41 protein-coding genes and 2 pseudogenes (1 of these 43 running past the window's edge) are annotated in these 57,671 nt (G+C 64.2%); 21 read left to right on the plus strand and 22 right to left on the minus strand.

Going from position 1 to position 57,671, the window contains the following annotated elements; translation table 11 throughout:
• From ACM9HJ_RS24600 to ACM9HJ_RS24625, 6 genes and pseudogenes are all read right to left on the minus strand, one after another.
• A pseudogene (locus ACM9HJ_RS24600) lies at positions 1-154 on the minus strand (transposase); the annotation flags it as partial.
• Between the two features lie 33 nt (positions 155-187).
• Positions 188-1,597, minus strand: coding sequence for a TonB-dependent receptor (locus tag ACM9HJ_RS24605; RefSeq protein WP_416574430.1), 1,410 nt, complete (start codon positions 1,595-1,597; stop codon positions 188-190).
• Between the two features lie 237 nt (positions 1,598-1,834).
• Positions 1,835-3,328, minus strand: coding sequence for a carboxylesterase/lipase family protein (locus ACM9HJ_RS24610; protein ID WP_416574431.1), 1,494 nt, complete (start codon positions 3,326-3,328; stop codon positions 1,835-1,837).
• A complete protein-coding gene (locus ACM9HJ_RS24615) occupies positions 3,328-5,292 on the minus strand; it encodes a glycoside hydrolase family 3 protein (RefSeq protein WP_416574432.1) in 1,965 nt (654 codons plus the stop codon). Before ACM9HJ_RS24615 ends, ACM9HJ_RS24610 begins: the two co-directional genes overlap by 1 nt.
• Before the next feature lie 17 nt (positions 5,293-5,309).
• The gene (locus ACM9HJ_RS24620; protein ID WP_416574433.1) at positions 5,310-7,511 is read right to left on the minus strand and encodes a beta-glucosidase family protein; all 2,202 of its coding nucleotides are present in this window, start codon (positions 7,509-7,511) and stop codon (positions 5,310-5,312) included.
• A gap of 106 nt (positions 7,512-7,617) precedes the next feature.
• Positions 7,618-9,798 (minus strand): TonB-dependent receptor, encoded by a 2,181-nt coding sequence (locus ACM9HJ_RS24625; protein ID WP_416574434.1) that lies wholly within the window; start codon positions 9,796-9,798, stop codon positions 7,618-7,620.
• A gap of 417 nt (positions 9,799-10,215) precedes the next feature.
• Here ACM9HJ_RS24625 and ACM9HJ_RS24630 point away from each other — a divergent pair, with 417 nt between their 5' ends.
• Positions 10,216-11,259 (plus strand): LacI family DNA-binding transcriptional regulator, encoded by a 1,044-nt coding sequence (locus tag ACM9HJ_RS24630; protein ID WP_416574435.1) that lies wholly within the window; start codon positions 10,216-10,218, stop codon positions 11,257-11,259.
• Here ACM9HJ_RS24630 and ACM9HJ_RS24635 read toward each other — a convergent pair.
• Positions 11,248-11,904 carry a hypothetical protein gene (locus ACM9HJ_RS24635; RefSeq protein ID WP_416574436.1) on the minus strand — a complete coding sequence of 219 codons (657 nt, stop codon included), beginning with the start codon at positions 11,902-11,904 and terminating at the stop codon, positions 11,248-11,250. The two genes, ACM9HJ_RS24630 and ACM9HJ_RS24635, sit on opposite strands and share 12 nt — an antisense overlap.
• Before the next feature lie 617 nt (positions 11,905-12,521).
• On the opposite strand from ACM9HJ_RS24635, the gene ACM9HJ_RS24640 reads away from it, so the two are divergent.
• From ACM9HJ_RS24640 to ACM9HJ_RS24650, 3 genes are all read left to right on the plus strand, one after another.
• Positions 12,522-19,874, plus strand: a complete 7,353-nt coding sequence (locus ACM9HJ_RS24640; protein ID WP_416574437.1) for a polymorphic toxin-type HINT domain-containing protein — start codon at positions 12,522-12,524, stop codon at positions 19,872-19,874.
• A 299-nt stretch (positions 19,875-20,173) separates the two neighbouring features.
• Positions 20,174-20,692 (plus strand): response regulator, encoded by a 519-nt coding sequence (locus ACM9HJ_RS24645; RefSeq protein WP_416574438.1) that lies wholly within the window; start codon positions 20,174-20,176, stop codon positions 20,690-20,692.
• 154 nt (positions 20,693-20,846) lie between these two features.
• Positions 20,847-21,050 carry a hypothetical protein gene (locus ACM9HJ_RS24650; RefSeq protein WP_416574439.1) on the plus strand — a complete coding sequence of 68 codons (204 nt, stop codon included), beginning with the start codon at positions 20,847-20,849 and terminating at the stop codon, positions 21,048-21,050.
• Positions 21,051-21,059: 9 nt separating this feature from the next.
• Here ACM9HJ_RS24650 and trhA read toward each other — a convergent pair whose 3' ends face one another.
• The 3 genes and pseudogenes from trhA to ACM9HJ_RS24665 all read right to left on the minus strand — a co-directional run bounded on the left by trhA (position 21,060) and on the right by ACM9HJ_RS24665 (position 22,302).
• A complete protein-coding gene (gene trhA / locus ACM9HJ_RS24655) occupies positions 21,060-21,731 on the minus strand; it encodes a PAQR family membrane homeostasis protein TrhA (protein ID WP_416574440.1) in 672 nt (223 codons plus the stop codon).
• A gap of 69 nt (positions 21,732-21,800) precedes the next feature.
• Positions 21,801-22,016 (minus strand): annotated as a pseudogene (infA, locus tag ACM9HJ_RS24660) (translation initiation factor IF-1); the annotation flags it as partial.
• A gap of 76 nt (positions 22,017-22,092) precedes the next feature.
• A complete protein-coding gene (locus ACM9HJ_RS24665) occupies positions 22,093-22,302 on the minus strand; it encodes a cold-shock protein (protein WP_416574441.1) in 210 nt (69 codons plus the stop codon).
• A 541-nt stretch (positions 22,303-22,843) separates the two neighbouring features.
• On the opposite strand from ACM9HJ_RS24665, the gene ACM9HJ_RS24670 reads away from it, so the two are divergent.
• From ACM9HJ_RS24670 to ACM9HJ_RS24685, 4 genes are read left to right on the plus strand one after another with little or no spacing between them, the layout of a single operon-like run.
• Positions 22,844-25,111, plus strand: coding sequence for an ATP-binding protein (locus tag ACM9HJ_RS24670; protein ID WP_416574442.1), 2,268 nt, complete (start codon positions 22,844-22,846; stop codon positions 25,109-25,111).
• Complete coding sequence (locus tag ACM9HJ_RS24675; protein ID WP_416574443.1) at positions 25,108-25,584, plus strand: response regulator; 477 nt, start codon at positions 25,108-25,110, stop codon at positions 25,582-25,584. Before ACM9HJ_RS24670 ends, ACM9HJ_RS24675 begins: the two co-directional genes overlap by 4 nt.
• A gap of 4 nt (positions 25,585-25,588) precedes the next feature.
• Positions 25,589-27,643, plus strand: coding sequence for a response regulator (locus ACM9HJ_RS24680; protein ID WP_416574444.1), 2,055 nt, complete (start codon positions 25,589-25,591; stop codon positions 27,641-27,643).
• Positions 27,644-27,653: 10 nt separating this feature from the next.
• Positions 27,654-28,253: a biliverdin-producing heme oxygenase gene (locus ACM9HJ_RS24685; protein WP_416574445.1), complete on the plus strand. Its 600-nt coding sequence runs from the start codon at positions 27,654-27,656 to the stop codon at positions 28,251-28,253.
• Here the strand turns inward: ACM9HJ_RS24685 and ACM9HJ_RS24690 are convergent.
• The 4 genes from ACM9HJ_RS24690 to ACM9HJ_RS24705 all read right to left on the minus strand — a co-directional run bounded on the left by ACM9HJ_RS24690 (position 28,250) and on the right by ACM9HJ_RS24705 (position 35,160).
• Positions 28,250-29,310 (minus strand): IS630 family transposase gene (locus ACM9HJ_RS24690; protein WP_416574446.1). Its coding sequence is split into 2 segments (ribosomal slippage): positions 28,250-28,818 and positions 28,818-29,310, totalling 1,062 coding nucleotides; the frame shifts between segments, so codons are not numbered across the junction. The genes ACM9HJ_RS24685 and ACM9HJ_RS24690 overlap by 4 nt on opposite strands.
• A gap of 504 nt (positions 29,311-29,814) precedes the next feature.
• Positions 29,815-30,675 carry an ROK family protein gene (locus ACM9HJ_RS24695; RefSeq protein WP_416574447.1) on the minus strand — a complete coding sequence of 287 codons (861 nt, stop codon included), beginning with the start codon at positions 30,673-30,675 and terminating at the stop codon, positions 29,815-29,817.
• A 54-nt stretch (positions 30,676-30,729) separates the two neighbouring features.
• Positions 30,730-32,598 (minus strand): alpha-amylase family glycosyl hydrolase, encoded by a 1,869-nt coding sequence (locus ACM9HJ_RS24700; RefSeq protein ID WP_416574448.1) that lies wholly within the window; start codon positions 32,596-32,598, stop codon positions 30,730-30,732.
• 105 nt (positions 32,599-32,703) lie between these two features.
• Entirely contained in the window at positions 32,704-35,160 is a 2,457-nt protein-coding gene (locus tag ACM9HJ_RS24705; RefSeq protein WP_416574449.1) for a TonB-dependent receptor domain-containing protein, read from the minus strand.
• A 405-nt stretch (positions 35,161-35,565) separates the two neighbouring features.
• On the opposite strand from ACM9HJ_RS24705, the gene ACM9HJ_RS24710 reads away from it, so the two are divergent.
• Positions 35,566-37,158, plus strand: coding sequence for a sodium:solute symporter (locus ACM9HJ_RS24710; RefSeq protein WP_416574450.1), 1,593 nt, complete (start codon positions 35,566-35,568; stop codon positions 37,156-37,158).
• 57 nt (positions 37,159-37,215) lie between these two features.
• Here the strand turns inward: ACM9HJ_RS24710 and ACM9HJ_RS24715 are convergent, their stop codons facing one another.
• Complete coding sequence (locus ACM9HJ_RS24715; RefSeq protein ID WP_416574451.1) at positions 37,216-38,226, minus strand: LacI family DNA-binding transcriptional regulator; 1,011 nt, start codon at positions 38,224-38,226, stop codon at positions 37,216-37,218.
• 168 nt (positions 38,227-38,394) lie between these two features.
• Between ACM9HJ_RS24715 and ACM9HJ_RS24720 the strand changes: the two genes are divergently transcribed.
• The 3 genes from ACM9HJ_RS24720 (at position 38,395) to ACM9HJ_RS24730 (ending at position 44,102) form a co-directional block, all read left to right on the plus strand.
• Entirely contained in the window at positions 38,395-40,128 is a 1,734-nt protein-coding gene (locus ACM9HJ_RS24720; protein ID WP_416574452.1) for a tannase/feruloyl esterase family alpha/beta hydrolase, read from the plus strand.
• 255 nt (positions 40,129-40,383) lie between these two features.
• The gene (locus ACM9HJ_RS24725; RefSeq protein ID WP_416574453.1) at positions 40,384-41,628 is read left to right on the plus strand and encodes an SGNH/GDSL hydrolase family protein; all 1,245 of its coding nucleotides are present in this window, start codon (positions 40,384-40,386) and stop codon (positions 41,626-41,628) included.
• A gap of 134 nt (positions 41,629-41,762) precedes the next feature.
• The gene (locus tag ACM9HJ_RS24730) at positions 41,763-44,102 is read left to right on the plus strand and encodes a TonB-dependent receptor (RefSeq protein WP_416574454.1); all 2,340 of its coding nucleotides are present in this window, start codon (positions 41,763-41,765) and stop codon (positions 44,100-44,102) included.
• A 103-nt stretch (positions 44,103-44,205) separates the two neighbouring features.
• On the opposite strand, the gene ACM9HJ_RS24735 is transcribed toward ACM9HJ_RS24730, so the two are convergent.
• Together ACM9HJ_RS24735 and ACM9HJ_RS24740 are read right to left on the minus strand one after the other, a co-directional pair.
• Positions 44,206-44,688, minus strand: a complete 483-nt coding sequence (locus ACM9HJ_RS24735) for a DUF3237 family protein (RefSeq protein ID WP_416574455.1) — start codon at positions 44,686-44,688, stop codon at positions 44,206-44,208.
• A gap of 50 nt (positions 44,689-44,738) precedes the next feature.
• The gene (locus ACM9HJ_RS24740) at positions 44,739-46,403 is read right to left on the minus strand and encodes a CocE/NonD family hydrolase (RefSeq protein ID WP_416574456.1); all 1,665 of its coding nucleotides are present in this window, start codon (positions 46,401-46,403) and stop codon (positions 44,739-44,741) included.
• Between the two features lie 158 nt (positions 46,404-46,561).
• On the opposite strand from ACM9HJ_RS24740, the gene ACM9HJ_RS24745 reads away from it, so the two are divergent.
• The 6 genes from ACM9HJ_RS24745 (at position 46,562) to ACM9HJ_RS24770 (ending at position 50,765) form a co-directional block, all read left to right on the plus strand.
• Complete coding sequence (locus ACM9HJ_RS24745; protein ID WP_416574457.1) at positions 46,562-47,050, plus strand: DUF3237 domain-containing protein; 489 nt, start codon at positions 46,562-46,564, stop codon at positions 47,048-47,050.
• Between the two features lie 21 nt (positions 47,051-47,071).
• Positions 47,072-47,464, plus strand: coding sequence for a nuclear transport factor 2 family protein (locus ACM9HJ_RS24750; RefSeq protein WP_416574458.1), 393 nt, complete (start codon positions 47,072-47,074; stop codon positions 47,462-47,464).
• Positions 47,461-47,889: a nuclear transport factor 2 family protein gene (locus ACM9HJ_RS24755; protein ID WP_416574459.1), complete on the plus strand. Its 429-nt coding sequence runs from the start codon at positions 47,461-47,463 to the stop codon at positions 47,887-47,889. The genes ACM9HJ_RS24750 and ACM9HJ_RS24755 overlap by 4 nt, the downstream gene beginning before the upstream one ends.
• Positions 47,890-47,992: 103 nt before the next feature.
• Positions 47,993-49,594 (plus strand): FAD-dependent oxidoreductase, encoded by a 1,602-nt coding sequence (locus ACM9HJ_RS24760; protein ID WP_416574460.1) that lies wholly within the window; start codon positions 47,993-47,995, stop codon positions 49,592-49,594.
• A gap of 17 nt (positions 49,595-49,611) precedes the next feature.
• A complete protein-coding gene (locus tag ACM9HJ_RS24765; protein WP_416574461.1) occupies positions 49,612-49,818 on the plus strand; it encodes a DUF2783 domain-containing protein in 207 nt (68 codons plus the stop codon).
• Positions 49,815-50,765, plus strand: coding sequence for an MBL fold metallo-hydrolase (locus ACM9HJ_RS24770; protein WP_416574462.1), 951 nt, complete (start codon positions 49,815-49,817; stop codon positions 50,763-50,765). Before ACM9HJ_RS24765 ends, ACM9HJ_RS24770 begins: the two co-directional genes overlap by 4 nt.
• A 14-nt stretch (positions 50,766-50,779) precedes the next feature.
• Here the strand turns inward: ACM9HJ_RS24770 and ACM9HJ_RS24775 are convergent, their stop codons facing one another.
• Entirely contained in the window at positions 50,780-51,595 is an 816-nt protein-coding gene (locus tag ACM9HJ_RS24775; protein WP_416574463.1) for a helix-turn-helix transcriptional regulator, read from the minus strand.
• 56 nt (positions 51,596-51,651) lie between these two features.
• On the opposite strand from ACM9HJ_RS24775, the gene ACM9HJ_RS24780 reads away from it, so the two are divergent.
• Together ACM9HJ_RS24780 and ACM9HJ_RS24785 are read left to right on the plus strand one after the other, a co-directional pair.
• Complete coding sequence (locus ACM9HJ_RS24780; protein ID WP_416574464.1) at positions 51,652-52,770, plus strand: hypothetical protein; 1,119 nt, start codon at positions 51,652-51,654, stop codon at positions 52,768-52,770.
• 15 nt (positions 52,771-52,785) lie between these two features.
• A complete protein-coding gene (locus ACM9HJ_RS24785) occupies positions 52,786-53,334 on the plus strand; it encodes a VOC family protein (RefSeq protein ID WP_416574465.1) in 549 nt (182 codons plus the stop codon).
• Here ACM9HJ_RS24785 and ACM9HJ_RS24790 read toward each other — a convergent pair.
• The 3 genes from ACM9HJ_RS24790 to ACM9HJ_RS24800 all read right to left on the minus strand — a co-directional run bounded on the left by ACM9HJ_RS24790 (position 53,290) and on the right by ACM9HJ_RS24800 (position 55,366).
• Positions 53,290-54,156 (minus strand): alpha/beta hydrolase, encoded by an 867-nt coding sequence (locus ACM9HJ_RS24790; RefSeq protein WP_416574466.1) that lies wholly within the window; start codon positions 54,154-54,156, stop codon positions 53,290-53,292. The two genes, ACM9HJ_RS24785 and ACM9HJ_RS24790, sit on opposite strands and share 45 nt — an antisense overlap.
• 11 nt (positions 54,157-54,167) lie before the next feature.
• A complete protein-coding gene (locus ACM9HJ_RS24795; protein ID WP_416574467.1) occupies positions 54,168-54,722 on the minus strand; it encodes a nuclear transport factor 2 family protein in 555 nt (184 codons plus the stop codon).
• A 143-nt stretch (positions 54,723-54,865) separates the two neighbouring features.
• Positions 54,866-55,366 carry a MarR family winged helix-turn-helix transcriptional regulator gene (locus tag ACM9HJ_RS24800; protein WP_416574468.1) on the minus strand — a complete coding sequence of 167 codons (501 nt, stop codon included), beginning with the start codon at positions 55,364-55,366 and terminating at the stop codon, positions 54,866-54,868.
• Positions 55,367-55,724: 358 nt separating this feature from the next.
• On the opposite strand from ACM9HJ_RS24800, the gene ACM9HJ_RS24805 reads away from it, so the two are divergent.
• On the plus strand, positions 55,725-57,071 hold the full coding sequence (locus ACM9HJ_RS24805; protein WP_416574469.1) for an MFS transporter: 1,347 nt from the start codon (positions 55,725-55,727) through the stop codon (positions 57,069-57,071).
• 158 nt (positions 57,072-57,229) lie between these two features.
• On the opposite strand, the gene ACM9HJ_RS24810 is transcribed toward ACM9HJ_RS24805, so the two are convergent.
• Positions 57,230-57,671 carry the end of a carotenoid oxygenase family protein gene (locus ACM9HJ_RS24810; protein WP_416574470.1) on the minus strand. The gene runs 980 nt beyond the window's last position, so only the last 442 of its 1,422 coding nucleotides appear in the window; the start codon falls outside the window, past its right edge; its stop codon occupies positions 57,230-57,232.

Below are 57,671 nucleotides of genomic sequence, written 5' to 3' on the forward strand. Positions count from 1 at the left end.
CCGCTTGGCCTCCGAGACGTCCAGTCCGCCATATTTCGATTTCCAGGCGTAAAATGTCGCCTCCGATATCCCGTGCCGCCGGCAGATATCTGCCGTCTTCTGACCAGCCTCCTGCTCCGATAATCTGCTCTTCGCTGAAACGGCTCTTCTTCATCAAATAGCCCTCCTCGGTCGGAAGGACTCTACTTTATACCGGACACATTTCCAGGGAGCAGGTCACGATGCCCTGCACCCCCTGATTGACGGCGGCGATCAGCGGCGCATAGGGACCAAAGGCGGCGGGGTTGGGATAGATGCCGGCGAAGGATGACGTCTGGGTGACTGCCACCGTGTTGCGTTCATGGTCATAACGCAGGCCCGCCAGCAGCGACAATTGATCGGCCAGCTCGATCCGCCCGTCGGCGAACAGGGCCATCGTCTCCACCTTCATCGCCATGTCGGCCGCGTATTGGACCGGTACGTTCGGCAATACTGCGACATACATGCCTGCAAACTGGCTGGCCTGGGCGGCCGGAACCCCCGCCCCCTGCAACAGCAGGGCAATCTGGTTCGCCGGCGTGGGCACCAGCGTACGGCTTTCCGAACCGGTATCCTGGTCGCGGTGGTAATAATAGGCGCCGACCAAACCCTTGATCCAATCCGCATCGTGGTGCAGCCGCACTTCCTGCGAGAAGGTTTCGTACTGGTAGGGGGCGATGCCATAGCTGGTCGGGGCCGGCGTATTGTCGCCATCATAGGTGCGCAACAGATCGACATCGCTGTAATTGCTGACGGCACTCAGCGTCGTGCCCTCGGCGATGGCGTAATCCAGCGCCAGATTGACGATGTCGACATTGTTTTTGCTGGAGTTGGGAAAGTCGCCGTAATTGACCCGGTCGTCGTAAAAGTCGGGCGCCGTCGTGCTGGAATAGGTGAAACTGTAGCCGGCTTCCTTCTTGAAATGCGAATAGCCCAGGCGTGCCTCGAAGCCCGGCAGTGCTTCCGGTGTCCACAGCAGCTTGCCGCGCAGGTTGGTGCTGTCCAGCGGCCCTTCCGGCTCGTCACGCGTGACATTGTGGGTGAAGTTGTCGCTGTCGCGCTTTTCCGCCGACACGCGGAAGGCCAGTTCACCCGGCACCAGCGGCCCGCCGCCGGCAAAGGCGAAGGTGCGCGTGTCGAATTCCGCCAGCTGCACCTTGGCCTGGGCATCCCAGTCGAAGGTCGGGTCCTGCGACCGCAGCACGATGGCACCGGCGAGCGCGTTCAGGCCCTGCAGGGTCGATTGCGGACCGCGGAAGATTTCCACCTGGGCCAGGTCCCAGGTATCGGTGGGGCCGAAGCCGACAATACCGTCCGGCAGGGCGGCACCATCCAGATAGATGGTGGCCAGCGGCGCATCACCGCCGCCCGACACGCCGCGATTGGCGATGCCGCGGATGGTGAAGCCCGAGGAGCCATAGGTTTCCGACATGTTGGCGGTACGGTTGATGATGTCCTGGAGGGACTGGATATTCTCCTCCTCCTCCAGCCGCTTGGCGGTGGTAACGGCAACCGACGCGGCGGTGTCTTGCAGCGACCGCGCCACCTTCTCACCCGTCACAATGATCTCGGTCTCCATCGTCGCATCCGCATCAACGGCCTGCGCGGCTGCAATCGAAGACAGAGCCAGCAAGGCCGTAGCGCTTGCGGAAACCAACAGCGATCTAGACATCTCAGCCCCTTCCCAAAGGGTGACCCAGCCTGTTATTCGCAAATGATTATGAGAGTCAATATTAACTGTATGGCACCAGCAGGGATTGATGCCAGCGGCCAGAAAACATTCGACCGCTGGCATCATCTCCTCACGCGGTCCCGATCATTGAATGGCTTCCATCAGGTCCAGCCGGTCGCGCAATGGATCGGGGCGGAACTGCGCACGGCCCGCCACATAGTCCATCAGCGCGTCGGTTGCCGCCGCATAGGGTGGATAGCCCGGATTGCCCATGCGCGCGAAGGCCACGAAATGATCGTGGAAGGCCTTGGCCACGGCCTGGTCGGCCGGGCTGGTCGCACCGGGATAGCGGGCGTCGATGGTGCGGAAGGCGTAGGGGATTTCGCTGGCATGGGTGGCGCCCGGCATCTTCTCCCGCTGGCTTTCCGCCACATGGGAGAAGCGATAGGCGAAGGTGGGCAGGCCCGCCCCCGACCATTGCCGCGCCAGATGGCGGGCCGGCTCGATGAAGATGCGGTCGCCCACGATCTTCCAGACACTCAGCAGGGGCGTGGGACTGGCATAGGCCTGACGGGCCGCCGACTCCCCAGCGCCGAAACCCTTCAGCAGCGTCTCCGCATCACCGATGGGAAAGCCGTCCAGGCCCGTGGCGCCCACCATCAGCGGCACCCGTTGCGCACGGCCCGCCTCCACACTCTTCGCCGGCTCCTCCACCAGGAATTTGCCGTCCAGCATCGGGCCGGCATAATGATCCACGCCGGCCCCCATGATCGACCGCATGTCCAGTCCATCGACGACGCGCTCGGCCGGCAGGGCGCGCAGGGCCGCCAGCCCCTTCGCCCCCTGGTCCTCCACCCCGGCGCGGCGCGCGAAATTCACCCCGCGCTGTTCGCCATCGCCCAGGGGACGCAGGCCCAGGCCCGTGGCACGGCCGCCGCCGGACATGATGATGGCCTTGTCGAACAGGCCGGCGGCGGCCGGCACCGACAGCAGCACATGCACCGAACGTCCGCCGGCACTTTCCCCAAACAGGGTGACATTGGCCGGGTCGCCGCCGAAGCCCGCGATGTTGCGGCGGACCCATTGCAGGGCCGCCACCTGATCCATGAACCCGAAATTGCCCGTGGGCGCCGGCGCCGCCTCCGCCGTCAGCGCCGGATGGGCGAAGAAGCCGAAGCGGCCAAGCCGGTAATTCAGGCTGACCAGGATGACGCCGCTGCGCGCGAAGGCCGAACCGTCATAGACGGTGGGGGAGGAGCCGCCATTGACGAAGCCGCCGCCATGGATCCAGACCATGACCGGCCGCTTCACCCCGGCCTGCGGCTTGGGCGCCCAGACATTGAGGTACAGGCAATCCTCCACCATCGGACCGCCCAGGGGGGCGGCGTCGCCGGGGAACGGGTTCTGCAGACAGTCATGGCCGTAATCGCCGGCCTTGCGCACGCCCGGCCAGGGGATGACGGGCGCCGGCGGGCGCCAGCGCAGGTCGCCGACCGGGGCCGCGGCATAGGGGATGCCCTTGAAGGCGACGACACCGCCCTCCTCCACCCCCTCAATGCGCCCCCCATCGACGGAAACGGGCGCGGCAACAGCGGCGGGCGCCAGGGCCAGCAGCACGGCAAGCAACAGGTGACGCATCATAACCCTCCGGTTGAGCGGCCGAAGCCGATGGGATAGAGCGGATCGGCGCTGTCATGTGGCAGGGCCGGCGATTGTGCCCGCACTGCGGACATGTCCGACGGCAGTTCGAATGGCAGCCGCCCCTTCGGCGCCACCTTTCCCCGCAGCGCATCGAACAGGGCCGCATCGCCGATGCCGAAGGCGGCCAGCAGCAGGGCCGCGTGCGGGCGCACTGCGGTCACGATGGCCGGCCGGTCCATGTCCACCACCAGAATGACGGGCGCCTTGGCCGCCGCCGCCTGCTTCACCATGGCCAGGCCCGCACTGTCCGGCTTGAAATCCAGATCGCCCTCATGCTGGCGCGAACCGAAGAAATGGCCGGGATGCAGTTTCTGATGCGGGGTGGACAGGCGGATCAGGCTGACATCCGCCTTGTCCGGACTGTCGACCACCAAAAAGCCGGCCGCCTGTGCCGCCGCCGGATCGACGCCGTGCAGGAAAAGGCGCCTGCCTTTGTCGGGCAGGGCCACGGGGCCCAGCCGGTTCTCCAGCACCACCAGCGACCGTGCCTGTGCCGCGCGCCCTGCCGCGACCTTGTCGGCTGAACCGACGATGGCGGCAGCGCGGGTGGCATCGACGAACGGGTTCTCGAACAGGCCCAGCTCGAATTTCAGGGCCAGGATGTGACCCACCGCTTCGTCCAGCCGTGCCATGGGCAACAGCTTCTGTTCCACCGCCTCGCGCAGGGGAGCGCCATCATCGACGCCGCCGAACTGGTCGATGCCGGCCAGCATGCCCTTGGCGAAACGCTGCGGTTTGGTCAGATCCTCCACGCCCCAGGGCATGGCGATATCCTTGGGTGCTTGCGGCGGGGTGCCGGTGCGGCAGCTTTCATTGCAGTCATAGGTGATGGCCCAGTCGGAAAGGACCAGCCCCCGGAACCTGTGCGTGCCACGCAGCAGGTCGGTCAGCAATTCGCGGGAATAGCCGCCGCCCACCGGCTCCACCGGCCTGCCGTTCAGGCCCAGTCCCTGCTGGATGGTGTAGGTGGGCATGATGCCGGTGGCCCCGGCCTCGAAAGCCCCCTTGAACGCGGCGACATGCCGGTCGAAGCCACCCTTGGTGAAGTCGGTGAAGCGGCCATAATAGTTATGCCCGTCATAGCCATCGACCTGGGCTCCATAGCCCACCCAATGCTTGACCACCGTGGCCACGCCGCCCGGCGCCAGCCCGTCATCGGCACCTTGCATGCCCTGCACATAGGCCTTCACCTGAGCCGACACCCGGTCGGGATCCTCACCGAAGGTGCCATTGATGCGGGACCAGCGTGGCTCCGTACCCAGGTCGGCCTGCGGCGACAGGGCCATGGAGATGCCGACGGCGCGATATTCATCACGCACCAGGGCCGCGAAACGGCGGGTCAGGGCGGGATCGTCGATGGCGCCCAGGCCCAGCGTTTCCGGCCATTGCGAGAAGCCGCTGACCGTGACGCTGGACCCGGCCGTCACCTGGAAATGGCTGCGCGGATCGGTGGAGATCATCAGCGGAATGCCCAGCCGGCCGCCGGCCGCGATCTCCTGCAAGCCATTGTTCTGGGCCGCGAAATCCACCGGGCCGATGGCCATGCGGGTGATCATGGACGTGACGTGCCGGTCCAGGATCATGGCGCGGGCGGCAGCCTCGTCATAGGCGGGACCCGGCGACATCGGCCCGCCCTGCACGGGGGCAGTGCCATGCACCGCCTCCCCCGCCTTCTCCGCCAGGGTCATACGGCCCACCAGATCGGCAGCCCGAACCTGCGGCGACACGCGCCAATCCTCATAGGGATCAAGCCGCCCGTCGCGGTTCAGGTCGCGAAAGGACAAACCGTCGACGGCCAGCACGGGCTGGCCGGATGGCAGGGATGGCTGCGGCGGGGCGGCCAGGGCCGCACCCGGCGACAGCAGCAGGGCCAGAAGGGCCGGGCGGGACAAATATCGCATGATCTCCCCTCCCCGCCTCAAGGCTTCAGCGTGCGCTGGCCGACGCGCGCCTTGCCCGACAGCACCGTGGTCGCGGCGGACGGGCCGACGGCCACGTCGTAATCGCCGCCCTCGATGCGCCATTGGCGTTCGGCTTCATCGAAGCTGGCCAGCAGGCGCGGGTCGGCCTTGACGGTGACGGTACGCCGCTCGCCGGGTTTCAGATCGATCTTCTCGAACCCGATCAGACGACGCAGCTTCTTGCCGGCGGCACCCGCCAGATAGATCTGCGGCGCGTCCTTGCCCTGAAGCTTGCCGGTATTGGTCACCTCGAAGCTGACGGTCAGGGTGTCGCCGCCCTTCACCCGCAGCTTGTCATAGGCGAAGGTGGTGTAGGACAGCCCATGGCCGAAGGGAAACAGCGGCTTCATGCCCGATGCCGCGAAACGGCGGTAGCCCACATCGGCCCCCTCTTCGTAAACCACGTCGAACTGCTGTTTTTCCGGCAGACCCCAGCCGGGCAGGGTGGGGCGCGGATACTGGTCGGCGCTGGCCGGGAAGGTCACGGGCAGCCGGCCGGACGGGTTGGTCTTGCCGGTCAGGATATCGGCGATGGCCTCTCCGCCCTTTTGGCCGCCATACCAGGCGGCAACGACGCCCCCCACCTTGTCCAGCCAGGGCATCAACACCGGCCCACCGGTCTGCAAGACCACGATATTGTTGGGATTGGCGGCGGCCACCGCCTCGATCAGCGCGTCCTGGCCGCCGGGCAGGTTCATGTCATAGGCGTCCAGCCCCTCCGACATCCATTGATTGGCGAACAGGATGACGATGTCGGCATCCTTCGCCAGTGCCGCGGCGGCGGCCGGATACCGGCCGTCATTGAAACTGACCACCGCCCCCGGCAAGGCCGCGCGCAACGCCGCCAGCGGCGGGGAATTGTGGAAGGCCTGGCGCAGCCAGGCGGCCATGAAGCCCTCGCCCCCCACGGGGATCACCGTGGGATTGCCACCGACGCTCGTCACCTGCGACGAGCCGGCGCCCGACAGTACACCGCTGTCGGCATGCCCGCCGATCACCGCCACCTTCTTCACCGAAGGCGCCAGCGGCAGCAGGCCCTTGGAATTCGACAGCAGCACGATGCCTTCATCGGCCACGCTCTTGGCGATGGCGGCATGGGCGGCGGCATCGATGACGGGCGGTGCCTTCGCCTCGAACAGTCCGGCCGCGAACATGGAGCGCAGGATACGCCGCGACATGTCGGACAGGCGCGCGGCGGGAACGGTCCCGGCAGTCACGGCCTGCTTCAACGGCTCCCCGAACCAGACCTGATCATCCAGTTGTTCGCCCGACTGCTGATCCAGGCCCTTCAGCGCATAGTCGGTGGCGTGAACCGCACCCCAGTCCGACATGACCCAGCCCTTGTAACCCCAATCCCCCTTCAGCACGCCGTTCAGCAGATGGTCGTTGCCGCAGGAATAGGCGCTGTTCACCAGATTGTAGGCGCACATGACGGAGCCGGGCTGGCCCTTCTCGATGGCGATCTGGAAGGCCAGCAGGTCGCTCTCGCGATGTGCGGCTTCCCCGATCACCGAATTGGCCCAGTGGCGGTTGGTCTCCTGCCCGTTCAGGCTGAAATGCTTGATGGTGGAGATGATGGGATTGCTCTGGATGCCGCGGATGCTTTCACCGGCCAGCACACCCGCCAGCCACGGATCCTCGCCCAGATATTCGAAATTGCGGCCGTTGCGCGGGTCGCGGGCCAGATTGACGCCGCCGGCCAGCAGCACGTTGAAACCCTTGGCCAGCGCCTCCCGCCCGATCATGGCCCCGCCATCATGGGCCAGCTTCGCATTGAAGGTGGCGGCCAGCGCCAGACCGGACGGCAGGGCCGTGGCCGTGTCGCCGGGACGGATGCCCATCGGGTTGGTCACGCCCAGGCTGGCATCCGTCTCCTTCAGGGCGGGAATGCCCAGGCGCGGAATACCGGGAATGTAGCCCGCACCACCCACCGCCCCGTCGGGCAGCTTGTCCAGCTTGAACGGCAGGGCCATGGGGCCGTGCAGCAGGGCGATGCGCTCATCCGGCGTCAGCTGGGCATCCAGCAGCCGGGCGCGCTCGTCGGGCGACAGCGCAGGATCACGCCAGCCCTGACCGTCCGCCGCCCGGGCGCCGGCCGTCAGCGCTGCCAGACAGAGGCCCGTGGCCAGGACGGCCCTGATGGATCGGTGGATATTCATCAATACCTCCGGTGAATTGATTTCATTGAAAAAGACGGCGCGGGGAGCCCTCATGAGAGGGAGGATGGAAGGGGGTGCCCCACAGGCCCCCCGCGCCGCGACAAGGTCAGAAATCGATGCCGAAACGGACACCGTAGGTACGCGGCGGGGCGTAGAAATCGCCATTGCCGTTGGTTGCCAGACCCGTGGTGGCATTGGGGCCGGACGCGGTGCGCACGTCGTCATTCTCCAGGTTGCGGACATAGGCCATCAGCGTCCAGGAGCCTTCCGACGGGGCATAGGTCAGCGACAGGTCGGTTTTGGTGAAGTCATCCTGCTTGTTCTGCTGGAAGCCGTGATATTCCAGGTACTTGGAGGATTCGAAATGCGACTGCACCCGTGCCGTCAGGCTGGCCCCGTCGGGCAGGTCGAACCGGTGCTGATAGCCCAGGTTGATCGACCATTCCGGCGTGCGGGCCATGTGGCAGCCGGAGAAGTCGGCCGCGCGCGGGGCCGCCGCGCTGTAATTGGCGGTGAAGCAGCGCGCCATGCTGGCATTGGCGGCATTGTTGGCGAACGCATCGCCCCGGGGCAGCAGGAACTTCTTGTAGCGCGCATGCAGCCAGGAGACGCTGGCGTCGATCCGGTCCTCCTCCGTCAGCAGGAAGTCGGTCTCCACCTCCAGGCCGTAGATTTCCGCCTTGTCGGCGTTCAGCGTCACCGTGGCATCCTGTCCGGCGATGGTGCCCACGGCCGAGACCTGGAAGTCCTGGTAATCGTAATAGAAGGCCGAGGCGTTCAATTGCAGGCGGTTGTCCAGCAGCCGGTTCTTCACACCCAGTTCATAGGAGGTGATGATTTCCGGCTTGTAGTCGTTGGGTTCCACCCCGTCGAAATAGCCGCCGGCCTTATAGCCTGTGGCCAGGTTCGCATAGATCATGCTGTCATCGGTCAGGTCGTAATCGACGCCGGCACGCCAGTTCACCCGGTCCCACGTATTGTCGGAGACGTTCAGGGTCACCGTGCTGGTGACGGCCCCGGCATTGTTGGTGAAATAGGTGCCGCCATTGCGGCCCTTGCGATCCTCGGTATAGCGCACGCCACCCGTGAGGCGCAGTTCATCGGTCACCGACCAGGTGGCCTGGGAGAAGACGGCCTTGGTCTTGGCGAACACTTCGGGCTGGATGAAGCTCAGATAACGGTTGTCGGCCTGGAAGATGCGGAAATCGACATCGTTATCCTCCTTGAAGTAATAGGCGCCGATCACCCATTTCAGGCTCTCCGTCTCCCCACCCAGGCGCAGTTCGTGCGACCAGGTTTCGTCGATGCCGTGGAAATAGTTGGGGGCGTGTGTGGCCGGGTTCTCACCGATACGGTTGTCCTTGGCGGAATTGAAGCCGACCAGATAGGTCAGCTGCGCCCAGTCCAGGTCGTAGTTCAGCTCCGTCCCCGCACTCCAGAAGGTATTGTCGCGCGAGGTGTTGACGCGTGACAGGATGGTCCGCGGATCGCCCGTTTCCATGGGATAGGCCACATCGCCGCCATTGTTGCCGCCCCGGTGCAGCCAGTCGGCCCGCAGGTTCAGGCTCAGCTTTTCCGTGGGCGTCCACAGCGCCTGGATGCGCGCCGATTTGTCGTCCTGGCTGTCCTTGTCGTTGCCGGCCTGCGGCCCCTGGGTGATCGACTTCTGGTAGCCGTCATGGCGCGTCGTCTGGAAGGCGGCGCGTACGGCCAACGTATCGGCCAGCGGCACGTTCAGCATGCCGCCCGTGGTCAGCGCGTCGTAATTGCCGAACTCGACCGAGGCGGAGCCTTCCAGCTGCTGCGTCGGCTTCTTGGTGATGACATTGATGGCGCCCGCCGTGGCGTTGCGGCCATAGAGCGTGCCCTGCGGCCCGCGCAGCACCTCGACCCGGTCGATATCATAGAACAGGGCACCTGTGGCCGTGGCGCGGGCGATATAGATGCCGTCGATATGATAGGCGACGGCCGGATCGCCCACTTCCGTGGTGTTGGTGCTGCCGATACCGCGCATGAATATCTGCGAGGCGCCGCCGCCGGTATTGGTGATTTGCAGACTGGGCACCGTTGCCGACAGGTCGACGACGCTCTTCACACCCTGGCTTTCAAGGCCCTCGCCCGTAATGGCCGACACGGCCAGCGGCGTCTCCTGCAGGTTCTCCGCCCGGCGCTGCGCCGTGACGACAATCTCCTCCAGTTGCAAACTGTCCGCCGTCTGGGCAAACACGGACAGGGCGGGCGCCATGGCGACGATGGCGGCACCGAACATCAAGCGAGATTTGGACATGACTTCACTCCCTCGTCGTTTTTCGATCGTTATGGGAAGCGAACAAGGATCACCCGAGGCCCGTCAGGCGACGGCCGGCCGTTTCCGCCACGGAAAATCCGTGCGGATGGGTGATAGCAAGGGGCCGGCCGCCGACCCTGGGGTCAGCTGGTGCCGACGGGGCGCTCGGATGGTTTCATTGTCTACTCCCTGTATCGTCCCCTTATGGGGCTCTCTACAATCCGGATGGATTTAGGGACAACGTTGTCCCCATCGCACCGAAAATAACCGGCCTCTCTCTGCCGGTCGGAAATTCTGTTATCATTGATAACGATGTCCCGCAAGGACAAAATGTCCAACGTTGTCCCCTTCCTTGCATGATCTTGCCCGCCTGGGTTAAAAGCATGCGGCACTGAATAATCCGGAGCCTTCCGTTTCGTGAGCAAGCCCACAATCCATGATGTGGCCCGCGTGGCCGGCGTGTCGATCAAGACCGTGTCGCGCGTCCTGAACGGAGAACCGAAGGCCAGCCCGGCGACGCGCGAACGGGTGATGGCGGCCGTCGCCACGCTGGATTATTCACCCAACCTGTCGGCACGCAGCCTGTCGGCGGCCCGCAACTACATGATCGCCTTCGTCTTCGGCACCTATCCCGAACTGCCGAACATGTCGTTGCAAAACGAGTATATCGCCGGTCTGCAGGTGGGGGCGGTGACCGCGGCGCGGGCGGCGGGTTTCCACCTGCTGGTGGAACCGCTGGAGATGACGCCGGACCGGTTCAGCGAACGGGCGGCACGGCTGATCTCCATGCCGGCGGTGGATGGGTTCATCATCATGCCGGGTTTGGCCGACGATCCACGCCTGCTGGCGGTGCTGGCGCAGCGTCCCGGTTGCTATGTCCGCGTCAGCCCGGGTGTGGAGATGGAAAACCTGCCGGCCATCGTACGCATCGACGATTACCGGGCGGCGGCCGACATGACGCGTCATCTGCTGGATCTCGGCCACCGCCATATCGGTTTCATCGGTGGCCGGCCCAATTTCGGTTCGGCGGAGCTGCGTTTCCAGGCCTTCCGCGACGTGATGAATGCGGCGGGCGTCTTCGACCCGACCGTGGTCCGCAGCGGCGACTATACCAGGGAATCCGGCCGGGCGGCCGGGGCGGAACTGCTGGCGCTGGACCAGCGCCCCACCGCCATCTTCGCCGCCAATGACGGCATGGCCATCGGCGTCATGGCGCTGGCCCATGAACGGGGGCTGCGGGTACCCACCGACCTGTCCGTCGCCGGCATCGACGATATCACCATGGCGGCCAGCATCTGGCCGGCATTGACCACCGTCCGCCAGCCGATCATCGCCATGGGTGCGGCCGCCGCCGGCTACATCGTGGCGGCCAGCACGACGGGCACCCTGCCGCCGCCCCTGCCCTTCTTCCCCCATGAACTGGTCGTCAGGGACAGCACGGCCGCCCCCTCAAGCCACTGACCGGCGCAGGTCGGCATTGCCATGCACATGCCGGCCGGGCTTTTCGGCACCGATGAGGGCGACGACGGCCCGCGCCACCGCCACGGAGGACACAGCCCCGTAGGGTGAGAGGGGGCCGACCAGGATGGGCGTGAGCATAGCGAAGATACGCTGGCCGATCGTCTCCCACACCCGCCGCTCGTTCCGGTCGCCCAGCAGGAAGCCCGGCCGGATCAGGTCCACCCGTTCAAAGCCGAGATCGGCGACCGCCCGCTCGATGGCCCCCTTGGTGCGCAGATAAAAGCCGGGACCGCCGGCACCCGCGGCGGTGACCAGGATGAACTGGCGCGCACCCAGCGCCCGCGCACCCCTGGCGACGGCAAGCACATAATCGTGATCGACACGGAACATGGCCGGCTGCGAGCCCGCCTTGGCGATGGTCGTGCCCAGACAGGATATGGCGACATCGATCCCCTCAGGCACCGCGGGCCTCAGCACATTCTCCGGTGCCGCGCAGAGCTGTTCGAAATCGACCGGATGGCCGGAACCGGACGATCCGTGGCGGACCAGACTGATCAGGTCGATGTCGGGACGGGCCGCGAGAAGGGTGCGCACACCATCGCCGACGAGGCCGGTACCGCCGGCAAGAAGGACATGTTGGGTCACGGGATACGCGCCTTTCGAGATGAGGGCTGTTTTTCAATGAATGCCATGGGAACAGGTACCCGCCAGCCGCTCCATATATATTTAATGCTGCCCGCCTTTCCGCGTCTGAAATTGCCCCCGGCGCCGCCAGCAAGCGAGGCAAGCCAAGCAAGCCGCTCATCGCGAAGGATGGCGTGCCGGACCTTGCCTGCATCGTCGCGTAACGGCGCTCCGGTGATCTCGTAGCTTTCGGGACATTTATTAGGGGACGGTCGTATCCCGGCAACGCCACCAGCCCACGCAAAGCCCGGCACAAAGGTACCGACTGTGTCCGCCGGGTCTCTGCCCTGAAAGCAGTCGGCAAATCGTGAACCCGGCGCGGCCCACCGGCAGGATATGCGACTTTCATCCTTAGCTTGCTAAATTGACATAGACAACTCAACGAATGAAATATACTGATATTTCAATTCCCAGGAACGCGTTTGCCATCCAATTCAAGCGCCGCCGCTTAATAAAATTAAGAACAGATAAGCTCTGCACACCTTATACAGTCAATACTGTATTTGCGTTTCATTTTTACTATCCTCCACATTTTCGGAGTTAATACGCCTGACCACCCAAAGATCGGGAGAAGAACGGTGCATAAACTTAAAATTGAACGCCCGACCAAATCCAATTGGTGTATAATAATACTGCTCGCCGTCATTCTATCATTGCATCTCATTGTCACGCCCCCACCAAGTCGCGGAACTGGTGTGGGTGAGCGCGACACCCCCGAGGTTGCCGGTGCGGTATCCGGGTCCTTCGCCGTCGCGGGTAGCGGTGCTGCAACCTATGCCGTTGCGCTGGCGGTGCCGCCCGGGATCGCCGGGGTGGAGCCCTCCCTGTCCCTCGTCTATAGCAGCCATGAAGGCAACGGGCTGATGGGCGTGGGCTGGACGCTGACGGGCCTGTCGGCCATCACGCGCTGCCCGCGGATACAGGCCACCGACAAGGTCGCGGGCGGCATCGGGTTCGACGGGAACGATCGCTATTGCCTGGACGGCGAGCGGCTGATCCTGATCTCCGGCAAGGAGGGCGCGCCCGGTGCGACCTATCGCACGGAACGGGAGAGCTGGATCAGGATCACCGTCGGGCCTGGCTGCGACGGCGTGCCCAGCCAGTCGCCCTGCCGCTTCTTCGCCGACACCAAGGAAGGGGCGCGGGTTGAGTTCGGCACCGAAGCGGATGCCAGGATCGCCGCGACGCAATCGGGAAGCGGTGCGTCCAGAACCATCAGGATATGGGCGATCAACAAGATCACCGACCGCAATGGCAATTACGTCCGCATCCGCTACGCGAGCGACGGGAGCTTCGGATATCAGCCGACGGAAATCGAATATACGGGAAACCAGAACGCTCCCCAGCCGGCCGCGATGCGCCGCATCCGGTTCAACTATGAAGGCCGCAAGGACGAGGCCGAGGGGTTCACGCTGGGTTATCCGACCCGTACCCGGGTGCGGTTGCATGAAATCCAGACCTTCGTCGGTGACGATCCGGTGATGAAATACCGGTTCGAGTATGATTACAGCAAGACCACCGGGCACAGCCTGCTTCTCCGGCTTCGCCAATGCGACGCGAACGGCATCTGCCTGCCCGCGACGGAATTCGCCTGGCAGGCCAATGAAATGGAAAACTGGCGGAAGGACACGCCCATCGGCAGACAGCAGGAGGCGCTCAATACGGGCGAAGCCGATGACGGGATCTGGCTCACCGCGGATTTCACGGGCACGGGCCTGCCCGGCCTGGTGCATGTGCGCAACGCCGGGGCATCAAGTAAAAGCCAGGGCCACGCGGTCATTTCCACCTTCGTGTCCGACGGCAAGGGGGCATGGCAGAAGCTGAAGAGCGGGGCCAAGCTCGGCGACAGCGCCTTCTACAAAGGCAATCGCTGGATCGCCATGGATGTGGATGGCGACAGCCGGGTCGATCTTGTCGAGATTCTGCCAGGGGCCAAGCCATCCACCCAGACATACCGCTCAAAGGGCGATGGCGAATGGGTCGCCGACCTGCCAACCGGAGGATACAAAGGAAAATTCGACAATGGCGAGTGGTTGCCCGTCGATATCGACGGGGATGGGCGAGCCGATCTGGTTTGCATCGTCGCCGACGTGAAGGGCGAAAAGACCACGGTCGATCTGAGCATTCTGAAATGGAACGAAGGCCCTGGGACCGTGGTCGGCCAGAAGGTCATGATCCGCGCCTTTCAGTCCCACTCCACGGCCACCCGACATTATGACGGGAAGACCGGCGACTGGATGGTCATTGATGTCAATGGCGATGGCCGGTCCGACCTCCTGAACCTTTATACGAAAGACAGCAAGGTTCAGATCCTGACCCAGCCGGCTCCGGGACCGGGCGAAGGCTGGGCCGAACCCCGCATCGATCGCCACACCGTGGCGTCCGACGGCAAATGGATCCAGGCCGATCTCAATGGCGACGGATTGATGGACCTGATCCAGTTTTCCAAGTCGAAAACCCCGAAAAGCATCTCCGCCTATGCGTTGACCGCCCTCGGAAACGGCAGCTGGGTGTCCAGGAAGCTGGAGGATTTCACCGTTCCGGGCGCCGAATTCAAGGAAATCAGGCAGTGGATCGTCACGGACCAGAACCTTGACGGGCTGGCCGACCTCATCGTGCAGACCGACAATGCCGCATATGGCTACATGTTCACCCGGACGGACGGGCTGGAGCCGAAGGGGCTCGCCCCGCTCCCGGTATCCGGCAAGTCGAAACTGCATTCCCTCCAGTCCCTGGATGCCGATGGGGACAGCATCCCCGATCTGGTTTCGCTTGCCATGGAAGGCGGAACGATGCGGGTGGGCAGCCGTCTGACCCCGGGGCCCGTCCCCGATCTGGTCTCAGCGGTCACCACGGGACTGGGGGGACGGACGGAGATCGTCTACAAATCGCTGACGGACCCGTCCGTCTATGTGAAGGGCAGCGACGCCAGATATCCGGAAACGGATATCCAGGTGGCAAGGCAGGTCGTTGCAGAGGAGAAGGTCTTCGCCGGTTCCGGCACCGACGCCCAATCGGGCCATTTCTCCTATTCATATACCGGTCTGCGGATCAGCAATGACGGCCGCGGGTCGCAGGGCTTCGGGACCCGGACGCGGACCGACATCAACGCGAAGGTCGATCCGCAACTGCGGACCAGGGCCGTCACCGCCTTTCATCAGCAATGGCCGCTGACCGGCTATATCGACAAGGAGACGGTGTATGGACCGGATGGCAATGGCGGCCTCACCATTCCCGTCGATGAACAGCGCGAAACCTACCAGCATCTGAAGCGCAACGGCCTGTCGGAGCCGTATTACATCGTCCAGAAGATTGAATCGGCGCGCGATCATTTCGCGCCCTATGGCCGTCCCGCCCGGCAATGGAAGGAAGGCGAGAGTGCCGCGAAGATAAGGCATGAATCGGGCTATACCTATACGCGACGCACGACATTTCACTTCGATGCGCCGCTTGACCGGCTGCTGCACGTAACGAACGTGTCCAACCTCGAGGATGGTGCGCCGATCGATCCGCTTTATACCTGCTACGCCTACCGGCGCGGACCGGCGGAGCCGAGCGCACGGACATGGCAGGATTATCTGGTGGTGGCAACGAAGACCACGACCCGCCAGGAGGATTGCGCCGGCGACTGGAATGCCGGGGAGACTGCGGCTTGGACCCGGGACAGCCTGAACTGGACCCGGTTCGATCATGATCCGCAGACGGGAAACGTCGTGGCGGTCAGGACCTGGAACGACCAGTCCGGCACGTTCGTCACCTCCGGCTATGAATATGACGTGTACGGCAATACGCGCAAACTGATCGAACCCAAAGGAAACGTGACGGAACTCGACTATGCCTACGGCAAGGTGACGCGGCTTCGCACGCGAATGCACCTGGATGCCGGCGCCGTTCTGGAACAGACCGCCGAATTCGACCCCAGGTTCGGGCTGCTCACCCGGCAGACGGACGAGAATGGCACGATCATTTTCAAGCTGCCCGACCCGACCGCCGCGGAACCCGGCTATGACGGTTTTGGCCGCGTGCTGCGGGTCCAGTCGCCCACGGGAAACCAAACCGATCCGCGCAACCCCGATCTGGTCACCGTCATCGAGAAGCAATATGCGCGGGTCCTGGATACCGACCGCAAGCCGGCGGGCCTGACGATAGAAACCTGGCGACGGGAAAGCTGGTCCGATGGAGACCGCAAGTCCTGGGCCTGGTCGAAGACGGTCGTCGATGGGATGGGCAGGGACACCCGGCATCAGGCGGGCCGCCAGGCCGGCACGGTCAAGACCGTCGATATCGACTACACCCCGCACGGGCTCGTCCGGTCCGTATCGCTACCCTATTTCACGCAGCGTGAATGGACGACCTCCTACAGCTACAACATCCAGGGTCTCATCAGGACCAGGACCGATCCGGAGGGCGTCGAGTATCGGCAGGCCTATGCGGACGCCCTCAGCATGCAGGCGACCGGACCGGATCCGGCGAATGAAATCGCAACAGGGGAACGGGGCACCAGGACGAGCGTGACGACATACACGCGCTTCGACCTGAAGAAGCGCATGGCCTGGATGGCCTATCCGGATTTCGACGGGAAGACCGACACCGCCACCATCGAGAACAACCCCAACAGGGCCAACGCCACCTATGACCCGCTCGGCCGGGAAATCCGCAATATCGATCAGCTGGGCGTCTGGACGGAGTTCAAGTATGACAGCCTGAACCGGCTCATCAGCGTGAAGGGGATGGAAAGCGGCGAAACCCGGATCACATACGATGACAATGACCAGGTAATCGCGACGTTCGACGCCGCCGGGAACCGGACCGGATACGAGTATGACGGCCTCGGCCGGCTGCTTTCCGAAACGACGGCGGCATCCAGGACCAGCTATGGGTATGACGCCGCCGACGCCTCCCGGAACGCGAAGGGCCGGCTGGACTCCGTGTCCGTCACGCAGGCCGGCGGGAAGGAACCGGTCATCCGCTATGCCTACAGCTATGACCTGCTGGGGCGGGTCGTGAAGGTCGAAACGATGATCCCTGCCCTGGCGCAGGAACCGTTCGTCACCCGGTATGTCTATGACGTCCCGGGTCGGGTCACCAGCGTGACCGCGCCGGAACAGGCGGGTGCGGCCGAGACACGATACAGCTACGACCCGGGACAGGGCACGCTGCTGACGGCCGCCTATCGCCGGGGAAGCGCGGTTTCACTGACGAAGTCGTTTTCCAACCACACCGCTCTGGGGGATGCGCGGCGCATCGATTATTCGAACGGCGTCGGCATCGACCTCACCTACAGCCCGCTCGGCCGCCCGCTCACCAGCCGCACGACGAAGGGATCCGTTGTCCTGCGGGATTTCGGCTACAATTGGAACGATGCCGGGATGCTCCTATGGCTCAACGACCGGCGCAAGGAGGCGGAGAACGGCGTCTCCCTGGGCCGGGCATTCACCTACGACGCCCTTGGCAACACGCTGACGGCACTCTCGCCACAATCCCAGAAGCTGCGTCGCTACGGATACGATTATGGCGGCAACCTGACCCGGCAGGACGATCTGCACTATTCCTATCGCAGCGACAAACCCGATCAGCTCAGCCATGTCTGTGACCGGACCACGAACCCGGGATGCGTGCCGGACAAGTCGATGCGGTTCGGGTATGACGCCCAGGGGCGGCTTGAAAGCAGGCAGGCCTCGCCGTCGCTCAAGGCCGGAAACCTCAATGAGGATTGGCGCTATGGCTTCAACGCCGCAGACGATCTGGTCGAGGTGGAGTCCGGCGGCACCGTCCAGAAAGCCGCCTATGACCATACCGGGCGGCGCGTCATGCGCCAGGACATGGGGCGCACGGGGGGCCGGGCCTATCCCGCCGGCACCACCTACTACATCTCGCCCCTGACCGAACTTCATTTCACCGACCGGAATGACGAGAAGACCTGGACCTATACGAACTATGCCTTTGACGGCGACGGCGCGTTCTTCGCCGACAGCGTCTCCAAGGCGGATGCGGTACCACCCCTGATCCGGGGCAGCATCGAGCCTATGATCCCGGGCGGGCTGCCGGGCTTGGCACTGTTCGGCACCCTGGCCCTGGCGGTCGGGGTGATGGCCCGCACGGGTCTCCCGGACCTGGCCGGCATGCGGCACCGGTTGCGCCGGCCGCCGGACGGCTTCGGCCTGTTCCGGCGCTGTATCGCCACCATCGTGGCGGCCAGCTTCCTGATCGTCCAACTCGCTCCGGGACACGCCCAGGCGGCCAAGCTGACGGGGCCCGGCATTCCCAAGGCCGGCCGGCAGCTGGTCCTGCATGGCGACCCCGCCGGCAATATCGTACTCACCACCGACCTGTCGGGCCGGGAGGTGAACCGGATCGTCTATGACCCGATCGGAGGTATCGAGCGGGACGACAGTACCGGAGAGAACAATTTCCGCCCGAAAATGCATGGCGTCGAGCGGGACGAGAATACCGGTCTCGATGATGTCGGCGACAATTACTACCATGCCGGCCTCGGCATGGCCCTGCTGCCGACCGGGCCGGCGCCCGGCTTCATGGGGCGTGTGCCACCCGGCCTCGCCGGATTCGCGGCCGGCATCGGCGATGGCGGGCCGGCCGGCAAAAATTTCGGTCCCGGCGGCGGTCACCGCGACGGCCCCGGGGATCCGGACGATCCCGACCATCCGGAACTCGACCATCCCGACGCTCCGGACCACTCCGATGCCCCTGGCGGTGGCGACGACTGGATGCCACCCGGCGCGCCGCCGCCGGTGTTGGCACCCGTCGAAGTGGGAATGCTTTTGATAAGGACCCGGATGGTGGCGCGGACCGCGGGCAAGGCGGCCATGCTGGCGGAGCTGGATTCCAATCCCCTGACGCTGCCCATCGGCATCGTGCTGACGACCTGGAGCATCATCAACTGGTTCAAGCCCAAGCATCACTACAAGCACGCCTTCCTGGTGGGCCATGGGGCCAACCATATCGCCGCCTCCTTCCTGTCCGGCGGGGGTGAAGCCTCCATCCACGGCATGCTGCGGTCCGGCCGCTCACCCCTCCACGTACCGTTCGAGGATTACCAGGCCTCACCGGCGATGAGCGGCATCAGCGCGGTGTCCGTGGCGGTCTGTCCGACCGGAACGGGGCTCAACTCCTTCCCCGCCGGCACGCAGGTGGTGACGGCCGAAGGCGACAAGCCGATCGAGCAGGTTGCCGTCGGTGACCAGGTGTTGAGCCTGGATGAGACGACCGGGCAACAGGAGGTGAAGAATGTCACGGAACTGACCAACCGCGTCGCGGACAGGCTGGTCACCGTCCAGTATGGAAACGCCACCATCGAAGCGACGCCGGAGCATCCGTTCTATGTTCCCGGCCGTGGCTGGATCACGGCGGAGGCTCTGCGGGTCGGCGATCCCCTGCTCGGCCGCGATGGCCGGACGGCCCCCGTCTCGGCAACCGCGACCCGCGACAACCCGGTCAAGGTCTTCAATTTCGAGGTTGCGGACAATCACAACTACTATGCCGGCAAACAAGCCATCCTGGTCCATAACCCCAGGAATAATCGGCAGGATTGCGTGGGAGGAACTCCAAGGCCCGGATCGCCAACCTGGAGAAGAACATTACAATTCTATAAAGATGAAGGGATGTGGAAGGAAGAGAACGGAATTCAGTATGTTATGGTCGAGCAGAAAGACGGAAGCTATGATTGGGCACCTCTGAAGTCCGTCAATATGGGCCATATCGTTGCTGCTGTCGATTTTTGGAATAATGGGTTGCGGAAGACCGGGAAGAGATCATGGCAGGTGAGGAATGTCATGCTCGATGACCAGAATTACATGTTCGAACTGGCGTCGGTTAATAAATCAAATGGCGCAAAAATGAAAAAAACCTATCTGCCGGAAGATGTTACCAAGAAGATCAACAAGGCAAAACAGAAGAAGAAAAAGAAGAAATGAAAACAGCCCCGTCCTGTCTGTCGACATCATAGGCTGTTCGACTTGTCTTGAATTCCCTCTTCCGTGCCATCCTGGTTTGCGCCAGGATGGCACGATCCAGCCTTGAAGTTAATTCGTTGATTTTAATAGATACTGGCTCGGAGCTGGCATCTGGCCCTGAAACGCTGAACCCCATCAACCTGTTGAGTTTTCTATAGTTTTTCTGTGTCAGCTTGGATGCGGGGGCTCGCCTTGACCGATGACATGACAATCCTTAGGCGTATATTTTATCTCATTTTCTCCTGAAATGGAGAGCGAGCATGTCGGATACAGATGTTTCCCATTCATACTGGCGAAACGACAACCGGGATCAGCTTATTCCTACCGCCAATCTATCCGATCAAACGGGGCCACCTCTGTCGCCCGTGACGGCTTCGCGGGTCAAGGAGCCGGTGCGTGGCGGCGTGCCCGGAGAGATCATCCTGGTGGTCGAGGATGAGGAGCGCGTGCGCGATTTCACCGTCGAGGCATTGCGCGAGCTGGGTTACATGGTGATCCATACCGGCAGCGGAAGGGAGGCATTGGCGATCCTGGAACGTGGCCAGGATGTCGCGCTCCTGTTCACGGACATCGTCATGCCGGAGATGACCGGCCGCCAGCTGGTTGACCGCGCCTCGGCGATCCGGCCGCAGATGAAGGTCATCTACACGACCGGGTACACGCGCAATGCCGTCGTCCATAACGGTGTAATCGATCCGGGCACCAATTTCCTACCCAAGCCTTTCAGCATCGATCAGCTTGCCGGAAAGATTCTTAACGTGATTGACCGAGAAATTTGATTTGAATTATTTTATAAAGAGGCGTCGCCACGTATGGCGGTGATTCCATTTTATTTACAATCTCAATAAAGTTTCTTGAATTATCCTTGCTCTATATCTATATTATCCGCTGATGGAGTGGATTTCTTGTCCGCTTCGGATAAGGAAGCAGGCCATGTCGACCATTCCGCATCACAAGTTCAAAATCGGGCAGAATCTCAATTTTCATCCGGGCCTTCAGGGATTTGTGATCCCGCCTGGCCTGTTCACCGTCAGCAGCTTGTTGCCAAGTGACGGGAACGAATTGCAATATCGTGTCCGCAATGTCGGCAGCGGTCAGGAACGGATCGTGCGTGAAAGCCAGTTGCGGCTTCCCTGACAGACCTGTTCAAGCGCGAAACTCCACCCAAATAGCCTTGTAATGGCAGGCGGCGGCAGCCAGCACCATAAGGTGCCAGACCACATTGTGGTAGCGCACCCGTTCCGCCAGATAGGCGCCGATACCGGCCGTATAGATGATCGCCCCCAACCCGATCCAGATACCGGTATCCGGCAACAGCAGGCCCGACAGGGCCGGGATCAATGGAAGCCCGATCCAGCCGAGCCCGATATAAAGCGCCAGACCCAGCCGTTCATGGCGGCGCGGCGCCAAAAGCTTCAGCATCGCGCCGCTCCCGGCAATGGCCCAGACCAGGGATAGGGTCAGGATAGCCTGCATATCCGGCAGCCGTGTCAGCAGCGGCGTGTAGGTGCCGGCGATGGCGAGATAGATGCAGGCGTGATCCAGGCGCCGAAGATGCTCCTTCAGCGCAGGGCGGCCGGCCAGATTGTAAGCTGCGGATGATATCAGCATCGCCGTCATGGCCATGGCATAGACGGCCAGCGCCATAACGCTAACGGGTGTTGCTGCGGACGTGACATCCGGAACGGCCAGACAGAAGCCGCCCACCCATCCCGCCGTGACCCCGAGCAGATGCACGATGGCATCCGCCCGGTATTCTCCCCGGCTGTAGGATGCGGAGGGCCGATCAACGGGATGGGTGGTGGCGTCCTGAACCATCAATGCGGTTCAACGCCGGCGGGGCGGCGGCGGCCGGCGCGCGGCCCCTCCCGTGGACGGGCGTTCATCCTTGTGCCGGTAGGTGATGCGCCCCTTGGTGAGATCGTAGGGCGTCATTTCCACACTGACGCGGTCGCCGGCCAGCGAACGGATGCGGCTCTTGCGCATGCGGCCCGCCGTATAGGCGATGATCTCATGGCCATTTTCCAGCTTCACCCGGAAACGGCCGTCGGGCAGGGCTTCTTCGATGATGCCCTCGAAATCAATGAATTCTTCCTTGGCCATTTGCCCTCTCCTGAACACGGAAAAGGCGGCGGCATGATTGCATGCCACCGCCCTGAAGTCCGGACCGGAGAGAGGCTTACGCCAAGCGCAGGTTCTCAGCCGCCGTCTTACCCTTGCGGGGATCGCGGACGGGGTCGAAGCTGACCTTCTGGCCTTCGTTCAGGCTGGACAGGCCAGCCCGCTCAACGGCGGAGATATGGATGAAAACGTCGGAAGAGCCGTCCTCGGGCTGGATGAAGCCGAAGCCCTTGGTGCTGTTGAACCACTTGACGGTACCGATGGACATGGAATGCCTCCTGGGATCTTACCCGTTCGGAGCTGCCCGGCGCGAAAGTGCGATGCGGGCATCAAAGTCACGACGGGGAGAAGAACCGGCCGAAGCCGACAGATGACCCAGCAGCAAAGTCGATGGCGTGAACATGGGCCGTGTCGGGGCAAGCGGCAAGGGGATAGATTGGGATATCAGGACATGGCAGCACTGCCCCCTGTATTCGGCCGCCGACATCCTGATCCCTATCGTCGGCACTGGGCATGCCCGGTGTGTGTCGAAAAGGAATGATGCCACGGCAACTCATTGTTCCTGGTCGTGGAGGGTTAGAGTTGATTTTGGAACATTCTGCATAGACCGCCCCGGAAATCCTGCGCCCGCTGGTTTCAACTCGGATAGATATGACGTATTAAGACTTAAGGCATACTATGGATGTTGACCTCTACACATGGTTGTGCTGTGTCAATATTGACATACGATGCCAATCCATCTTCCGGCACGGTTAAAATCAGATTACCTTGCCGCCACTGGTTTGCGTGTTCCATATCAACAGGATGCCATGACAACTGGTGACCTTGATCTTGATGTCTGTAATCGGGAGCCGATCCATATCCCGGGCAGCATCCAGCCCCACGGCATTCTGCTGGCCTTCGCCCGCGACGGTGCCGGCGGCTGGCGGCTGACGCAAGCCAGTGCCAATGCCGAACCGGCATTGGCACTGGCAACGGAACAGGCGCTGGGCCAACGACCGGAAGAGGTGCTGCATCCATCCCTGGCGGCGGCCGTCGCAAGTTTCCTGGCGGAGCCGCAACTGCCGAACCGGCCGGTGCCGCTGGCCGTCATTGACCTGCCGCAGGCCGGCAGCGTCCAGGTCCTCTCCCATGGCGGGGAGGATGGAGCTGCCCTTGTCGAACTGGAGGGGCTGAAGGGTGCCAACGGGCTGATCGACCGCGTCTATCCGCGCATGCGGGAGGCCATCGAACGCCTGGAGACGCTGGATGCGCCGGAGGAGATACTGGCATGTGCCGCGCAGGAGGTACGGGCGCTGACCGGCTTCGACCGGGTCCTGATCTACCGTTTCGACGCCGACTGGCATGGAACCGTGGTCGGGGAGGACGGCAACGGGCGGCTGCCCTCCTACATGGATCTGCGGTTCCCGGCCAGCGATATCCCGGTGCAGGCGCGCGAGCTTTACCGGTTGAACCGCCAGCGGCTGATCCCGGACGCCTTCTATGCGCCGGTCCCCATCGTGCCGGCGCTGAACCCGGCGACGGGGCGGCCGCTGGATCTCAGCTTCTCCGTCCTGCGCAGCGTGTCGCCCATCCATGTCGAATATATGCGGAACATGGAGACGGCCTCCTCCATGTCCGTGTCGATCCTGCTGCGTGGCCGGTTGTGGGGCCTGATCTCCTGTCACCACCGGGAACCGCGGGTGGCCTCCTACGCCGTGCGCTCGGCCTGTGATCTGATCGCCCAGATCCTGTCGGTGCGTATCGCCGCCGTGGAGGATCGCCGCGATGCAGACAACCGCATCGCGTTGAAGGCTATCCAGGCCCGGTTGCTGGCCGCCATGGCCCAGGCCGATCCCTTCATCGCCGGCCTGCAGGACGTTCCTGCCGATCTGCTGCGTTTCGCCGGCGCCAGTGGTGCCGCCATAATCTTCGAACAAACCTGCACCCTGATCGGGGAGACGCCGGGCAGCGAGGCGGTGAAGGGGCTGGTGGCCTGGCTGGCGGAACAGGGGGAGCCGGAGCAGTTCGCCACCGACAACCTGTCGGCATTCTATCCGCCGGCAGCCGGGTTCGAGGGCAAGGCGGCCGGCCTTCTCGCCATCGCCGTATCGAAGCTTCACGCCAGCTACATCCTCTGGTTTCGGCCGGAGGTGGTGCGCACCGTCCGCTGGGGTGGCGATCCGCGCAAGCCGACCGACCATAAATCCGGCCAGATGCGGCTGAACCCGCGCACCTCGTTCGAGGCCTGGAAGGAGGAAGTGCGCCACCGCGCCATCCCGTGGAGCGATGCGGAGCGGGAGACCGCCGCGGACCTGCGCCATTCGATCATCGGCATCGTCCTGCGCAAGGCGGAGGAATTGGCGGCGCTGTCGCGGGAACTGGCGCGGTCGAACAAGGAACTGGAATCCTTCTCATACTCCATCTCCCACGATCTGCGGGCGCCGTTCCGGCATATCGTGGGCTATGCCGAACTGCTGCACGATCTGGAGTCCGACCGGTTCAGCGCGACGGGCAGGCGCTATCTGGACACCATCGTCGATGCCGCGAACATGGCCGGCCTGCTGGTGGACAATCTTCTACATTTCTCGCAGATGGGCCGCAGCGAGCTGACGCCGGTTGCCATCGACATGAATGAACTGGTCGGTGAGGTCCTGGAAATGTTGAAGCCGGAAGCGGCCGGCCGGCCCATCGACTGGAAGATCGATCCGCTGCCCGTGGTCCGGGGGGACCCGACCATGATCCGGCTGATCTGGCAGAATCTCTTGTCGAACGCTATCAAGTATACCAGGGGGCGCGAACCCGCGCGCATTGAACTGGGCTGCGAGAGCCGCCCGGATGAGACATTGTTCTGGGTGCGCGACAATGGTGTCGGCTTCAATCAGGCTTACGAGAAGAAATTGTTCGGCGTATTTCAGAGACTGCATCGAAGCGAGGAGTTCGAGGGCATCGGTATCGGCCTGGCCAATGTCCGCCGCGCCATCGACCGGCATGGCGGCCGCACCTGGGCCGAGGGCCGCGTCGGCGAAGGCGCCATTTTCTACTTCACGCTGCCCCAAATGCGGGGCGGCGAAACAGCACAAAAGGGGCGCTTATGAGCAGCCTGAAGCCCATCCTCCTGGTCGAGGACAATCCGCGTGATCTGGAACTGACCCTGGCGGCGCTGGAGAAATGCCAGCTCGCCAACGACGTCATCGTGGCGCGCGACGGAGAAGAGGCACTGTCATTGCTGACCCATCGTGATCCGGGGAGCGGCGAATTCACGCTGGTGCCGGCCGTGGTCCTGCTGGACCTGAAACTGCCCAAGGTGGACGGGCTGGAAGTGCTGGAGCGGATGAAGGGTGATCCGGAAACCCGTCATGTCCCCATTGTGATGCTGACCGCATCGCGGGAGGAGAGCGATCTGGTCCGCAGCTACCAGCACGGGGTCAACGCCTTCGTGGTGAAGCCGGTGAATTTCAGGGATTTCTTCCAGGCGATCCGCGATCTGGGCGTCTTCTGGGCCATCCTGAACGAACCGCCGGTGACCACCCGCCGCCCGCCCGCCTCCACGTACGCGAAGGGTGTTTGACGGAATGCCGGACAAGATCAACATCCTGCATCTGGAAGACAGCCCACTCGATTGCGAGCTGGCTGCTGCCCGCCTGCACAAGGCCGGCCTTGAATGTGACGTGACCTGCGTTGAAGGCCGCCGGGCCTTTGTCGATGCGCTGGGCAGGATGCGTTTCGATGTGATCCTGGCCGATTTCTCGCTGCCGGAATTTGACGGTCTGTCCGCGCTGGACATCGCCCGGGAAATGGTACCCGGTACCCCCTTCATCTTCCTGTCCGGGAAGATGGGGGAGGAGACGGCGGTCGAAGCCCTGCGCCACGGCGCGCGCGATTATGTGCTGAAGGAGCGGATGGCCCGGCTTCCCGCCGCGGTGACGCGTGCCATAAACGAGGCGCGCACCCTGACCGAACGCCATCAAGCCGAAGCGCAGTTTCGAATTATCGCCGACAGCATGCCCCAGCTTGTCTGGTCGGCACGTCCTGATGGTGACGTCGATTACTTCAACCGGAACTGGTATGATTATACAGGCACCAAGCCGGGGGACAGTGACGGTGCCGGCTGGGCGCGCGTGTTACATCCTGAAGACTTGAACCGTACATTAGCGCGGTGGAACGCCGCGTTGGTCAGCGGCGAAGAATATGAGATAGAATACAGGCTGCGGCAGGCGGATGGGGGCTTCCGCTGGTTCCTGGGCCGGGCCTTGCCCCTGCGCGATGGCGGGCGGATCACCCGTTGGTTCGGCACCTGTACCGATATCGACGATGCCGTGAGGATCCGCAGGGTGTTATCCGAAAGCCGTGAGGAACTGGAACGCCAGGTCGCGGTGCGCACGGCCGAGCTGGTTGCCGCCAATGCCAAGCTGCGGGCGGAGGTGGCAGAGCGCGAACAGGCCGAGGAGGCGTTGCGCCATGCCCAGAAAATGGACGCGCTGGGCCAGCTTACCGGCGGTATCGCGCATGATTTCAACAATCTGCTGACCGCCATCACCGGCAATCTGGAACTGCTGTTGTCCCGGTTGGAGACCGGTCACCGCGAGGGGTTGCGGTCCTACGCCGCCAATGCCAAGGCCGGCGCCACGCGTGCCGCGGCCCTGACCCAGCGCCTGCTGGCCTTCGCCCGGCGCCAGCCCCTGCGGCCGGAGGCGACGCATCCCGATGCGCTGGTGCGCGGCATGGAGGATCTGCTGCGCCGGACGGTGGGCGAGCAGGTGACCATCGAGGTGCAGAGCCCGCCCGATATCTGGCCCGCCTGGTGCGATGCCAACCAGTTGGAGATCGCGCTGCTAAATCTGGTGGTCAATGCGCGCGATGCCATGCCCCATGGCGGGCGCATCCGGATATCCGCGACCAACGCCCAGTTGGCCGAGGATGAGGTGTCGCGCGGCAGCCCAGCCGGCGACTATGTGCTGCTGTCCGTCGGCGACACCGGGGCCGGCATGCCGCCGGATGTGATCAGCCGCGCCTTCGACCCGTTCTTCACGACCAAGCCCGTCGGCCAGGGAACCGGCTTGGGCCTCAGCCAGGTCTATGGTTTCATCAGCCAGTCCCACGGGCTGGTCCGTATCGAAAGCACGCCGGGCAAGGGCACGCTCGTGCGCCTGTACCTGCCCCGCTGCCGGGCGGAGCAAGTGGAACTGGCAGTCGCCCCCGATGTCGAAGCGGCATGCGATGCGAGCGCCGGGACGGTGCTGATCGTGGAAGATGAGGAACTGGTCCGCATGGTCGCGGTGCAATCGTTGGAAGATGCAGGGTTGAGGGTGGTGGAAGCCGCGAATGGCCCACAGGCGTTGGAAATGCTGGATGGCGGGCTGCGCGTAGACTTGATGGTTTCCGATGTCGGGCTGCCGGGCATGAACGGCCGTCAGCTCGCCGAGGCGGCGCGGGAGCGGCAGCCGGATCTACGCGTGCTGTTCATGACCGGCTATGCCTATGACGTCACGCAGGGCACCGGGATACTGGGACCGGGGTGCCAGGTCTTGCAGAAGCCGTTCGAAACCATGGCACTGGTGGGACGCGTCACCGCCATGCTGGCCGAGCCCGCCGCGCCGGTATCCGCCGCTGCCCGCTATTGCGCTTAAGGCCCTTGTGATGAGCCCGGATATCGTCACCGATCCCAGCCGCGCCAAGCGTTTGAAGGCGGCAACCCACGCCGCGCATGACCGGCTGGACAAGTCGATCATGCGGCTGGAACCCTTTTCCAGCATTGACCGCTACGCCCTGTTCCTGGCGGTACAGCATGGGTTCCATCAGGATGTCGATGCGCTCTATGACGATCCGGCCCTGGATGGGTTGTTGCCGGATCTGAAGCATCGCCGCCGGCTGGACAAGATTGCGCAGGATTTGGCCGATCTGGGCAGAACGGCCCCGGCGGCCGGCAGCAAACCCGTTCTTGCCGGCGATCTGCCCACGGCACTCGGCTGGCTCTACGTGGCGGAAGGGTCCAATCTGGGGGCGGCCTTCCTGCTGAAAGAGGCGGGGAAGCTTGGTCTGTCGGAAGATTGCGGCGCTCGCCATCTAGCCGGCTCACCGGAGGGGCGAGGCCTGCATTGGCGGATCTTCACCACGGCGCTTGATGCGGTTCCCCTCACGCAGGAGGAGGAGGCAAGGGTAATCGCCGGCGCGCGGGCCGCGTTCATGCGGGTCCAGTTTTTGGCCGATGCCGTATTTATACCAAGTCCGAGTGATTAGAACCCATGTGCCCATGATCGTGTACCGATTGACATGATGGTCCATGGTTGGCTGACGAGCCTGTTCCAGGCGTGGCAGCAATGGTCGAGGATATCGGCGTAGGACTTGAACACGCGGTTTGAGAGCCAGTTGTCGCGGACGAACTGCCAGATATTCTCGACAGGGTTCAATTCAGGACATTTGGGCGGCAGTGGCACTATGGTGATGTTTTCCGGGACCACAAGGTCCTGGGAAAGGTGCCATCCGGCTTGGTCGAGGAGCAGGACGGCATGCGCCCCTGGGGCCACGGCCTGTGCAATCTCGGCCAGATGTAGGGTCATGGCCTTGGTGTTGCAGGTGGGCAGGACGAGGCCGGCGGCCTTACCCAGGGCTGGGCAGATGGCGCCGAACAGCCAGGCGGAGCGGGTCCGCTGGTCATGGGGTGCCGATGGCCTGGTGCCGCGCTTGGCCCATCGGCGGGTGATCTTGTTCTTCTGGCTGACACGTGCCTCGTCCTGCCACCAGATTTCTACGGCTTTGCCGGCGGCTTCGTGGGCGGCGATTTCCGCCAGACGGGCGGGGAAGTTTTTTTGAATGCCTCCAGCGCCGCGCCATCCTGGGCATGGTGGCGCGGGCGGGCGGAGAGCTTGGCATAACCCATGGCCTGCAATTCCCGGCTCAGCGTCTGCTTGCTGATCGACAGCCGATAGGCCTCGAACAGCCATTGTATCAGGTCCACCAGCCGCCACCGCACGATCCCGCGCACCGCGGGGTCCGGACCTTTCTCCAGCATCTCCGCCAGCGCTTGGCGGTGCACATCCTTCAGGATCGCCGGATTACCGGGCGCCTTGCCCCTCAACAGGCCGTCGGGCCCCAGCACGTTGAAAGCCAGTACCCAGTCCTGCAGCGTCTGAAGTCCGACGCCACCGACACGGGCCGCCTTGGTGCGCGACCGACCATCGTAAATCTCCGCCACAGCCAGAAGACGCCGCGTCTGGTCAGCGTGCCGGGAAGCCTTCGCCAAGGCCCGAACCTGCGATGCCGTATAGTCCGGGCGAAGCCCCACCGCCGCTGCCATGCCCTTCCTCCTGTCAATGGACAGGTTGAATCAGAACCAACGATCAAGGGGAATCCCCAAAATGAGTCTTCGTCACTGCGACTTGGTATTACCTGTGGGGAGCGTGGTAAGCTGGTCCAGAAACGACATAAGCCGCTGATCCCTTCTGAGGATCAACGGCTTATGTTTGGATGCGGGGGCTCGCCTCGACCGATGGTATGACAATCTATCCATGAGCATTTAATCTGATAATGCCCTAGCTGGATCAGAAGGCGGTGCCACTGCTTCTGGTGACCTATGACGATCTGGTTGACAGGCAGACGGGGAACTCGACCGAAATCCTAGCGGCTTTTTGGAACTGTCGGTCCCTGCCGCTCGGGACGGAACAGGCCATCGCGCAATAAGATGCAAACCATGGCCACGAGAAAGGTTTGCAGTTCATCGGCGAAGAAGAACCGCGCACCAGAAATCGAACAGAAAAAGCCCCCGGCATGCAGATAGGGCCGGATCCGTTAGAGATCATCTCTATTTACGCGCGATGGTAATCGCCCCCAGCACGCCGGAAAGGCTGCCCAGGCCCGGGGGGACGACGATGTCGCGCTCGAAGGCAGGGCTTTGCAGATAGCCGGCAAGATATATGCGCATCGCCGCCTCGGCCGCCGCCCGCACGCCCGGCCGCTGGCCGACGCCACCGCCCAGGATGATGCGGCGCGGGGCCGTGACCAGCATCAGGCTGGCGCAGAGCTGGCCGATATAGTCCCCGACCAGGGGCCACACGGGATGGGCGTCATCCAGTTCTTCCGCCGGGCGGCCGACCCGCGCCGCGATGGCGGGACCGCAGGCCAGCCCCTCCAGGCAATCGCCATGGAAGGGGCAATGCCCGCCATAGGGATCGCGCACCGGATCGCGGCGGACCAGCAGGTGACCGGCTTCGGGATGCAACAGCCCATGGACGGGCGCCCCGTTGACCACCAGCCCGACGCCGACGCCTGTGCCGACCGTGATATAGGCGAAATCGCGCAAGCCTTGTGCGGCACCCCAGCGCCCCTCGCCCAGCGCCGCCCCATTGACGTCGGTATCCAGGCGCACCGGCACCCCGAACCGTTCGGCCAGGGGGGCGGCCAGCCTTGTCTGGGACCAGCCCGGCTTGGGCGTGGCGGTGATGCGCAGGCCATCGGCATCGTCCGGGTCCAGGCACAACGGGCCGAAGCTGGCTATGCCGATGGCATCGAACGGCCATAGAAGTTCCAGGGCGTCGGCAACGGCCTGCATGGTCGCCACCGGGTCGGTGGTGGCAATGCGCACTGGATCGCCCAGGTCATCCGGCCCGGTGCCGGCCGCCACGACCACCTTTGTCCCGCCCAGTTCGATGCCCGCGACACGCATGTCCCCACCCTTGTCTTATACCGTGTCCCGGTGATCGCAACCGATCACCGGGCTTCAATCGCCAGCGCCGCCATCCGGCGGCTTGGCTACGCCGCATATGCGGCGCGACGGCAGTCGCCGCCGTACCAGCCAGCGCAGACCCCAGGGGGCCAGGGGTACAGCCTGTGCCAGGATGTCCGTCCCGTCCAGAAGGTCGTGCCAGTCGCCGGCCCCCAGCAGCGCGGACAGGTCCGCCACCGCCGACGCACCCTTGAAATGGCCCAGGCAGACCAGCCGGTCACCGCTGCCATCCGCCCGCTCGAATGCCAACAGGGCCGGGTCATCCGTTGCCAGCGGCCGTGCCGGATTGGCGGCGTGCAGGCAGGCACGGCCCCGGCGCAAGGCTGCGAAGCGGGCGATGGCGGCATGCAGCGGTCCTTCCGGACGATCCCAGTCCATGCGCGGCCGGTGCAGCCAGCGGCCATCCGCGTGATCGGGCTCGTCCGCATAGCCCGCATCGTTGGTCAATGCCCGCTCGTCCCCCATGTAGATGGCGGGGATGCCGTCCAGCGCGAAGGTGACGCCGTAGAGCAGGCGCAGCCGCGCCAGCGCATCTTCATCATCCACCCCCGCGCGCATGCCGCACAGCGATGCTGCCATGCCATTGGTTGAGCGCACGGAACCCGGCTCCGCCTGGAACGCCCGCCCATCGGCGAAGGAGCCCGACACCGAGCCGGCATAGAAATCGGAGATCCAGGCCAGCCTGTCATCCGCGATCACGCCTTTCAGCGCCGACCAGATGATATCGTCATGGCACCGGACATAGGTCAGCCAGCCGGCCCCCGCCGGCTTGGCCAGTGCCTGGGTAAGGCAGGTGGACAGGGGCCGCGTATCGCCCGTGGCCAATGCCGCCCACAGTGCCGTCATCGCCGTGTTGTTATAGGCCAGATGGCATTCCGGCGCCGCCGCGTCGCCCAGGAAGGGCAGCACCTCCGCCAGCCCCACGATGGCTTCCGCCTTCAGCGCCACGGCGGGTGCGGCGATGGCCAGAAGCCCCCGCCATGCCTGCACCACCAGATGCGTCTCCTGCAGGCCGCGGCAATCCGTGCCGGGCCGTTTCCATAGGAACGGCGCGCTGTCCAGGCGGAACAGCTCCGCCCCCTGATTGGCCAGATAGAGCAGCACGTCCATCATCTCGATGAAGACGGCGGGGTTGGCATAGTTCATATCCCATTGGAACGGATAGAAGGTGGTCCAGACATGGCCACCCATCTCATCCACGAAGGTGAAATTGCCGGGCGCCGTCTGCGGAAAGACCTGCCCCAGATGCGCTTCCAGCGCCGCCACCTGCTCCGCCGTTTCCACGACATGGTAGAAGGCGCGCAACGCCGGGTCGCCGGCCTTCGCCGCCATCGCCCAGGGGTGCGTGTCGGCCGTGTGGTTGCAGACGATGTCCAGGCACAGGCTGATCCCCCGCGCCCGCAGGTCCGTTGCCAGGGCCCGCAGATCGTCGATGGTGCCCAGCCTGGGGTCGACCTGCCGGAAATCGGCCACGGCGAAGCCGCCGTCGCTGTCGCCCTCGCGCGGTTTCAACAACGGCAATGGATGGAAATAGGTCACCCCCAGCCGCGACAATTCATCCAGCTTCGCGCGCGTTCCGGCCAGGGTGCCGCCGAACCGGTCGATATAGGTGCAGTACCCCACCCTCTCCGGCCGCTGGAACCAGTCGGGTGCGGCTTCACGTTCGATGTCCAGCGCACGCAGGTCCGCCGGCCGCGCCACCGCCGCGGCCAGCAAGCGTGCAGCCAATGCCTGCTCCCACCCCCCTTCCCCATACAGCCCGCGCAGCACCGACAGGACACGCGGCCAATGCCGGTCGATCCGGGCGGACAGCCGGGGGGACAGATCGGCATCGTCAGGCAGGGGCAAGGGAAAGACGGACATCTGGCACTCGTTCTGAAATGGAGAAAGGCCTGTTTCGAAACGCCAAACAGAGACCCGGCCGGGGCGCAGGGAGGATGGAGGGGGATTCCCCGGCCGGGCGCCACGTCAGAAGCTGTATTTCAGCGTGGCAGTGCTGGTGCGTCCGTTGATGGAGCGGGCGCGGATGATGTTGTCGATGCCATTGGTGATGGAGCCTTCTTCAGCTTCCGTCAAACCCTTGGCGTTGAACAGGTTGTTGACATTGATGGACAGCGACAGGCCATCAGTGATGGCGGCATCGGCGAACAGGTTCACCTGGGCATAGCCGGGCATCACCAGCTCGTTATTGTCCTGCGCATAGGACTTGGTGGTGCCGATGATGTTGGCGCCCAGCGTATAGCCCTCATAGCTGTAGGAAGGTGTCAGCTGATAGATCAGCTTGGCCTGACGGCGGGGCGTGTTGCCCTTGACCGCCGGGGTCAGCGCGTCCTTGGAAATCTCCGCATCGGTCCAGGTGGCACCACCGCTCAGCAGGAAACCTTCGTAGCGGTAGGTGGCTTCCAGCTCGATGCCCTTGGCCGTGTAGGTACGGTCGAAGAAGCGCTGGCTGGTCGCCTCGAAATTCTGTTCCTGGGTCTTGGCATAGAAGGCGGTGGCGAAGACGCTGACATCCTCGCCTCGCCATTTCACGCCCGCCTCATACTGATCGACCATATCGACCGCATCCTGCTTGGCGACCGACCCGTCGGCCCGCAGACGACCGAACAGCAGACGGTCGGCATTGGCGCGGCCGCCCTGGCTGACGCGGGCAAAGGCGGCAAGATCGGGATCGATCATATAGTTCGCACCCACCGACCAGGACCAGTAGCCCCAATCATAATTGACGGGCTGAGGATTGGCGCTGTCGATCACCGATACCGACTGTTCGGGGACGGAGATGGCGCCATCGCGGTTCACATCGACCTGGGCCTGACGGCTGGCGATGTAATGGCCCCGCGCCTTCCCCTCATCCCGGCGCAGCGAGGCGTCCAGGTTCCACTCCCCCATTTCCCACGCCGCCGACACATAGGGCGCGTCGATATCATACTGCGCGTCATAGCGGCGGGTGCAGCAATTACCCCACAGCGGCACGCCATAGGCCAGCAGGCCATTGCTGGTCAGCTTCTGCCCCACCGCGTTATAGACGTCCAGCAGATGACCGTCCCGGCCCTTCACATCCATGACATAGGTGTTCCACAGCCAGTCCATCTCGATATTCTGGCGGGCCTTGTAGTAACCGGCCGTCAGATCGATGGTGCTGTCGCCGCTGACGATGGACTTGGTCAGCTTGAGATCGTTGGCCAGATTGGAGAAATCGTTGATCTCCACATCGAACAGCGCAATGCGCGTGGCCAAGCCGTTGCCGTTCAGGGCCGACGGCGTGCCGATGGAGGAACCGTCCGTATAGCGCAGGGTGGCGCCGGTCCCGCCGATGGCGGCAGCGAGTGCCTGCGCGCCCATCACTTCCTGCGGGAACGGAGTGATGAAACGCCCTGACGTATCAGCCACGCGCAGCTTGTTGGCGACGGCCCATCCATCGGCAAGATCGAACCTGAACTCCCCACCCACAACGGTGGAGACGGGGTGCATCCCGTCTTTCAGGCTGCTGGTGCGGACATTGTTGTCCCCGTCCAGGCCGACATTGGTCAGGAAGTTCGGCGTGTGCAGGCTGTCGGTCAGCAGGGAGAAATTGGGCACGGAGCGGATCTTGGGATCGCTGTTGGTGCCACTGACCAGCGTGGGCTGCGGCGCATAGGAAATGGCGCGATCATTCAGATATTTGAAATAGACCCGCGCATAGCCGTTCTCGAACTTGCGGGTCAGGTTGGCCTTGATCTGGCCACCGCTCTCCGCGTTGTAGTCGGCATTCCGGACGCCCTCGCCCTCGCGGTAGAAACCGCCGATATGGGCGGTCCAATTGTCGCCGATGGCGCCACCGAATTCGAAATCACCCCGCGTCGTGTCGTAGTCCAGGCCGCGTGTAAGGGCGAAGCTGCCGCCTTCCCTGTCGCCGGTCTTGGAGATGAAGTTGATCACGCCCCCCGGCGAGTTGCTGGCCAGCGTGCTGGCCGAACCGCCACGGATGGCCTCCACCCGCGCCACGTTGCTGTCGGCCCGCAGGAAGATATCGGCGTTACCGAAGGCGATATCGCCGAATTCCATGACGGGCAGGCCGTCTTCATGCAATTGCAGGAATTTGGCGCCACCGGCCGCCACGGGCAGGCCCCGGACGGCGATATTGGCATTACCCTCGCCACCCGTCGATTCAGAGCGGACACCGGGGATATTGCGGAAAATCTCCGCCGTGCTGCGCGGCGCGGACTGCAACAGATCGTCAGCTGACAGGGCGGATACGGAGACCGAGCTGCGCATCTTGGAGGTCTGGCTGACCACGGCGGTCACCACGATTTCCTCCAGTTGCAGATCGTCGCTGGGGACGGGCGCCTCGGCCTGGGGCGCCGCCTGTGCGACCTGGTTCTCCTGGGCATGGACCATCGACAGGCTGAACGCCGCCAGCGCCGCGCCCATGGCGGACGCACGCATCAAAGTGCATTTCATCTGGGTTCTCTCCCTTTAGAGCCGGTTCGGCCATTAATCGGGTGCTGTTAACCGACACCCTTGTTTCTGAGATGATGATAGGCGGATTGCAATCGTTTGCAAGCATCTTCTCATGCACTTTGCGACAGTCGCTATCAAATATGGGGGGATTTTCGACGCATCCATGGCAGCGAATGAGGATTCTCAAGGACTTCGGGGCAAGCCGCGACGCAAAGCGTGACTTTTATGATACAATCGTTTGTAGGGCAAAATTCAGAGCGCCCCTCCCGACGCCTCTCGCTATACGGGGCTCTGCAATCGTTTGCAAATGTGGAAAGCCACGCGTATAGTGCCTCCCAATAGCGGGCGGAACACACCGCCTCATAATCCAATCCGGGGAGAATGTGCACCATGCCGCAAGGGTTCGGTCAGCTATCGGGGCTGGATGCCGCCATTATCGGGCTTTATCTGGTCGCCATCGTGGTGCTGGGGCTTTTTGCCTCGCGGCAGTCGAAGACGGCCACGGACTATTTCCTGGCCGCACGCAGTTCCACCTGGCCCACCATCGGACTGGCGCTGCTGGCCTCCAACATCTCGTCGACCACCCTGATCGGGTTGGCGGGGGCGGCCTATGCCACAGGCATTGCCGTCTATAACTATGAATGGATGGCCAGCGTCGTGCTGGTCTTCTTCTGCCTGTTCCTGCTGCCCGTGATCCTGCGCAGCCAAGTCTATACGATGCCGGAATTCCTGGAACGCCGCTTCGACGGCTCCATCCGGCTCTACTTCTCGGGCCTGACCATCTTCCTGAACATCGTCGTGGACACGGCCGGCACGCTGTTCGGTGGGGCCCTGATGTTCAAGCTGATCTTCCCCGATGTGCCCTTGTGGCAGATCGCGGGCCTGCTGGCCCTGGCGGCCGGTGCCTACACGGCGGCGGGCGGATTGAAGGCAGTGCTGGTGACGGAAGTGGTGCAGGCGGTGATCCTGTGCGGGGCGTCGGTGTTCGTGGCCATCTTCGCCTTTGACAAGGCCGGGGGCTGGGATGCCGTGATGGCCGGTGTGGATGCACAGAAGATGAGCCTGATCCGCCCCACCGGGGACGAGACCATGCCCTGGACCGGCCTGATTTCCGGCGTGCCGCTGATCGGGCTTTATTTCTGGTGCACCAACCAGTTCATGGTGCAGCGGGTCCTGTCCGCCAAGGATCTGAACCATGGCCGCTGGGGCAGCCTGTTCGCTGGGCTGCTGAAGCTGCCGGTGCTGTTCCTGATGGTGCTGCCGGGCTCTGCCGCCATCCTGATCTATCCCGACCTGGACCGTCCGGACCTGGTCTATCCCACCCTGATCTTCGACCTGCTGCCCGTGGGTATCATCGGCATCGTGGTGGCGGGGTTCCTGGCAGCCATCATGTCGTCGATCGCCAGCACCTTCAATTCCGCCTCCACCCTGGTGACCATGGATTTCGTGCGCCGGTTCAATCCGGACGTATCCCAGGCCGCCCTTGTCCGCATCGGGCGCATCGCGACCCTGTGCTTCATGGTCCTGTCGGTGGCCTGGGTCCCCGTGGTGGAAAGCATGACCGACACGCTGTGGCAGTACCTGCAGGCGATCCTGGCCTACGCGGTGCCGCCCGTGGTGGCCCTGTTCCTGGCCGGCATCTTCTGGCGCCGCGCCAATGTCGCAGGCGCGCGGGCGGGGGTGATCGTCGGTCTGCTGGCCGGTGGATACCTGTTTCACGGCGTGCAGATTGCCGGCACTATCCACCTGCATTTCCTGCTGGCGGCCACATTGCTGTTCGCGCTGTCGCTGGCTTCCATTGTGATCGCCAGTCTGGCCACATCTCCGCCCGATGTCGCCAAGACCCAAACGCTGATGTGGACACGCGCCGATTTCAATGCGGAAACGCGGTCCCTCCGGGGGCAGCCGCTCTGGCAGAATTATCGGGTGCAGGCGGCGGCCCTGCTGGTGCTGACCGGCATCATCGTCTGGGTCTTCCGCTGACGCGCAGGTGTGCGGAAGGGCCCCGCCATGCCGTCAGCAGCATCCGGCAGGTGGAACTCAGGCGCCGCACGATTTGCGGATGACCAGTTCCGCCGGCATGGTGGCGGACGGCGTATTCTCCCCCTCCATGCGGCGGAACAGCAGGTCCACCATCACCTTGGCCCCGCGCGCCAGATCCTGGCGCACACTGGTCAGGGGCGGGCTGACATAGGCGGCGATGGTGATGTCATCGAAGCCGACGATGGCCACATCGTCGGGCACACGCAGGCCCGCGGCATTCAGGGCCTTGATGGCGGCGATGGCGATCACGTCCGATACGGCGAAAATCGCGTCGAACGCAACCTTGCTGTCGATCAGGCCGCGCACCGTGTCATAGGCGGTATCGACGGTGAAATGCGCCGGCGCCAGGAGGGCGGCATCCTCCGCGATGCCGGCGGCGGAAAGCGCCCGGCGATAGCCCTGATAGCGCAAGCCCACCTCCGGCAGGTCGGGCACCCCCAGGAAGGCGATGCGCCGGCGCCCCAGTTTCAACAGGTGATCGACGGCCAGCCGCGCGCCACCGATATTGTCCGACCCGACCGAGCAATAGAGCTGGCTGGGCAGATGCGCGCCCCAGACCACCAGCGGCAGGTAATCGCGGGCCACTGCGTTCAGGGCCTCGTGCTGGTCGCTCTGCCCGATAACAATCAGCCCGTCGGCCTTCTGCGACTGGATCAGCCGGTCCTGCCAGCCGGGCTCTGGCCGGGCAACCTTGGTCAGCAATACATTATAGTCGCGGGCCGTGATCTCATCGGCCAGCCGGCCCAGCAATTCGATGAAGAACGGATCGGAGATCAGCTGCCCGACCTCGTGCCCCAGCGGAATGACGACGCCGATGGTCCGGGTCTTCTTCAGGCGCAGATTGCGGGCCTGTTCATTGATGACATAGCCCTGCGCCTGGGCCAGCGCCAGAATCTCCTCCCGCTTGGCCTGCGGCACCAGGGTGCTGCCGGCCAGTGCCCGGGACACGGTGGAAACCGACACACCCGCCATACGGGCGATGTCCGCCATCTTGATCGGTGCCGCCATGCCCCATGCCGCCCTGCTGAAACCCAACCGGCGGCCAAGCTAACAGAGGGCACGCTGCGGCGCCAATCCCACAGGGGCCATGACCATCGACAGAGTGCAGATTGCAATGTCACATAACAAAGCAGGGTCAACGAAACCAAAGTCCGGTTTGACGGGAAAGGAAATCCGATGAAGCGTTTCTTGTTGTGGGGTGTCGCCAGCGTCGCCCTGTTGGTCGCCCCAGCCGCCTGGGGACAGACGGCCCCCGCCTCGCCCCTGACACGGGCCGATCGCGCCGGCCGCTGTGCCGCCCTGGCGGGCTGGAAGGATGATGGTGCGCGCATCCTGTCGGCGGACTATCACACGGCGGGACCGGCGAAACTGCCGCCGCCCAACCCGATGGGTCCGCCCCCCGGACCGCCGCCGCAACTGCCCGCCCATTGCGAGATCGTCGGCATCATGCAGGAACGGACGGGGATCGACGGGCAGCCCTATGCCATCCGTTTCCATCTGCGCCTACCCGCTTCCTGGAACCGGCGCTTCCTGATGCAGGGCGGTGGCGGCACCAATGGAGAACTGGGCGACGCGCTGGGCCGCATGGGACCGGCTGCGCCGGCCCTGGCCGATGGCTATGCCGTGCTGTCGCAGGATTCCGGCCATGACAATGCCGTCAATGCCGCGCCGGAGCGGGGCGGTGCGCCGGCTTTCGGCTTCGATCCGCAGGCGCGCGCCGACTATGGCGGCACCTCGCTACCCCTGGCCGTGGGGGCTGCCAAGACGCTGATCGGCGCCTTCTATGCCGCGAACCCGCGCTACAGCTATTTCGCCGGCTGCTCCAAGGGCGGACAGGAAGGGATGATGGCGGCGCAGCGCTATCCCGACCTGTTCGATGGCATCGTGGCCGCCGCCCCCGGCATGTCGCTGCCCCGCGCCGCCATGGCGGAGGTTTGGGACACGCAGAGCCTGGCTGCCATCGCCACCAAACCCGTCACCCCGGCCAGCCTGGCCGCCAGCTTCAGCGATGGCGATCTGGCGCTCGTCACCCGCGCCGTGCTGGACGCCTGCGACGCCGATGATGGCCTGGCCGACGGCCTGGTCGGAAACTATCCCGCCTGCACCCCGCAGAAAGTGGTGCCGGTCCTGAAAAGGTCGGTCTGTAGCGGCGACAAGCAGGCCGGCTGCCTGAGCGCTGCCCAGGTCGGTGCCCTGATCCGGGTGCAGGAAGGGATACGCAACAGCAAGGGTGAGGGGCTTTACGCCCCCTTCCCCTGGGACGCGGGCTGGGCCGACATGGGATGGCGCGTGTGGAAGCTGGGCTCCGCCGACGGGCGCATTCCCGCGATCAATGTGATGATGGGCGCCCCGGCGCTGGCCATGATCTTCACCACGCCACCCACCCTTCCCGCACCCGGCCTCAACGGTTCGCTGGATTATGCGCTGGCGTTCGATTTCGACCGCGACGCAGCGAAAATCCATGCCGCGGGCGGCGCCTTCACCCGCTCCGCCTGGTCGGATATCGGCGCGCGGTCGCCCGATATCGACGCCTTTGCCCGGCGTGGCGGCCGGATGATCGTGCCGCATGGCGTGTCCGACCCGGTCTTTTCCGTCAATGACACCCTGGCCTGGTGGCGGGAGGTCGATCAGCGCACGGGCGGAAAGGCGGCGCAGAATGTGCGTGTCTTCCCCGTTCCAGGCATGGCCCATTGCGCGGGCGGCCCGGCAACGGACGGGATCGACGCCTTCACTTCCCTGGTCGCCTGGGTGGAACATGGCAAGGCGCCGGATCAGTTGACCGGTACCGCCGGCCCAATGTCACCCTGGCCCGGCCGGACGCGCCCCCTCTGCGCCTATCCCACGACGGTCCGATACAAGGGAACGGGCAATGTGGAGACGGCCGACAGTTTCACCTGTCAGGCGCCTTGAGACCGGCATTCGCCGACAGGGAACGATGGCGGATACATTTCAGCGGCAGCCGGATTTAGCACCCCGGCTGCCCGCGGCGCCGAACAGCAAAAATGCATTTGCAATCGTTTGCAATACGTGAGAATTATCATGTCTAAGAACAATTCGGACGCCCCGGATAAAGGCCCGGCACCGCCTTCCTATCGACGGAAAGCCAGCACCACACCGGTCCAAGGAAGCCGTAGAGAGCTTCCAGTGAGCAGGGAGAGAATGAGCATGAAGCGCAGAATATTCACCCGATGGCTGGCCGCGTGCCCCATCGTCCTGCTGTCCGCCATGGGCGCCATGGCGGCACCGGACGGCAATTGGGTACAGAGCTGGGCATCCAGCCCTTCGCTGGCCGTCGAAAAGCTGCCCTTCGATTTCTGGCGTCCGCCGGCGGAAATCCAGGGCACCGTCCGCTATAAGATGCGCGTCACGGCTGAGGGGGATGCGCTGCGCATCCGACTGTCGGCGGAGACATTGCCGAAGGATGTCCAGATCGGTGCAGCCACCATCGCGCCGGCCGATGCCGCCGGGCGTATCGATACGGCGTCGATGAAAAAGCTGAGCTTCGCCGGGGCCGCATCCGCCCGCATGCCGGCCGGCACACCGCTGCTGAGCGATCCTGTTTTTCTGCCGGTGAAGGCCGGCACCATCCTCTATGTCACGCTTCATCTGCCGGAGGGCGTGGCCGTACCGCAGGCCGACCCGCTGCATGTGGCAGACGTGCTGGCGGGACCGGATCGGACGGTCAGCGGCACGCTGGCCGGTTCGCAGGTGGTGACGGGGCGGGAGATCGTATCGGCCATCCTGGTCCGGTCGGCCAGGGATGCGCGGACCATCGTCACCTTCGGGGACTCTATCACCGACGGGGCCGGCGCCACGGACCCGATGATGCGGGGCTGGCCGGACCAGTTCGCCGCCCTGCTGCGCCAGCGCGGCCTGTCCCAGATCGCCGTGGCCAATGCCGGCATCGGCGGCAACCGAGTGCTGCGCAACGAGGTGGGCGAGGCCGCCTTGGCCCGGTTCGATCGGGATGCGCTGTCGGTACCGGGCGTCACCGATATCGTGCTGCTGGAAGGCATCAACGATCTGGGCCTCAGCGGCCTGGCCAATCCGCGCGGCCCCGGCAACCATCCGGCGGTCACGGCCGCCGACCTGATCGCCGGTTATCGCCAGTTGATCGCCCGGGCCAAGGCGCGCGGGCTGAAAATCCATGGCGCCACCCTGACGCCCTTCCTGGGATCGCCGTTCCCCGGCTATGCCACGCCGGCGAAAGAAGTGATCCGGCAGGAGCTGAACCGCTGGATCCGCGACAGCGGGGAGTTCGACAGCGTCATCGATTTCGACGCCGCACTCCGCGATCCGGCCAACCCGCAGATGATCAAACCGGCTTTCGACAGCGGTGACAAGCTGCACCCGTCCGACGCGGGTTACCGCGCCATGGCGGAAGCGGCGGCGTCCATCCTGCTGAAATGATGCAGTGACAGCAGCGCACCCCGCACGTGCCAACCCGCACCCCGGTGCGGGAACGGAGCCTGCTGCCCTGGTTTTCAAATAGCGACTGAAACAACGGGCCGATCGGCCGCAAGCAAAAGACAAGGGGAAGGGAAATGAAATATCCATGGAAGGCCGCCCGCACCGTACTGATGCTGTCAACCAGCGCGTTGCTGATCGCACCGGCCGCGATGGCCGCCGAAACGGGTGACGATGTCCTGGCGGAGATCATCGTGACGGCGCAGAAGGTCAAGGAAACCCTGGCCAAGGCGCCCGTCGCCATCTCCGTCCTCAGCGCCGACGCGCTGGACCGGCAGAATATCAGTTCGGCCGACGACCTGATCACCACCGTGCCCAACCTGCAATTCAGCCAGAACGGCTTCGCCATGCGCGGCATCGGCAGCAATAACGGCTTCAGCGGCTATTCCACGGTCGCAACGCAGATCGATGGCATCTATGCCCCCTTCCCCACCACCCTGACGCTGGGCCTGTTCGACATTGCCGCCATCGAGGTGCTGCGCGGGCCGCAGGGCACGGTGCATGGCCGCAACGCCACCGCCGGTGTCGTCAACATCAACACCGCCGACCCTGGTCGCGATCTGGGCGTAACGGGTGACGTGCAGTACGGCACGCATCAGGATTTGCAGGTCCGCCTGAATGCCGACCTGCCCGTCAATGACGATCTGGCCGTCCGCGTCTCCGGCTTCCGCCGCGTCAATGACGGGCGCTATGCCCGCCTGTCGGCGCCGGAGCGCTTCGACAAGACCGACCAGACGTCCCTGCGCCTCACCTCGCTGTGGAACCTGACCGACAATATTACCTGGCGCCTGTCGCTGAACTATGGCGAGGATGAAGGGACGACGCCGTTCATTTTCCTGTCCAGCTACAATAATTATCCCAACGCCAACCTGGCGACCGGCAGCTTCGGGCCCGTGGAGATCATCAAGACCCACGAGCCCAATCCCGGCATCGGGAACGTCAAGGAGAATCGCAAGGATATCCAGGAATATGCCGCCCGCACGCGCCTGACCTGGGAAATGTCCGACACTGTCACGGCGACCTATATCGGCGGTTTCTCCGTCCTGAAGAATGACGCGCTGGAATCTACCACCGGCGTCTTCTCCATGGAATATCTGGACCTGCGCCAGGAATCCAGCTCGCACGAGATCGACATCAATTACGAAAGCGACAGGCTCTCCCTGGTCGGTGGCGCCTATTATTATTGGGACGACAAGCCGTCGGGGCAGCGCCTGCTGCATGCCGGCAACACGGCGCCGGCCCCGTTCGGCAGCGTGTTCAATGCCTTCGGCCCGCTGTTCGCCGGTACCGGCAAGCAGATTTCCACCATCAACGCGGTCGATGTCGTCAACACCTACAGCGACTGGGGCAGTGAATCCACGGCCCTGTTCGCTCAGGGCACCCTGCGCGTGACCGACCGGTTCCACCTGCTGGCCGGTGTGCGCTCCACCTGGGACACAGTGCATGGCGGGCAGGAGGAACTGGTCTGCTTCGGCGGCACCGTCACGCGGCAGAATATCGACCATGCGACCTGCCCGGCCGGCGGCCTCAGCTATTCCGACGACCGCAACCGCGCCTCTGAAAAGTTCAGCAAGATCAGCTGGAAGGCCGGCCTGGACTATGACATCACCGAAGAGGTGATGGGCTATGCCACGGTCAGCACCGGCTATCGTGCCGGCGGCCTGCAATCCTCCACCAACCCCGCGCCCTATACCGGCTACAAACCGGAGACGGTGACGAATTACGAGGGCGGGCTGCGCGCCAACCTGCTGGATCGCAGGTTGTTCCTGTCGGCCACCCTCTTCAACATGGACTACAAGGACCTGCAGGTCTCCAGCGTCATCAGCACGGCCAGCGGGCCGACCGCCGTCACCACCAACGCGGCCAAGGCGAAGATCAAGGGCGTGGAGCTGGAAACCTTGTTCCGGCCCACGCGCAATGATCGCTTGTCGGCCTATGTTTCGTTCCTGGATGGTAAGTACACGTCCTTCCCCAACGCGTCGGACAACATGCACAGCGCCGATGTCATGTACAACATCTTCGCCCCCATCCTGGGTTACGCGCCGATCCCCAGTGCCGTCGCCGATTTCTCCGGCAACCGCCTGGCCAACGCCCCGCGCTGGAGCGCGCGGGTGGGCTATGAGCATATCTTCGATCTGGCCGGTGGCAGCACCCTGACGCCCGCCGTCGATTTCTATGTCCAGTCCAGGACCTATGCCGACAGCGCCAACTATGTCCAGGGCATCAGCGACAGCTACACGAAGACGGATATCAACCTGCGCTGGGACAGCCCGGATCAGCGTTTCTACGTCAACGCCTTCGTGAACAATCTGGAAGATGAGCGCGTAGCCAGCCAGGTCAGCGTCGTCTGGAGTTCGACCACCGCCACCTACAATCCCGGCCGCACGATGGGCGTGCGGGTTGGCGCCAGCTTCTGATTATGACCAGTGGTCAAACCGGACCGATGGTATCCGTGCCAACCGGCGCCTGACAAAGAATGCCAGACCCACCTTGATTGCAACCAATCAAGGTGGGTTTGTATTACAGAACCTTGAAGTAGTGGATGCGGTTGGCAGCGGGAATCTTTTCCGCTACGCCAACAAAGACATGTTTGGCCAGCCAGTCATATGGACCCGCCGGAACGTCAAATTTCGGTGAGACGCGCATGTAATATTCCGACGGGTCAACGGGTTCATTCCGGGACATGCGTTCCGCCACCTCCGGCGTATAAGCCCAGCGATATCCCCGGTTCTGGAGATAGATGATCGTGCCATCCTCGAGTTCCAGCAGATAACGCGCGTCGAAATCGATCACCCCATCAGGGCGCAGCAGCGGCCAGTCGCCACCGCTCATCGGCACCACACGGCCCTTGATGCCAGGCCCCTCCACGGTGCCATCCGCCGCATAGATGGCGGCCCGTGTCGCCCCCATCGTGGTGGGACGCAGCCAATGGGGCTTGGTCAACGTGATGCCGATGGAAAAGGCATATTCAAAACGCGGGGCAAAGGGATGGGGTTCAGACATGTTTCGTCCTTTCAAACAGGGCACCCATCGGGGCGCCGGAGGGTGTGAATTCAGTCGGCCGGGATGACGGGCACCAGCAGATGGGAATCATAGGCACCGCCTGTGCGGAGCATATGCTGTCCTTGATTGCGCAAATCCTCATGCCGCACGAAGGCCAGGCCATAGGGATCATGGTCGTAGATGTCGCGGCCCTGCACGGTCAGGCGCAGCCCCTCGCCCGCCGCGAAGCGTACGGATGTAGGCCATATTTCGATCTCCACCGGCACCGGCGTTCCCTCCGGCAGGGGCACTTCCCTCTCATGGCAGTGAACGGGCTGCCAGGGGCTCGATCTGGCCACGTCCAGTTCCCGGTGGGAAGCGCGCAGCCAGCCCAGCGCCAGCGGCCCGTCATCATAAAGCGCGTAGAAGGTGAAGGGCACGCGCCCGCCCGACCGGTCGATCTTGTCCAGCCCGACGAACAGGTCCATGTCATCGGCCCCGTCCGCCTGCACCCACAGGCGCAGCTTGAAATGGCCGGTCAACTCCGTTTCCTTGTCGAACACCATGTCAAAGGTCGTGCGCCCGGTCATCGCATCGTAGCGCGCTTCCGCCTCCCGCGCGGCGGGAGACGGTGCAAGGGTGCCGTCGGCCGCGTCCAGATAAAGCGGCTGGTACAGGGTGCGCACCAGCGGCCACGCCGCCTCATCCCGGAAGGGGCCGTCGCTGCCGACCTCGCGTACCTGGATACGCACCGACGGCCATTGCAGGACACCGCTATCCTGCTCCTTCAGGAACTGGTCGAAGAAGCGGCGCTGCAGCTCGACATTTTCCGGTGCGTAGTAATGCCGCCATTTCTTCTGGCCATGCACCAGCAGCCATTTCTGGTCCGATGCGATCCGCTTGTACGCTTCCAGCGTGCCGCGCGTGTGCAGGCCATGATCGGACCAGCTGGCCACGATGAAGGTGGGCAGGTCGATGGCCCCCAGGTCCAGTTCCTTACTCTGCCAGTAGGCATCGATCAGGGGATGGGCCTTCACATTCCCGGCTGTATCCTCGGTGCGCGTCGTGGACCAGTTCAGGCTCATCGTCGCGCGTTCGATGAAGTTGGTCTCGCGGATGCCGCCATGAAAGGCGAATTCCCGGTACCAGTCGGAAAACCCTTCCCAGGGGTTCAGCGCCGCCAGATGCGGCGGCTTCAGCGGCGCCACCAGATACTGGATACAGGCGAGATAAGAGACACCCGTCATCCCGACCTTGCCATTGCACCAGGGCTGCACGCCCAGCCATTCGATCAGGTCGTAACAATCCTCCCCCTCGCCGATACCGTTATGGCGCAGTTCCCCTTCGGAAAGCCAGGCGCCGCGCGGATCGGGATAGCAGATGGCATAGCCGTGACGGCACCAATAGGCGGGGTCCGGTGCCTCGAACGCCGTGTGGCGGGAATTCCACCCATCCTCGATCCCGGCCGGCGGCCAGAGATTGGCGGCCTTGCCATGCTTGCCATAGGGGCTCCAGGCCAGAAGCACGGGCAGGTTCCGTTCACCCGCCTCCCCCTCCGGGCGATACAGGTCGACATAGATGGTCACGCCGTCGCGCATCGCCACCGGCAAATTGCGTTCGAAAACCAGGCCATCCTCCACGATCCGCGCATAGTCCTTCGGCGGCAGGGGCGGCTTGTAGGGGTTCTTCGCCGGGTCCCGGCCCGGCAGCATCTTCAATTCGAAAGCATCGGGCATGCCCGTCTCCGTCCCTTGTCTTTTCGGCTTTGTTCGGGCGGCGGTCGCGGTGGCCACCCGTCATTTATTGATTAATCATCATAATTGAAAATCACCCCCTTGCAAGGGCGGATCGATGATAATATTGATTTATCAATGAATGACGGGAGGACATCATCATGACGGACAATGATCCGCTGGCCCTGCGGCACGAGCATGTGTTCGACATCCGCATCAATTTCGACCGCCGCTGGATGACGGGGGCGATCCATCAGGGAGGTCCCAACCATGGCTACACCTCTGTCGGGGAGGGATGCACGGTCAGCGGCCCGCGCCTGAACGGCAAACTGGTCGATCACAGCGGCGCCGACTGGCCCGTGGTCCGCACCGATGGCGTGGTCGAACTGAACGCGCACTACATGATCCAGGCCGATGACGGGGCGCTGATCTATATCCGCAACCTGGGTTATGTGCATGGTCCCCTGCAACGGCCGGGTTATCCGCCACTGACGCCCTATTTCCGCTGCACCCCTTATTTCCGGGCGCCGGACGGGCCGCATGAATGGCTGAACCGTACCGTGATCGTCGGCGTGGGCCAGCGCCGGCCGAAGGTGAAGCCGGAGGACGAGCCCGACCATTCGCTGTTCCGCTATTACGCGGTGCTGTGACTTTGTGACGAAGCACCAGCCATGACCGAGAGCAGCCAGCGCCGCTGGTTCAACCACTATATCGACGCCCTCAACCGCGATGATCTGGACGGCATTGCCGCCTGCTACGCTCCGGACCTGCACATCACCGATGGTCAGACGGACCACCGATCCGCCGACGCGGCGATGGATTTCCACCGGCGTTCCAAGGGCCTCGTCACGCGGACGCTGGAGGTGCTGGCCTATGTCGATCGGCCGGGCCGCATCGCGGCGGAGATCGGGTCGATCCTGCAGGCGCATGAAGACGTGCCCGACCATCCGGCAGGCCCCCTGACCAGGGGGGAGCGGCGGACGGGCGTCAGCTTCGTGATCTTCGACATGGCCGACGGCCGTTTCACCCGCATCCGGTCGGCCCCGTACAAGGCAGCCCCATGACACAGCACTCGCCGGACGCCACCACCGCCTTCACCCGCTATATCGCGGCCTTCAACGCGGGTGATTTCGAAACGGCCTGTTCCTATTACGCCGACGATATCCGCCTGACCATCGGCAGCGGCCGCGAGTTGCGTGGGCGGGAGGAGATCGTGCGGTTCTATACCGGGGTGCGCGGCGTCACCCGCCGCACCATAACGGTGTTGGACTGCTTTGCCAGCGAAACGCTGCTGGCGGCGGAGCTGGAATCGGAGTTCCTGGCCGTCACCGACATACCCGATTTCACCTCCGGGCCGATGCGCCAGGGCGACCGGATGTATATCAACAGCTTCGTCTTCTACGATATCGACCGTGGGCGTTTCAGCCGCATCCGCGCCACCGTGTTCCAACGGGTCTGGAAACGGCGCGACGATCCCGTCAGCCGCTGACATCGCACGTCCCCTATAAGGGGGACATCACTTTCCCGTTCCCACCCGCATAGTTGGCCCATCGAACCGGGGAAACACCCGGCGCCAGGATCGGGAGGGGGACGTGACCGGATTGTCACCCACGGGCTATCACCTGCCCGTCTATGATTATGTGCGGCCGCCGGAATTGTCCGGAAGTATCGGGCGCCGGTATCGGGTGGCGATTGTTGGTGCCGGTCTGGCTGGCCTGACGCTGGCCTGCGATCTGGCCAGTCGGGGTATTGCCGCTGTCGTTCTGGACGAGGATGACACGGTGGGCGTGCGCGGTGCCTCCAGCCGGGGCATCTGCTACGCCCAGAAAAGCCTGGAGATTTTTGACCGGCTGGGCATTTACCACCGCATCCGCGACAAGGGAGTGACCTGGTCCGTCGGCAAGGTGCTGCGCGGCCAGGATGCGCTCTACCGGTTCGATCTGGCCGAGGGCAGCCGGTCCGCCCAGCCGCCCTTCATCAATATCCAGCAATTCTATGTCGAATGGTTCCTGGTGGACCGTATCCGGGAACTGGGGCGCACGGACCTGCGCTGGAAGAACCGCGTGACCGGCATCCGGCAGGATGAGGATAGCGCCGTCCTGACCGTGGAAACGCCAGATGGTGCCTACAACCTGGAAGCCGACTGGGTGATCGACGCCTCGGGCCATGCCAGCCGCGTGCGGCAATCCCTGGGCCTGCCGACACACGGGGAACTGGGGGAGGATCGCTGGTGCATCTCCGACGTGCGCTTCCATAAGGATCTGCCGGTCGAGCGCTGGACCTGGGTCGAGGCGCCGTTCAATGAAAACCGGGCGGTCTGGCAACACCTGATGGCCGATGGCGTCTGGCGCATGGATTACCAGATGCTGCCCAATACCGACCCGAACGAGGCCAGCCGGCCGGAGGTGGCGGCAGCCCGGCTGCGCGATCAGTTGGGGCCGGATGTCGAATTCGATCTGATCTGGGTCGGCGCCTATGCATACCGCACGCAGCTGATGGGTGATTTCCGGCATGGAAAGGTGTTCTTCATCGGCGATGCGGCCCATGTGAAAAGCCCGTTCGGCGCGCGTGGCGGCAATAGCGGCATTCAGGATGCGGAAAACCTGGCCTGGAAGCTGACACTGGTCCTGAACGGTCAGGCGCCCGAAACGCTATTGGACAGCTACAACGCCGAACGGCGCCCGGCGGCGGTGGAGAATATCGCCGTGACCCGCCGGTCCGGCCGGTTCCTGGCCCCACGCACGGAGATCGAGCGGCTGTTCCGCACCGCCGTGATGGATCTGGCGGCCGGTCATCACTTTGCCCGCCTGCTGCTGAATACCGGGCGCATGTGTGTGCCCCACCATTATGGGCCATCGCCCCTGACCACGGGCGATGCGGGACAGGCCATGCCCAATCTGACCCTGGGCAGCCATTCCCTTGCTGGAATGCTGCCCGGCGACGGGGCCGGCCTCCTGGCCCTCTGGTGTCCGCATGAGGAGGAGAATGGGCTGGGCAGCGGCCTTTCGGACCTGACCCGTGAGGGCTGGCCCCTACACGTCCAGCCTGTCGGTGCCGATGAAGCGCGGGCGCTGGGCATGGCACCGGGGGCGGTACTGCTGATCCGCCCCGATCTGCACCTCGCCGCCCGTTTGCCCGATGCCGATGCGGAACAGGTCCGCGGCGCCCTGGCGCGCGCCACCGGCCGGACCTGACGCAGGGAGGAAACGATATGCGCACCACCCCCAACATACCCGATCCCGACGCCTTCTATGAGGCGCTGCTGGATACCCATGCCGGGCTGCCGGCGGCGGATAGCCACGCGCTCAACGCCCGCCTTGTCCTGCTGCTGGCCAATCAGGTCGGCGACCAGGACGTCCTGCTGTCCTGTCTTGAAACAGCGCGGGATACCGCCACGCAACGGAGGAACGATCCGTGACCCAATCCTTTGCGTCCGCCGCCGACAATGCCCAGCAGACACCGCAACTGGTCGAACTTGCCAGCGGCGTCTATGGCTATATCAGCGATTTCGATCCCAATTGCGGCTTCGTGGTCGGCCCGGACTATGTCGTCGCCATCGACACCCGCGCCACGCCCGCCCTGGCACGGGAGATGCTGGCCGCCATCCGCAGCGTGACCGACAAGCCCGTGCGCTATGTCTTCCTGTCCCACTACCACGCGGTACGGCTGATGGGGGCGTCTGCCTTTGAAGGGGCCGCCCTGATCGCCAGCCAGGCGACATTGGACCTGATCACCGAACGCGGGCCGGACGATTTCGAGTCCGAGGTGCGGCGCTTCCCCCGCCTGTTCCGGGGGGTGGAGGAAATCCCCGGCCTGACTTGGCCCGATCTGGTTTTCGATCAGGGGCTGACCCTGCGTCTGGGCGACCGCGACCTGCATTTCCGGCATCTGGGACGGGGACATACGGCGGGCGATTCCATCTGCTGGATACCGGATTGCGGGGTATTGTTCTCCGGCGATCTGGTGGAAAACCGCTGCGGTGTCTATGCCGGCGACGGCTATGTCGCCGACTGGATCGACACCCTGGCCCGGCTGCGCGACCTGCCGGCCACCACCATGGTGCCGGGCCGGGGGGCGGCCCTGCGGTCGCGTGAAGCGGTGGTGGGTGCCATTGAGGCCACCCAGGGCTTCCTGACCGCCCTGCGCGACGTGGTTGCCCATGCCCATGCGCAAGGGGCGGACCTGAAATCCTGCTTCCAGGCGGCAGAGCAGACCATGGTCCCGCTTTATGGCGACTGGCCGGTCTTCGCCCATGTGCTGCCCTTCGATGTGGCGCGCATGCTGGAACAGTTGGAAGGCGGGGAGCATCCCACCCCCTGGACCGCCGAGCGCGACCAGGCGCTCTGGGCCTTGCTGAGGGGCTGATGGAGATGCCGGGATCAGACGGGACGCATCAGGCGCGGCAGGTTGCGCAGGCACAGGGCGAACAGTTCCGCCTGGGACGCGATGCCCAGCTTCTGATAGGCGCGCTTGCGCAAGGTGATCACCGTCGACGGGCGCACGCCCAGATCGGCGGCGATGCCGTCCGTCTGATAACCCAGCACGATGCGGCAGCACACGGCCAGTTCGCGTGTGCTCAAGGTCTCGTCGGCCAGTTCGACCAGCCTTTCGACAAAGGGCAGGGTCCGGCCAGTATTGATGTCCGACTGCACGATGTAATGAGCGCAATGCTGGCGCACGATGCTGGTCAGCAGCGGCGTGATGGCGGACAGGAGAGCGACCTCCCCGTCCGTGAACGTCCCGGCGCGCAGGGAACGGTAGAAGTTCAGGTAGAAGGCCATGTCCGACGTGCGCCAGATATAGGACACCTTATCAACGATGCCGACGGTCGTATAGAAGCGGCGCAGATAGTCCTGCATGGCCACACGGGCCGGGTCGTGCCGGCGGAAGATCACCTTCCGGCTGCTGGATATGCGCGACAATTCCTCGAAATTCGGGTCGAACGCATGCAGCCCGGCGACATAGTCGCGGCCCAGCGACAGCACGGTCGCCCTGTCCTGCAGGCTGGACCCGCCCACCTGTTTCAGCCCCGCCGCCTGCGAGTAGCAGAGGATGGTGCAGTGATCGACCGGGATCAGCCGTGCAACGGCCGCCAGCAGCGCATCGTCAAAGCGCGGCCGGCCGATGGCGGCCACCGCGTCGGACAGGGCGCAAAGCCCGACCGTCAGATCGTCCGGGGTGCCAGGCGCCGTCATGACCGGGCCTCCCGGTGCAGCGGAGCAACCAAGCCATAAAATGAGGGGGGGAAACGATGACACTGGAACTGGTCGTGATCGATGTGCGGCCTGGTGCCGCCATGGAAAGCCAGTCGGGGCTGCAGATGCTGCGCCCCCGCCTCTATGGCGCCTTCGCCCGCCCGCCGGGTGCGCGCACAGCCGCCCTGATCATGCATCCCACCAGCAATTTCATGGGCCATTACCTGCTGGCCCCGCTGGCGGCGCGCGGCATCGCCACCCTGGCGCTGAATTCGCGCTATATGGGCAATGACGCGGTGCTGCTGCTGGAACAGGTGATCCAGGATATGGGCGCCGGTGTCGCCTGGCTGCGCCGGCAGGGGTTTGACCGCGTGGCCCTGATCGGCAATTCCGGCGGGGCGGCCCTGTCCGCCTTCTACCAGGCGCAGGCGGAGAATCTCTCCATCACCGACACGCCGGCGGGCGACCTTGTCGATCTGCGGCCCGACGATCTGCCGCCGGCCGACGGTATCGTCCTGGCCGCCGCCCATCTGGGCCGGTCGCGGCTGATGGATACCTGGATCGACCCCGCCGTGGTGGACGAACATGATCCGATGCTGTCCTGCGCTCAGCTGGACATGTTCAACCCGGACAATGGCCCGCCCTATAGTGCTGCCTTCCTGGAGCGCTACCGCACGGCCCAGCGCGCCCGCAATGCCGGGATCGAGGCCTGGGCGCGTGACCGGCTGAGCCAGTTGCGCGCACGGCCCGACGGCATGCGCGACGAGGCCTTCGTCATCCACCGCACCCTGGCGGACCCGCGCTGCCTGGACCCGTCCATCGATCCCAACGACCGCATCCCGGGCACCACCGTCTGGGGCCCGCCGCGTGCACAGAACTATGCCGCCAACAGCATGGGGCGCTATACGTCGCTGACGGGCTACCTCAGCCAATGGTCGCCCAGCAGCCGGGGCAACGGCCCGGCCAATCTGGCGCGCACACACGTTCCGGTGCTGCTGCTGGAATATACGGCCGACCCGTCGGTCTTCCCCTCCGACAATGCCACCTGGGCCGAGGCGGCAAAAGGCCGGGTGGAGCGACACGCCATCAAGGGCGGCAACCATTATCTCAGCGGCCAGCCGCATCTGGTGGATCAGGTCGCCGACCATATTGCCGGCTGGTGCAGCCGGCTTTGACACAGGAGACACCGCATGCTGCCCCCCGTCCCCATCCATGGCCTTCACCATTTCGCCTGGCGCTGCCGCGATGCGGAGGAAACACGGCATTTCTATGAGGATCTGCTGGGCCTGCCGCTGGTGCATATCGTGCGCAGCGACCATGTGCCCAGCACGGGCGAATATTGCCCCTATGTCCATATCTTCTTCCAGATGCGCGACGGCTCCTACATCGCCTTCTTCGATCTGGGGGATGATGTGGCGGCCGCCCCCTCCCCCAACACACCGGCCTGGGTAAACCATATCGCCCTGCGCGTCGGTTCCATCGCGGAGGTCGAACAGGCCATGGCTCGCCTGAAGGCGGCAGGGGTGGAAGTTGTCGGCATCACCGATCATCACATCATCCAATCCCTCTATTTCTTCGATCCCAACGGCCTGCGCGTCGAACTGACGGCACAGAGCGTGTCCGATGAATACATGCGGGACGCAGCCAAAACCGCCCATGGCGAACTGGCGCTCTGGGTGGCCGAAAAGGCCACCCTATCCCGTCACCCGCGCCACGAAGCGGGCCAGGACGGGGCCTAGTTCATCGACAGAAGAATGGATCTGGTGGACGGGGCTGATATGGTTATGCCCCTCCAGCCGGTGGAAATCCGGCCATTTCCCCTTGGCGGCCACCCGGCGGGAGACCAGTAGCGCCGCCTGCCGCTGGAAATCGGCCGGGTCATTCTCCGAGACGGTGAACAGGCAGGGCACGCTGGTGGCGGCCAGCCCGTCGATGCTGGATTGCGCCGCGAACCAGGCCGGGTCCGTGCCGAAATAGGCATCCTGATAGGGATTGCGGGCGGCACTGGGCACATCATACAGGCCGGACAGCAGGATAGCCCCCGCGATGGAGGCGGCCGCCTGATCCGCGAAGCCCTGCCCGCCGACATAGGAGGCAACATGGGCCGCCCCCGCCGATTGTCCCATCAGCACGATACGGCCGGGATCGCCGCCATGCCGGGCCACCTCAAGCCTTAGCCAGGCCACCAGCCGCGCCACATCCTCCGCCCCCGCCGGCCAGGGATGGACCGGGGCCAGCCGGTAGGTGGCGGTCATACCCAGCCAGCCCTGGGCCGCCGCCCAGGCTCCGACATTGTTGTAGAAGGGGGCACCGGGTGCTCCCTTGTCACCACCGACAAAACCGCCGCCATGCAGGAAGACCAGCACCGGCCGCTTAGCGTCGGTGACCAATTCTCCGAAAAGGTCCAGCCGGTGGCGCGGGTCGGGACCGTAGAACAGGTCGCGCCGGACCATGGCTTCGTCAACGGGCGGCTGCAACGGCCCGAACAACGCCATGGAGGCCTGGACCTGTGCGCCTGAGAATTCCGTGCCCAGGGCGCGGATACGGTCATGGATATGCATCACTTCCCCTATCACCACGGATCCTGCGACTGCACGCTGAAGGGCCGGCAATCGACGGGCGGCGGGGCGTTGAAGGGCCGGGGCACCATGGTCCGGTCGCCCTTCCAGGGGACCTGATCGGCCTTTGTCCAAGCATTGACGAACAGCCGATGGAATTTCCAGCGGCCATCGCGCTTGACCAGACGGTCATCACGCGTGCCGATGCCGAAGATGAAATTGGTGCCGTAATCGGTGTTGAACTGGATGATCTGGAAGAAGCAGCGCACGCGCGCGCCTTCCGGACGTGGGTCCATGATGAAATGGTTGAACAGGTGCTGCCGGCCCAACCACCAATGCTGCCGGTCATACCACAGGCCGCGCAGATGCGCGCGGATCGCGTCGTGACCGTGCGCCTTGCCCTGCCACAGATGGTCGAACTCCCCATCCTCCGCGAAGGTGTCCAGCACCTGCTCCTCATCGGCCAGATCCAGGCCCCAGGCATAGCGTGCGAACAGTTCGGTGATTTCGGCGCGGTCCTCCGCAGGCATCACAGCCGGCACACCGCCCGGCCAGCAGACCTCGTCCATCGATCCCTCTCCCGGAAACGGCCCGCGCGCGTGCAGATGACGCCGGGCGGAACAAGGGTCAGGGGTAACAGCGTTTCATTGATAGTTCAATGAACTTTTACATTGAGGGATCAACGATGTTTGAAATCCGCCTGCCGACCAGCCTATATCTTCACCATATGCGCCAGCCTTTCGCCGATGCGGGACAGAAGCTCGTCCAGCACCACCCGCTCCTCCGGCGAGAGATCGACCAGCAGCGATTCATGGAAGGCGACACGTTCCTTCAGCGTCGCCTTGTACAGCTTCTGCCCGCTCTTGGTGAGGTAGAGGATGGGGGTACGCAGGTCGTTGGGGTTCTCGCGGCGCCTTGTATATCCACGCTCTTCCAATGACCGGGCCGCGCGGCTGACCTCGGCGCGGTCGACCCAGGCGAGGTCGGCGACCTGCCCCACGGTTCCGCCCTCGGGCATGGTGCCAAGCCGGGCCAGCACCCGCCATTCCGCGTAGGTCAGTTCCCCCCGCTCCGCCAGCCGCCTTATCGTCAGCCGGTCGATCACCTTGGCGATCAAGGTCACCCGGAAGGTGGAGAATTGCAGATTTGAAACATTCCACCCCGGCAGCTCAAGCTTCGCGCGGGCCGGCACCGCGTTTTCCGCGCCCGGCACGTCACCGTCTCCCTCGCTGCTGGCCGGGCTCGCGTCCGATCTGGCCTGCCGTTTCATATGTCTTCTTTCATCCCGATCAAGTGTCAGCGACGGCTGATCCGGTCCATTGTTAGTTGATCGTTCAATGATATTCCAGCTTTCTGGCGGCTGGCCACAGAGCTGCCGGATCGAAGGGCAAAGATTTTCGGGATGCATGCTCAAGGGGGCTGGCGCGGAACCGACGCTAGCGATATTATTGATTCATCAAAGATCGGTCGGAACGGACGGCCCTTGACCCGTGCGTATACAGGCCGGCATCCCCATCATAAAACATCGCCGGATCATGGTCCGGCACCCTTGAGGGAGGGAGTGCTGCTTCATGTCGGCGTTTGACGTCCAGAACTTCATCGACCAGCGCAAGATCGGCCTGCCGCAATGCCTTGTGCTGCTGCTGACCACGCTGGCCATGTTCATCGACGGATTCGACATCTTCATGGTGGGCAAAATCGCGCCCGCCATCGCCGGGGATTTCGGCACCACGCCGGCCAGCATGACCATCGTCTTTGTCCTGCAGCAGACCGGTCTGGCCATCGGCGCCTTCGTCATCAGCCCGCTGTCCGACTATTACGGGCGCAAGCGCATGCTGGTCATCGCCTTCATCATTTTCGGCCTGCTGACCACGATCACCGTCTTCTCCACCTCGCTGATGATGGTGGCCATCCTGCGCGGCCTGTCGGGCCTGTTCCTGGCCAGTGTCGTGCCCACCACCATGGCGCTGCTGGCGGAATTCACGCCCAAGCGCTGGCGCTCGCTGTTCATCGCCATCGGCATCGCGGGCTATAGCGCCGGCAGTGCCGCCGGTGCCGCCGTCGCCCTGCTGGTCCCCCACTATGGCTGGGAAAGCGGCTTCTGGCTGGGCGGGCTGATGCCGCTGGTCATGGTGCCGGTACTGTTGCTGTTCCTGCCGGAATCACTGACCTACCGCGTGGGGCGTGACCCCAGCCACCCCGCCATCGCCCGCACCATCCGCTGGATGGACCGCAATCTGGTCCTGACGGGGGATGAACGGTTCGTGACGGCGGAAACCGGCGGCAAGAAGGTGAAGGCCCATGTCATCGACGTGTTCCGCGACGGGCGCGCCCGCACCAGCACCATTCTGTTCGCCGCCTGCGTGCTGTCCATGGGCAATATCGCGCTGCTGGCGGCCTGGCTGCCCACCTTCTTCCAGGAAATGGGCGGCATTTCGATCCAGCGTTTCGCCATCGTTTCCATGACTGCCTTCATCGGCGGCATGATCGGGACCGTGACCATCGGCTTCCTGATGGACCGGATCGGGGCAACGCGCCTGATCCCGCTTTATTATATCGGGATTGCGGCCACGCTGATCCTGATGGGCCATGTGCCGTTCGGCACGGTGGGCTTCGTGCTGCTGCTGGTCTGCTGGAGCTTCTGTCAGTCGGGCGGACAGGCGGGGTTGAACATGCTGATGACCCAGATCTATCCGACGGCGCTGCGCAGCACGGGCGTGGGCTGGGCCGGTGGCGCGGGCCGTATCGGCGGCGTCATTGCGCCGCTGTTCGGCGGCATGGCGCTGGCCTCCTCCTTCACGCTGGAGGTCACGCTGGCCATGATCGCCATTCCGCCGGTCGCCGTGGCCCTGCTGGTCCTGCTGCTGAAGCCGATCCAGCGCGATGGCGCCCCGGCCGCAAAGCCTGTGGTGGCGTGATATTTCCCGGTCTGGCGGTATCTGCCGCCAGACCGGGACCCGCGCTAGCCTTTCATTTTCCTCAAGCGCCGGCGCGGCATCCGCCGTTTGGCTTACGCGGCAGGTGCCGCGCGGCGGCGGTCGCCGCTAGAGCGGTTTCCGGTCAATCGAAAACCGCTCTAGCGGGTGCCTAGTCTCTCTCCCGGCACCCAGGTGCCATGGAAGGTCGTGCGTACCCGCATCGGCATATACAGCCGGGCCACCGGCCCCGCCGCCACATCCTGTGCATCCAGAATCGCCAACTCGCTGAGGTTGGTTTCCAGCCGGTTGACGATGACCAGCAGCCAGCCATCCCCCTCCGGCGCGCCGGGATAACGGGCCACGAATTGCGGTTCATGGACGGAGGCGCCGGGGCCGGGATGCCAGCGCGTCATCTCTCCGGTACGCAGATCGACGCGGCCGATGGCGGATGACCCGTCCGGCCCGCGCCCCACGATCAGGAAACCGTGACGGCATTCCTGCCCCTGATACCGGTCATCGGTGCGCGGCATCTCGCCCGGCGTATTGATGATCCGCCGCCGTTCGAACCCGTCGCCGTTGCTGGTCAGGTCGAAGCTGAGG

Origin of the sequence: Niveispirillum sp. KHB5.9, from assembly GCF_048066115.1 — a bacterium.
Taxonomy (GTDB): domain Bacteria; phylum Pseudomonadota; class Alphaproteobacteria; order Azospirillales; family Azospirillaceae; genus Niveispirillum.

Excerpts from the sequence above, each read along its gene's own strand:
- ACM9HJ_RS24750 (WP_416574458.1), top strand. The coding sequence starts at position 47,072 with ATGACCGAGAGCAGCCAGCGCCGCTGGTTCAACCACTATATCGACGCC.
- ACM9HJ_RS24745 (WP_416574457.1), top strand. The coding sequence starts at position 46,562 with ATGACGGACAATGATCCGCTGGCCCTGCGGCACGAGCATGTGTTCGAC.
- ACM9HJ_RS24730 (WP_416574454.1), top strand. The coding sequence starts at position 41,763 with ATGAAATATCCATGGAAGGCCGCCCGCACCGTACTGATGCTGTCAACC.
- ACM9HJ_RS24715 (WP_416574451.1), bottom strand. The coding sequence starts at position 38,226 with ATGGCGGCACCGATCAAGATGGCGGACATCGCCCGTATGGCGGGTGTG.
- ACM9HJ_RS24735 (WP_416574455.1), bottom strand. The coding sequence starts at position 44,688 with ATGTCTGAACCCCATCCCTTTGCCCCGCGTTTTGAATATGCCTTTTCC.
- ACM9HJ_RS24805 (WP_416574469.1), top strand. The coding sequence starts at position 55,725 with ATGTCGGCGTTTGACGTCCAGAACTTCATCGACCAGCGCAAGATCGGC.
- ACM9HJ_RS24620 (WP_416574433.1), bottom strand. The coding sequence starts at position 7,511 with ATGAATATCCACCGATCCATCAGGGCCGTCCTGGCCACGGGCCTCTGT.
- ACM9HJ_RS24625 (WP_416574434.1), bottom strand. The coding sequence starts at position 9,798 with ATGTCCAAATCTCGCTTGATGTTCGGTGCCGCCATCGTCGCCATGGCG.
- ACM9HJ_RS24680 (WP_416574444.1), top strand. The coding sequence starts at position 25,589 with ATGCCGGACAAGATCAACATCCTGCATCTGGAAGACAGCCCACTCGAT.
- ACM9HJ_RS24720 (WP_416574452.1), top strand. The coding sequence starts at position 38,395 with ATGAAGCGTTTCTTGTTGTGGGGTGTCGCCAGCGTCGCCCTGTTGGTC.
- ACM9HJ_RS24785 (WP_416574465.1), top strand. The coding sequence starts at position 52,786 with ATGCTGCCCCCCGTCCCCATCCATGGCCTTCACCATTTCGCCTGGCGC.
- ACM9HJ_RS24705 (WP_416574449.1), bottom strand. The coding sequence starts at position 35,160 with ATGCGTGCGTCCGCCATGGGCGCGGCGCTGGCGGCGTTCAGCCTGTCG.
- ACM9HJ_RS24755 (WP_416574459.1), top strand. The coding sequence starts at position 47,461 with ATGACACAGCACTCGCCGGACGCCACCACCGCCTTCACCCGCTATATC.
- ACM9HJ_RS24605 (WP_416574430.1), bottom strand. The coding sequence starts at position 1,597 with ATGGAGACCGAGATCATTGTGACGGGTGAGAAGGTGGCGCGGTCGCTG.
- ACM9HJ_RS24775 (WP_416574463.1), bottom strand. The coding sequence starts at position 51,595 with ATGACGGCGCCTGGCACCCCGGACGATCTGACGGTCGGGCTTTGCGCC.
- ACM9HJ_RS24650 (WP_416574439.1), top strand. The coding sequence starts at position 20,847 with ATGTCGACCATTCCGCATCACAAGTTCAAAATCGGGCAGAATCTCAAT.
- ACM9HJ_RS24615 (WP_416574432.1), bottom strand. The coding sequence starts at position 5,292 with ATGCGATATTTGTCCCGCCCGGCCCTTCTGGCCCTGCTGCTGTCGCCG.
- trhA (WP_416574440.1), bottom strand. The coding sequence starts at position 21,731 with ATGGTTCAGGACGCCACCACCCATCCCGTTGATCGGCCCTCCGCATCC.
- ACM9HJ_RS24780 (WP_416574464.1), top strand. The coding sequence starts at position 51,652 with ATGACACTGGAACTGGTCGTGATCGATGTGCGGCCTGGTGCCGCCATG.
- ACM9HJ_RS24695 (WP_416574447.1), bottom strand. The coding sequence starts at position 30,675 with ATGCGTGTCGCGGGCATCGAACTGGGCGGGACAAAGGTGGTCGTGGCG.
- ACM9HJ_RS24685 (WP_416574445.1), top strand. The coding sequence starts at position 27,654 with ATGAGCCCGGATATCGTCACCGATCCCAGCCGCGCCAAGCGTTTGAAG.
- ACM9HJ_RS24610 (WP_416574431.1), bottom strand. The coding sequence starts at position 3,328 with ATGCGTCACCTGTTGCTTGCCGTGCTGCTGGCCCTGGCGCCCGCCGCT.
- ACM9HJ_RS24795 (WP_416574467.1), bottom strand. The coding sequence starts at position 54,722 with ATGGACGAGGTCTGCTGGCCGGGCGGTGTGCCGGCTGTGATGCCTGCG.
- ACM9HJ_RS24645 (WP_416574438.1), top strand. The coding sequence starts at position 20,174 with ATGTCGGATACAGATGTTTCCCATTCATACTGGCGAAACGACAACCGG.
- ACM9HJ_RS24790 (WP_416574466.1), bottom strand. The coding sequence starts at position 54,156 with ATGCATATCCATGACCGTATCCGCGCCCTGGGCACGGAATTCTCAGGC.
- ACM9HJ_RS24700 (WP_416574448.1), bottom strand. The coding sequence starts at position 32,598 with ATGTCCGTCTTTCCCTTGCCCCTGCCTGACGATGCCGATCTGTCCCCC.
- ACM9HJ_RS24675 (WP_416574443.1), top strand. The coding sequence starts at position 25,108 with ATGAGCAGCCTGAAGCCCATCCTCCTGGTCGAGGACAATCCGCGTGAT.
- ACM9HJ_RS24725 (WP_416574453.1), top strand. The coding sequence starts at position 40,384 with ATGAAGCGCAGAATATTCACCCGATGGCTGGCCGCGTGCCCCATCGTC.
- ACM9HJ_RS24765 (WP_416574461.1), top strand. The coding sequence starts at position 49,612 with ATGCGCACCACCCCCAACATACCCGATCCCGACGCCTTCTATGAGGCG.
- ACM9HJ_RS24740 (WP_416574456.1), bottom strand. The coding sequence starts at position 46,403 with ATGCCCGATGCTTTCGAATTGAAGATGCTGCCGGGCCGGGACCCGGCG.
- ACM9HJ_RS24670 (WP_416574442.1), top strand. The coding sequence starts at position 22,844 with ATGACAACTGGTGACCTTGATCTTGATGTCTGTAATCGGGAGCCGATC.
- ACM9HJ_RS24665 (WP_416574441.1), bottom strand. The coding sequence starts at position 22,302 with ATGTCCATCGGTACCGTCAAGTGGTTCAACAGCACCAAGGGCTTCGGC.
- ACM9HJ_RS24710 (WP_416574450.1), top strand. The coding sequence starts at position 35,566 with ATGCCGCAAGGGTTCGGTCAGCTATCGGGGCTGGATGCCGCCATTATC.